This is a genomic window from Haladaptatus litoreus (assembly GCF_900156425.1).
Taxonomy (GTDB): domain Archaea; phylum Halobacteriota; class Halobacteria; order Halobacteriales; family Haladaptataceae; genus Haladaptatus; species Haladaptatus litoreus.
Genome location: NZ_FTNO01000008.1, coordinates 113,034 through 168,597 on the forward strand (window position 1 = coordinate 113,034; position 55,564 = coordinate 168,597).

A 55,564-nucleotide genomic window follows, 5' to 3' on the forward strand; every position below is an offset into this window, starting at 1 on the left:
TCGGTCGGGACGCCGGGTTCAAACCGAGTTTCCGACGGCACCAGTCGAAATTCGTCACTGGCAACGGATAGTCCATCTACTGTCGTGTGTCCACCCGGACTGGAACCGGATGTTTCGTCTTGAAACTCCGTTTCGTGACTCTCATGATCTGACTGCTCCCCCATAGCATTGGGTACCATTGCTATCCTCTTACTGGTTTCTCCCGATTATTGAAATCTGAATTGTTCGCAGGGTACAAATACGAATCCTTACCTAGTGTTTTGTCATCTGCTTGTCCGGCCAACCGATTGATCCGAATGCAGGGTGCATCGGAATTTCCGCAGATTGCGTTCTGTTCGGTGAATTTTGATAGTCGACAACTCTCCAAAACCTTCTACACGCTAGTTTCATTTCCATCGATTCTCGAATCTCCTGATGAGTTTTAATATCACTTTGGTTGGTACGCTATTCGATGCTCTCATCGACTCTAGTATCGAAATTGGACTCAAACATAGTCAGATTGTGTGGCGTCCCTTCGTCATGACTTTGGGTATCGGACCAACTGAGGAAATGAGATTAACGAACAAACCTATCGACGTCTCCTCACCGGTGGTCTGTTAGTCAAAACGCCATTAGTCGTAACTCCCCTATCGGTATGTATGGATAGAAAAGAGTACGCAATCCTCGCGATTATCGCTCTCTCGACGGTCGCAATCGGTGTATTTACGACCACAAAGCCGTTGGGAACGTTCTTCGTCGAGAGTGCGAAGCACGCCGCAACGACGACGGTTTCCATGGCATGGATCACGTGGTGGGCGCTGGTGATCGGATTTGCTATCGCCGGCGGCGTCGAAGCCTGGACGTCCAGTGAGGAAGTCGCGGATCTTCTGGAGGGACACGGAATCCGTGAAATCGGCTACGGATCACTGTTCGGGTTCGTTTCGTCGTCGTGCTCATACAGTGCCATCGCAACGGCGAAGAACCTCTTCAAGAAGGGTGGCTCCGCAGCCGCGACAATCGGTGCGTTCATGTTTGCCTCGACCAACCTCGTCATCGAAATCGGCGCAGTCATCTGGATTCTACTCGGATGGCAGTTTCTCTTGGCGGACATCATCGGCGGATTCATCCTCATCGGGATGATGGCGCTCGGTTTCGTCTACGTCGTTCCGGACGACGTCATTGAGCAAGCTCGTAAGAACGTTCGCGACGAAGGCACACCGACGGTACAAGACCCTGTCTGCGGAATGGAGGTCAATCCTGAAGAGACAGAGTACTCGACTGAATACAATGGGGAAACCTACTACTTCTGTTCGCAGTCCTGTAAGGAGAGTTTCGACCCTGAAGAAGCGAATACGACTATCCGAGAGCAAGCAACGTCGTTATCCGGCTGGAAGGCTCTGGCGGACAAGCAGTGGAAAGAATGGGGAATGCTGTGGGATGAAATCGCCATTGGGTTCATCTTCGCGGGTCTCATCGCCGGCTTTATCCCCAAACAGGTCTGGACGTCGGTGTTCTCTGGACCTGTGTTCGGCGTCCCGGTGTACATCTTTTGGACGGCTGTAGTTGGTGCCGTTATCGGCATCGTCACGTTCGTCTGTTCTGTCGGAAATGTTCCCTTCGGTACCGTCCTCTGGACGAACGGACTACCGTTCGGGAGCGTCCTTAGCTACATTTACGCGGATCTCATCGTTCCGCCCATCATGGACGCCTATCGAGAGTACTACGGTACGAAATTCGCTGCCATTCTCTCGGGAATGATCTTCCTTACCGCGGTCATCACCGGCTTCATCATCCATTTCCTTTTCCTCGGCGTTGGTTTCATCCCAGACCCTTCGACTGCGAAAATCGCGGAGGTGAAAATCGAAATGAATTATAAGATGGTGTTGAACGTGCTGGCAACGGGATTCTTCCTGTTCCTCTATTGGCTCCATCGGTCGGACTCAGTGGAGAATCAAAGCGAGCAGTCCCACACTGCCGACTAACTTCCGCAAACTCATTACCCTTCGACGACCATATCAATAGCAAATCAAAGTCCATCAAATACCGGGAGTTGTAATATTTTCTATTTTATTTTCTAAATTCGAAATCAACAAAACACGTCATTTGAATCGACGTATTTCTCTTCTTTGTACGTCTAACGCCGCTGAATTGACTTGAACGGCTTTTTATCTACCTCGAGACGAACTGATTAACCTCGTTATTTCGTTATCAACAATGTCTCAAGTTTTGATACTACCACAAACAATCGGAATACATCTTATTGAATCTCTATTTGCGTCTTCTCCACCTTAATTACTAAGATATTCAAGTGCTTTCTGAAATTATCTTGTGCGAAAGTGCCTAATAAGATTCCTTCATTGGTATTGGTGAATGACAACAACGCTCATTGTTGAAGGAATGACCTGCGGAGGTTGTGAACAGAACGTCATCGACGCACTCGAAGCAGTGGACGGCGTTTCGAAGGCGAACGCGGACAGAGAAGCAAACACAGCGTCTGTCGAAGGTTCCGCGAAGACGGACGCCCTCGTCGGTGCTGTCGAGGACGCCGGGTACGACGCGAGTGCCTGACTGACCCGATACGGGACGAAACAATGACAAACAAAAACATTTCCCGGAGAAGCGCATTACAAACAATCGGCGCGGGCAGTCTAATCGGCCTTGCTGGTTGTTCGAGTTCATCGGACTCCCCCAATCAATCGGATCCATACGGTTCGTCCACTTCGACCACGGGCGGAGATGATGGTGCCACCAGTAGTTCGAAGAGTGCGACGGTTGCCCTCGCGACAGACCTCACTGCGGGAACGTGGGGCGTGTACGGCGGCGTGATGCCGTACTATACGAACATCCTCGAACCACTCATCTGGGTTTCGAAGGACATGAAACTCGAACCGTGGCTCGCTACGGAGTGGAAAGCCACCGGTGAAACGACATGGGAGTTCACGCTTCGCGAGAACGTCACGTTCCACAACGGCAAGCCGCTCACCGCCGAAGCGGTCGTTTTCTCGTTCCACCAACTTCTCGACGAATGGTCGTGGGCACCTGGGTGGCTTCACGTCGAAAAAGACGGTGTGAAGGCACTCGATGAGACAACAGTCGAGTTTACGACGACCGACCCCTTCCCGACGTTCCCCGGAACCATCGCCCACAACATGGTTGCAATTCAGCACCCAGACCGTGATCGCAAGGCGGGCGAGGCTATCGGAACGGGGCCGTTCAAGATCGAGAACGTGAAGAAAGAACAGTTCGTCCAAACGACGGCGTTCAAAGATTACTGGAACGAACCGCCGAAACTATCTGGTCTCAAGTTCCGCGTCATCACGGATGCGAACACACGTGCACTGTCGCTGTCGGCCCATGAAACGGACGTCGCGTATCAGCCCCCTCGGAACAAGATCAAGTCGATACAGAAGGCTTCGAAGACGAACGTCGAAACACAAGGCTCGCCGTCTGCAGGCTATCTCGGCATCAATCTCCACAAATCGCCGACTGACGACGTGAAACTTCGGAAAGCGCTGAACTACGCGGTCAACCAGAACGCAATCGTCGAATCCATCCTTAGCGGCGTTGGTAAGCCGGCGCGCGGTTCGATCGCCCCGAGCATCTACTGGTCGGCCCACGACCAACTTCCCGAGTATGGCCCAAACAAGTCCAAAGCGAAGTCACTCGTAAAGTCCTCGAATTATGACGGCGAAGCGCTCAAACTCCTCGTCAGCACGGATATGACCGACGGGAAACTCCTCGCACAGGCCGTTGCCCAACAAATGGAAACGGTCGGTGTCACCATCGATATCCAGGTGTTGGAGGATGCTGCGTTCAACGACGCCGAGCGCAATGGACAGGGCCACCTCGCACTGAGCGAGAAGGGCACGAATAGCGGCGCGGCGGACTACGTCATCTACGAGAGTTTCCACTCTGAAGGGGACATGAACGAGCGACTATACGGCGACGAAGGAACTGGCCTCTACAACCTCGGCTCGAAAGTAGACTCACTTCTGGAGACCGGATTCCAAACAGGGAGCAAGGAGAAGAAGAAGGAAGTCTATCGAGAGGTACAACGGATGATCGCCGAGAGGGCGGTTATCGTTCCGCTGTACTATAGCGAGTACGTCGTCGCGTCGTTCCGTGACGTGAGCGATCTCGACCTTCGACCCATCCCCGAGATGGTTCGGTGGGATAGTTTGACGCACACGAACTGAGGGACAACAGAATGTGGAAATTCATCGTTCGCCGGACCGCAACCGCTCTGCTCGTCCTCGTTGGCGTTTCAATACTCACATACGCTTTGATGTTCTTCACACCTGGCGATCCCGCGACGACGATACTTCGCAAACAGATGGGAGGCCGAACACCATCCAGTATGGCTGTCCAACAGTTTCGCGTTCAGCACGGGCTCAACGATCCGATTCCGATTCAGTACGCGAACTGGGTCTGGGACATTCTCCACGGAAACCTTCGCCAATCGTATTACGAGAATACGCCGGTGTCCGCGATGATTATGAACCGTGTGTGGCCCACGCTTGAACTCGCCATCGCAGCGATGGCCGTGTCGTTGTCGATTTCGCTCCCTGCCGGCGTCTTCAGCGCGGTTCACAAAGGAAAGATGCCCGACTACCTCAGTCAGTTCGCTGCACTGCTCGGCGTATCGATGCCCAACTTCTGGCTGGGCTATTTGCTCATCATCGTCTTCTCTCTCGAACTCGGCGTCCTTCCGGTGTCCGGCGTCGGGAGTTTCGAACGGTTAATTCTTCCCGCCGTGACGCTTGGAACCGGGATGGCCGCTATCGTAACCCGACTTGTCCGGTCGTCAATGCTCGAGGTGCTGGACGACGAATACATTCGGACGGCTCGCGCGAAGGGGCTAAGAGAACGCATCGTCGTCTACAAACACGCGCTTCGGAACGCACTCATTCCGGTCGTGACCATCGTTGGCCTTCAGTTTGGCTACCTGCTCAACGGGGCCGTCGTTGTGGAAATCGTCTTCCAACGACCAGGTCTCGGAAGTTTGCTCATCAACGCCATCTTCGCTCGGGACTACCCCGTTGTTCAGGGATTGGTGTTGCTCATCGCGGCCATTTTCGTCCTGACGAACTTCGCAGTGGATATCGTTTATCGCTATATCGACCCACGAATCTCGTTCGAGGGGGCCAGCGCATGAGCGACTTGGAATCCGATGCAATGACGGACGGGGGAGTCGTTGACGAGACGCGGTTCCCTCGGTATCGATCTGCCGTCGAGTCACGAGCGTTCCGCCAGTTCACCGCAAACAAGTTGAACATCATCGGGCTCGTCATCGTCGTGACCGTGCTTTTCGGTGCGGTGTTCGCTCCGGTTCTCACGACGTATAATCCCGAGAAGGGAGACCTATTCGAGCGGTTGGAGCCTCCGTCCGAGGAACACCTTCTCGGAACCGACCAACTCGGTCGTGACGTTTTCGCTCGACTACTCTATGGAGCACGTATTTCACTAGGAATTGCCGTCACCGTGGTCGCCATTACGTTAGTCATCGGGACTGCTGTCGGGGTGACTGCGGGATATGCGGGCGGATACGTGGACGAGGCGCTCATGCGCTTCGTGGATATCCTGCTCGCGTTTCCGGGAATCCTCCTTGCGCTCGTCATCGCGGGAATTCTCGGGCCAAGTCTCACGAATATCATGATTGCCCTTGCCGTCGTCGGCTGGACGCAGTATGCGAGGGTCGTTCGCGGAAGCGTCCTCTCCGTGAAGGAAATGGAGTACGTTCGAGCGGCGCAACTGATGGGCGTCTCACGAACTCGTATCGTTCTCAAGCATATCATTCCGAACGTCATCGCTCCGGTCGTCGTGCTCGGAACGATGGATATGGCTTACGTCATCCTCGGGACGGCGGGGCTGTCGTTCCTTGGTCTCGGCGCACAACCGCCGACGCCCGAATGGGGGACGATGTTGGCCTCTGGACGAAACTACCTGCAAGACGCGTGGTGGGTCGTGAACTTCCCCGGACTGGCGATTATGCTCGTCGTCCTCGGGTTCAATCTCCTCGGAGACGGGCTTCGTGATATCCTTGATCCCAAGGATATGGGCAATATGGAGGACAAAGGATTATGAGCCAGCCGATACTGGAAGTTGACGACTTACACACGCGATTCAGCACGCACGAAGGGACAGTTCACGCGGTCAACGGCGTCTCGTTCACCATAGACCAAGGCGAAATCGTTGGTATCGTCGGGGAAAGCGGAAGCGGGAAATCCGTGACCGCACTCTCGCTCATGCGACTCGAAAATCCAGGTCGTATTGTCGATGGCTCGATACGGTTTCAGGGGACCGAGTTGACGACGGCGTCATCCCGAGAGATTCGACGTCTTCGCGGCGGCGGGATGTCGATGGTCTTCCAAGACCCGATGACGACGTTGAATCCCGTCTTCACGGTGCGCGACCAAATCATCGAATCGCTCAAGGTACATGAGAAACCGAACTCGCAGAGCCTCCTCGACTTTCTCAACGCACCCCTGTTCAGCAATCGGTCGGAACAGAAGCGAAAAGGGAAACGTGCAGTCGAGTTGATGGAGCAGGTTGGTATCCCTCACCCTGCGGAGCGCGCCGATGCGTATCCTCACGAATTTAGCGGTGGAATGCGCCAGCGTGCAATGCTCGCCATCGCACTCGCAAGCGAACCCGACCTTCTCATCGCCGACGAACCAACGACTGCGTTAGACGTGACCATTCAGGCACAGATTCTCCGCGAATTGAAATCGCTCAACGAAACGCACGGAATGAGCATTCTGATGGTAACCCACGACCTCGGCGTCGTCTCCGAGGTGTGCGACCGCGTTATCGTCATGTACGGCGGTGAGGTGATGGAAACTGGTACGACAGACGAAGTACTCTCCGATCCGAAGCATCCCTATACGAAGGCACTTCTCGACTGTATGCCACAGAATACGAAGCGCAAGGAACCACTCAACGTCATCGAGGGGCAGGTACCGGACATGGTCGGCGGGACGACCGGGTGTCCGTTCGCAGACCGCTGTTCCCATACAACGAATGCCTGTACGAACGGCCCAATTGCGGAACACGACGTCGGTTCCGATCGCGTGGTGAAATGTGATGAAATCGAGTTCGTTAGCGATGCTGGTGTGGCGAGCGGTGGTGATGCCGAATGAGCCCTCAGCAACCCACGACGGGTTCAACGCCGGTCTTCGAAATCGAATCCGTCACGAAACGCTTCGCGCTCTCCGATTCGTTGCTCGACCGAGCCATCGGGACGCGGGAGTTCGTCACTGCTGTCGACGATGTCTCCTTGACTATCCACGAGGGTGAAACGCTCGGACTCGTTGGAGAGAGCGGGAGCGGTAAATCGACGCTTGCGAACCTAATTACCGGGCTGTACGAACCGACCGAGGGGATGATCTCCTTCGACGGTGAGCCAGTCGGTCACGTTTCCGCTCGACCGACCGACGTGCGCTCGCAAATTGGGATGGTCTTCCAGAATCCGAAGGCGAGTATCGACCCGCGAATGTCGATTCGTGACGCCATCGATGAGCCGATGAAAGCACAGGGCTGGTCGCGCTCCCGCAGGGAGGATCGTATGGAAGAACTCCTTTCGCTGGTCAACTTGTCAGAGCATCACGCTGACCGCTACGCTCACGAACTTTCGGGCGGACAGGCACAACGAGTTGCTATTGCACGTGCGGTCGCACTCGAACCACGTGTGTTGGTGCTCGACGAACCCACATCGGCACTCGACGTGAGTGTTCAAGCGAAAATCACCAACCTACTGGTCGAACTGCAGGAGAGGCTCGGCCTCACGATGCTGTTCATCGCACACGACCTCAGTGTCGTCGAACACATCGCTGACCGTGTCGCCGTCATGTATCTCGGCCAGGTCATGGAAGTTGCACCGACCGAACAGCTGTTCGAACGACCGACGCACCCCTATACGAGTGCACTCCTCTCCGCAATTCCAGAGGTTGGGCCGGATGGTGGCGAAACAGTGATTCTAGAAGGAGATATTCCAAGCCCAGTGAATCCTCCGAATGGCTGTGTTTTCCACACCCGATGTCCGATTGCGCGACCAGAGTGTGCCGAAATCAACCCCCAGTACGAGGGTATTAGTCATGGACGGACAAAGTGTCTGTATCCCATAGATGATGAAATCGAATCGGGGGCGGAACAATGACTAACAACGAATCCAACACCTCCGTGCCGTCCGATACTGGATCGGCGGAGACCAGCAAATCAACAGACTCTACTTCGATTGACCCGAGTGAAAACGCATTATCCGCAGAGGATCTTCAGTATCCAGAGTTTACGTTCGAAGACGGTACAATCTCTCCGAACGGAGCCTTCGACCTCGAACAAACGTTGAACCGGGACGAGATGGGGAATTGGCTCTCCGACCTAGCTGGGGGACTCACCAGCCACGACATCGCCGTCGAAGCGCCCGATCGCCACGTCACGTTCGGTGTCCGTCCAGATACTGTGTCGATGGCGTTCGAACCGGACGACGACCATCGCGGAAAACTCAAGGTGTCGTTTGAGTTGGACGCGAAAGTCATGCTCGCGCAGGATGCTGACTGTCCAAAGATCGGTGCCCGTGCCGGTCGTGGGTTCGTTCCCGTCGAGATGCTCACGACTGATCGGAAGCCGGAGCATTTTCGGTGTTACAATTGGATCGAAAATCCCGTTGAAGAGGAGTAATCATTGCTTTTTCACGAACGATTCGCTTCCGGTTCACAATAGAGCTTTTTCACCGGGCGAAAAAACCCACAATGCTTACTTATAGACGCACTCATCATCGACCGTGTGTGAGGATTGCCGTCCGCGCGAACTCCTCGCCCTCTTGGGAGATGAACACGTGCAAACCGTACTTTCCGCTACGAGTAATGGACCACTGTCTGCGAACGAATTGAGCGATATTTGTGGGACATCATTGCCGACAGTATATCGGCGCATCGAAGAGATGGTCGCTTGTCATCTCCTTGCTGAACGAAACGAGATCGACGCTAACGGCAATCATTACAAGACGTATGAGGCACTGCTTGAGAAAGCAACCGTTCAGTTGGACGACGGCGAATTTGTCGTTGACCTTGACACCGTTGAACAAGAAGATGCACCGGATCGGTTCATGCGAATGTGGAACGAGATTCGGGAGGATGAGTCATAGTGCATATCGGACTCGTCGTCACCAAAATCGTCGTAGCGATACTCGGCCTACTCATTGCATTCCAGAGTTATCGCGCCTACACTCGATATGACAGCAGTCCAATGTTGTATCTTGCGCTCGGTTTCTCCCTCATCAGTATTGGCTCGGTCATCGAAGGGGTTCTCTACGAAGTCGTGAAATTGTCTCTCTTCTATGCCGGAATGGTTCAGTCAATTGTCGTCGCACTCGGCATGGTCGCTGTTCTGTACTCGCTGTACGGTCGGGAGCGCTAACGATTTCAAACTGCATTCTGCTGGCTGATTCTCCTCTTGCCGCGGCAGGAATCAGCCCCGACCTATTTAAATGGTTCTGCCGATTAAATCCAGTGAAAATACGCCATTCGCTTTTGAGCTCTCTGTATGTAGAACAGTTCACCGATGTCCAGGGAAAATTCCAATCACCGACGAAAATTACTACGACTTGCAGTCGTGGTAGCTTTCTTGACTGCTGCTGTCGCTGGTGTTGCTGCAGATACGACGACGACAGAGGGCCACGGACATGGCGACGATCACCACGGAGAAGCCGAAACTACTAGCGCCCACCAGGAAGAGACCAAAACTACGAGTGATCATCATGGAGGTGCCGAAACTACGAGTGGTCATCATTCGGATGAGGACAGTCACGAGGAAGAAACCCACACCACTGGTGGCCACCATTCCGATGGAGATAGCGATGGCCATCACGAAGACGAGAGCGGCGGTGACCACCACGACCAAAGTTCGTTGGCGTGGCTGACCAGTATTGCTGGCTTGCTCGCGCTCGCTGCGGTTTCTGTTGGACCAGCCTACTGGTTCGGAAAACAACGAAATCGCATCTCGAATGTCGATGCTGCCCATATTGCCGCAGTCGGGCTTATTCTAGTGAGTGCTGCCGTTCATCTCTATCTATTCCTCCAACACAGCGAACTGGCGATGCTTCTCGCTGGATTCGGGTTTATCGGCGCAGTCGTCCTGTTTTTCCTCGGTGTGAGCCGACGACTTCTCTACGCGGTCGGTATTCCGTACGTCGCGGCACAATTCGTTCTCTGGTGGATGAACGACATGCCACACCTCCAGAGTTACGGCCTGCTCGACAAGGCCTCCCAAGTGTTGCTTGTCGTCGTCCTGGCGTACCTCCTTATCGTGGAATAGACTTTGCGACCGTGAAATACGAGACTATCGATCAATGCCCAAAAAACCAACGTGGAGTGTAGGCCTGTCAAATCGAGGTTCCCGTTGGTTACTCGTTACCGGCAACCGGCTAGTTGTTGCTGCTGTGTTCCTCTCCGGCATACTGCTTCTGCTTATTCTGTTACCGTCCGTCAGCGTTCTCTTCGCTCAGCCGTCGAGTCCGATGTACTTCCTCTTCAGTGCGTTACTCGGCGGGAATTTCACGCTGATATCTGTCGTGCTTTCGATCAACCAACTCGTTCTCTCGCGCGAGTTGGGCGCAACCGGTAAGTTCCATAGTTGACTATCCATCTTCCCCGATGAACCTTCGTACCCAAACTGCATCCTGATGGCGTTAGTTCGGATTCCGGTGGTCATTTTGAAACAGCGGTGCCGAAACGAACTTCCGTATCGGGATGGTCTGTCGCTGTTGGATTTTGAAAGTAAAGGGTTGATCACCTATCTCACGTGGTTGCGCGGGTGTTTCACTCATAGCGTGTGATTTATAATGGATAATCGAGTTAAACCTCCGCCGCGTTCTAGATACTATGGCAACTCAAACCACGGAAAACGAACTACTCCGAACCGCTCTTGTCGTTCTGGGTGTCATCGTCCTGCTTCCAGTGCTGTTGATGGCCTTTGCGATGCCGATGATGGGGATGATGGGTTGGTGGGGTGGTGGCATGTTCGGACGAGGAGTCTCACCAATCTGGGGATTCGGCATGATGCTCGTATGGCTCCTCGTTCTATTGGGCATCGGCTATGCCTTGTATCGCGGGCTCGTCGGGCGCAGTGATAGCGCTCGTACTGACGACCCAGCGCTTGGCGAACTCCGAACCGCCTTCGCTCGTGGGGAAATTTCCGAAGAAGAGTTCGCAATGCGAAGGGAGAAACTACGAACAGATAGATAAAGTAACGACACTCCCGAAATCGCGTTACGATCGACCGGGTAAGCTCCCCGAGAAGTCGTCCAACTACGAGACTGTCATTGAGATTGACAGAAAGTCCTACTGAGTTAAATTGTGTCACTGGGGTCGTGTTTGTCCGCCATTCGCTCGACTTCGGCCTCGTATCGATTTTGGAGGCTCGAATCATCAACAGCTTCGAGATCGGCGGGTGGGACGTCTTTAGCAGCGGTCACCGAATCCATGTCGACCGCCTGTGTAGCGAGTTCACGGCGGTAGAGTCGCTTGCCGTCTGGCGTTGCGTACTTAAGGATAATGAGATCGCGATTGTTGTACCCCCGTTCGACAAGCCACACACGGATATCCTCAGTTTCGGTAGCCATAGTGATAGTGACGGGAATCACGATGTTAGGCAGTTTGGTCTCTCCTCGCATTCGAAATCGGTGTCAGAAACGACTCGTATGAACAGCCATTTGAGAAATCACACAGTCCGCAGACATCGAGAATGACTGAATTCGAGAGGTGAGCGATACTCGCAGTTGAGTCCGTAATGGGTCTCGGGATCCGACGCCGTTCAGTGAACTGAGTTGGCGACATTTATGGAACTACGACACGGTTCAGTTCTACCGAGCGAGTGCATTATACAGCCATGTGAAGGCGTAGATGAAGACGAAACTGATGATCGCTGCTTCGATCATGCCTGCTACGGTTCCGACGATGGTCGGTTCGAAGAACAGATGCCACTGTTCCATCATCTCGACAGCGCCTTCGTAAACACCGACTGCTCCAAAGATCCCCAAAAGGAGCATGACGACGGCAGAAACGATTGCCGCGGCACTAGCAAATGCTAGTGCGTCGAGTTTTATCGATCCATGGGCAGTCTCCGATTCGTACTCTCTGTGGCTAGTGGTCGTGGTGCTCATGCGTAGAGATACGTCGCGCTCGTTCAATCGGATTGCAGCTTATATTTGAAAGCACTCGTCGTTGTCCGATCCTCCGTGGCTTCATTTCGAACCAAAACGAAAGACAGAAGCAAGACTGTGTGTATTGTTCACGTCGGGTATCTCCATATAAACGTCGTCGCACTAATTACAATAACAGTTTTAACCACCATCTAGGAGATGCTCTGTTCGCTAACTCGAGGAATCTGATTATTGTGCCAGGTACAATCTTTCAAAGAAACCGTATAGATTGCCTATTCTCTCACATTTTTAAGGACAATTGGCAAGAGCGATGCGGGCCAAGTTTCATGTATGGAAACCACTGTCGTCGGCGGAATTCTCGAAGCGCTACGAATCGGGATCGGTTTCCTTTGGACCGCTGCATGGGCAATCACTATGGGGTTGATGATTACGAGTCTCGTGCAGGTCTACGTCTCGAAAGAACGGATGGCACGCCTCCTTGGAGACGACGATCTCAGTGGACTCGCGAAGGCAACCGTCTTCGGTGCTGCCAGTAGTGGTTGTAGCTTCGGTGCCGTCGCTATCGCAAAGGGGTTATTCAAGAAGGGGGCGCACGTGGTCAACGTTCTTGCGTTCATGTTCGCCTCGACGAATCTCATTATCGAACTCGGCCTGATGATCTTGATCCTCCTCGGCTGGGAGTTTCTCGTCGCGGAACTCCTTGGAGGCATCATTCTCATCGCGGTGATGGCTCTTATCGTCCACGTAACACTCCCAGAGAACCTCTTTGAAGACGTTCGGAAGGAACTGAATCAGCGAGATCACGACCACGGTGTCACCGAGGATCCAACGTGTGGAATGGAGGGAAAAGACGAGTATTCGCTCGTAACCGACGGCGGTGAAACGCTGGAGTTCTGTTCCGCTGGGTGTCTGGAGACTTACCAACAGGAAGTTGCCAGCAGTGGCGACTGGCGGGACGAACTATTGACGTGGGGCGGCTGGTACAAACTCGGGAATCAGTACCGCAAAGAGTGGTCGATGATTTGGAAAGACGTTATCGCTGGTTTTCTTATCTCCGGCTTCGTTATCGTTTTCGTCCCGCAGTGGGTCTGGAACAGTCTCTTCCTTCAGGGAGATGGCCTGCTCGTAAGTGCCGAAAATGCGATCATGGGTGTGACGATTGCCGTCATCAGCTTCGTCGGAAGCATCGGCAACGTCCCGTTTGCGGTCGCACTCTGGGGTGGTGGAATCAGCTTCGCAGGGGTTATTGCATTCGTCTACGCTGACCTTATCACGATTCCGGTACTCAACGTTTACAGAAAATACTACGGCTGGACGGTGATGCTGTACATCTTCGGCGTGTTCTTCGTGACGATGGCGTTCACGGGGTTTCTCATGGAGGAGTTGTTCACCACCCTTGGTATCGTGCCGAACCTTGCTGGCGGGGAGACGGCGACCGAACAGACGTATTTCGAACTCAACTACACGTTCTACCTCAACATCATCGCGTTCGGGCTCTCGGGGTTCCTCTTCTACGTCTACCGACGAGGACTCGGTGCGCCCGGTCAGTACCGAGATCCTGTCTGTGGGATGCGAATCGACGACAGTGGCCCAAGCAGTTCCCACGACGGAGAGACGTACTACTTCTGTTCGAATCGGTGCAAGCAGTCGTTCGAGAACAACCCAACCGAATTTTCACAGATACAGCCACAGATTTCTGGGACGGGAACTTCCCAAAGTCACGAGCATCATTGACTGACACACCCAGGTTGTCTCTACAGGCAGAGCAGGCCAAGTGTCTCGGCCTTGACCCCAAGGCGGTTCACACTGTGCGACGGTAGGGATACACTCCTTGGGAGACTACTGTACTCTGGAGAGGTTGCCAATGGTTGACACACAACCCCGATACAACGAGTTCCAATCCACGATTGGCGGCATAACCGTCGAAGGACGCACACACTCGCTGAGCGCGTGGTTCGTTCTCGCGCTCAGACTGCTCATCGGATTCGCGTTTTTCTACACGGGCGTCGAGAAGATTCCCAGCGGGTTCGACGCACAGAGTTACCTCATTAACGTGGCCGCGACGAACGGGAACCCTATCGAAGGACTGTTCCTTTGGATGGGACAGACACCGTGGTTCGTCGATTTCGTGAACATCGCCGTTCCGTGGGGGGAAGCGGCGATCGGTCTCGGCCTCATACCTGGGCTCATGACCCGTCTCGCGGCGTTTTTTGGTGCATTCATGATGCTCCTGTTCTACTTCGGCAACTGGGATCTTGCTCACGGGTTCATCAATGCTGATTTCATGTACCTACTGGTGTTTCTCTCGGTCGCCGCATTTGGTGCGGGTCGCATTCTTGGCCTTGATGCGCACGTAGAACAGTTCCTAATCGATGGTCGTCCTCTTCTCGAACGTTACCCTTCGTTGGAGTATGTACTCGGCTGAAACTCGTACTTGCTGCGATGAAAATGGCGTTTGGATTCGAAAGCCCGTCGTGCGGTTGACTCCGTGATTAGTGCATACTGCGGCAGCTCTCAGCGCACTCGCTGAGAACGTCTGCACAGAGCTGGCAGTGATCGTGGTCGTGTTGTTCGCACTCGTCGGCACACGCCTCACAGACGTCCGCACAGAGGTCGCCGAGCTGGTCGCTGTAGTCCGAATCACGTGCCATGAACCGCGCGTGCAACGATGCGACATCCGCGACGTCGCGGCAAAGCCGGATGCACTCGGCCATCTCCTCTCCGTGGTCGGCACACGCGTCGGCACACCACTCACAGGCTTCGGTGGCTTCCGTACAGATCTCGATGCATTCGCGCTGTTCTTCGCTCAGGTGGTCGATCTCGGAGACGGTATCTGAAAGCGACATTGCATCCATTACTATGGGGTGCTGCTTTTCCGGGATTGTGGCTTCGATTGTAAAGGAACAACAACTGTAATCCAGACCATCGACGGGTTCGTGGTGGTGCTGTATTCGCAACCGACGACCGCCGAATCCCGAGATTGGTCATGAACCGTGAAACGTAACTCGCCCCTGTGGAGAATTTTCATCCTTCATGGAGTAAGTAGTCCGACCGGAGGTTTACAAACCGAAATCAGCGGATAGATATTCGGCGGTTTGTTAATGGCGACGTTGATTCCATCGTTCTATTGCGGTGGTTCACTTCGAAGCATGCATTGGCCATCTTCGGCGTCCTCGCGTTCCCGTTCGGAATTCCTGTCCTCTACGAGGCATACCGCAGACATACGCGCTGACGAGAGGACAAAAAGCGTGAAGCTATTACTCGTTGGCTGCCTCCTGCAGTGACTCGTATTGTTCGACGATCTCTTCGGCACAAGACGAGCAACAGACGTGATACGTATCGCCGGAATCGACTTCGACCGTCTCACCGTCCCCACTAATCTGGTTTCCACAGATTGAACACTGGATGCCAACGTCGCCGCTCCGGAGTGCTGGTTGCCACGATGAGTGTCGTCACGATAGCGACCAGCGTCGCGGTTCTCGTTTCGAGTCGGCGTGCGAGAGTCATGTGTAGTTCACCCTTACATTTACTACTACGATTACTGGTGAATTATACAGCGTTGCTGGTTCTCATCGGCTGGGAACGCCACTTCGGTACGGTATGGTGCTACAAACGACGGTATCATCGACGCGTGAGAGCAATCATTCTTGTGCCTTAAACACTATACTATTGGCAGACGAACCGTGCTGTGGCTATGAGTTACACTATGACCCGTCGGGTCGATGGGCCGTTCCAGGATGTCGTCGATACCACGGTCGAGGCATTGGAAGCCGAAGAGTTCGGCGTGCTGAGCGACATCAACCTCCAGGCGAAATTGGAAGAGAAACTTGACCTCGAAGGGTATCCGGAGTATCGAATCCTCGGGGCGTGCAATCCGCCGCTAGCAGAGCAGGGATTGGACGCCGAGCGCGACCTCGGCGCGCTGTTACCGTGCAATGTTATCGTCTACGAGGACGACGACGAGGTGGTGGTCAGCGCCGTCGACCCCGATGCATTACTTGGTGTCGTCGAGAATCCGGCGTTGGACGGCATCACCGAGGACGTTCGCGAGCGATTTGACCGCGTGTTAGACGAGGTTGCGGCCGAGTACTGACGACTGATTCACGCCGGGGAGTAAAGAATCGGCAGTGGCGGTCGAGGTAGGGCATCTACATATCTGCGTCGCTGTATCGAACGTGCGGAAACGTCCGGTAGTAGAGGAGCAAGACAGCGAATAACAGGACGAAGACGCTGACGAATGCACCGAAACGGCCGTACTCTCGTACCACGGCGTCATCTGAACGGACATATCTGTACCTATTTGAATAGCTATATGAAAATGCTGCTGCGACTGGGTTTTCGCGGCTAGCGGTCAACGGTGTAGCCTGCGTGCTCGATCGTTTGTGCGATGGTGCCGGGGTCGGCACTCCCCTCGACTCTGACTTGATTGGCCTCGTTGTCCGCCACGGCGTTGTCGACGTCGCTTCGTTCTTCGAGTGCCGATTCGACCGTCTCCTCACACTTGTACAACTTATGCCCTCGTCAGTGAGTTCGGTCGTTGTGCAACCCAGGTAGAGCGCGCGATTTTTGTTTGTCTTCGAATACGTGAAGCACGCGGAGTCGAACGATGAATCCGGAAAAGAACCCCCAATATTTCATAGTTTTCCCAATACAATGGTTTATTAATGGCTAGCGTATATGACGACTGATGACTGACCGCGATACGCGTCTCTCTCGACGCACCCTCCTCCGCGGACTCGGTGTTGCAGGACTCGGAACTCTGGCTGGCTGTACCTCCGGCTCTATTCCGTCCATCGATGACGAAGAGACGGTCGCGCCGCGGACGACCGTGTCAGGCGACCCGGACGTTCAGGCCACGCTGACGGCAGCTCCGGGAACAGTGTCGCCAGCCGGGTCGTCGGCACGGAACTGGCTGTACGACGAGTCGTTTCCCGGCAGCGAACTCCGGGCCACCGAAGGCGACATCGTTCGCGTCGACCTGCGGAACCGCCTCCCGGAAGAAACGACGATCCACTGGCACGGCCTTCCCGTCCCGAATAGCATGGACGGTGTACCGGACGTGACCCAGCAGCCAGTCGAACCGGACGAGGCGTTCACCTACAAGTTTCGGGCCGAACCCGCGGGAACGTACTTCTTCCACAGCCACGTCGGTCTTCAACTCGACCGCGGACTATCCACGCCGCTTGTGATCGAAGAGAAATCGCCGCACGTCGAGTACGACCGCGAGTACACCGTCGTGTTTGACGACTACCTGACCCAGCCACCCGAACCGCTCGAAGAGTCGTCGAACGGCGGTGGTAGTTCGGGCGGAATGGGCGGTGGAGGGATGGGAATGGGTGGTATGGGCGGTGGTGGACGCGGCGGAATGATGGGTGACCTGCGTCCGCCGTACGCTGGTTTGCTCGTGAACGGACGCCTTCCGGCGGACCCGGCCACCTTCGACGTGAAACAGGGTGAACGAGTTCGATTACGGTTCGTCAACGCGAGTAGTGCGACGGCGTTCCGCGTCGGCGTTGCCGGGCACGAACTGCGGGTGTCACACGCCGACGGACGCCCAGTCGAACCGGTGCCGGTCGATTCGTTCGTCTTCGGTGCAGGGGAGCGGTACGACGCGGTCGTCGAGGCGACGAATCCCGGCGCGTGGGAGGTTCGAGGACAAGCCGTGGATGGCGACGAACGGCCGGCCCGCGCGGTCCTCCGATACGGTGGCGCGTCTAGGAATCCAACGCGACTCAGTTCGTGGGGGCGAACGCTCCAATACGGCGATCTGCGGGCGAAACGGGTTCCCGAGAAACTCCGTGGGAGTCCTGACCGGACGCTCGACCTAACCTTGTCGCCCGAGATGGGCGGGTCGTACGGCTGGCTCATCGACGGCCAGGCGTATCCAGACGCCGACCCGTTGCAGATTCAGGAGGGCGAACACGTGCGCGTGAAGATGACGAACCGAAGTCCGGTGCTCCATCCGATGCACCTGCACGGGCACTTCTTCCGGGTCGGCGACGCGATGAAGGACACGGTCATCGTACCGGGTCACATGGGATCGGTGACGTTCGACTTCCTCGCTGACAACCCCGGTGAATGGCTGTTCCACTGTCACAACCTCTATCACCTGGAAGCAGGGATGGCTCGCGTCGTCAAGTACGTGTGACCTCTACGGACGGCGAATGCAGAGCGACCGGTCCGTGGAGATCGCTGGGATTCTGTCTGCGGTAATCGGTTCCGAAGTGATCGTGGTCTATCGGCTGTCACGCCGGTATCCATCAGGCACGCCCTCGACACCCCATATAAACGATGGTTGTGGTTAAATCCAGTGAGAAGATGCCATTCGCTTTTAGCTCCCTTCCATGTAGGTCGGAGCAACGATGACGAAGAAGTTATCTCACTGACGAGAGCTGCTCAAACTGGCGTTCGTCGTCGTCGTGCTGGTGACCGCTGCGGCCCTCGGCGTCGCTGCAGACGAGAACACGACGCAAGGCCACGGTCACGGCGACGACCACGGAAAGACCGAAACGACAAGCGACAACCATTCGAGTGCGGGCGACAGCCACCACTCCGATGGGACCAGTAGCCACCAGTCAGACGAGGGTGGCGACGGTCATCACGCGGACGATAGCGGTGGTGACCACCACGGCGACGGGTCAGCAGCGTGGCTGACCAGCATCGCCGGACTGGTCGCGATCGCTGCGCTGCCCGTCGCTCCGGCGTACTGGTACGGAAAGCAACGAGACCGCTTCTCGGACGTCGACGCTGGTCCCGCGGTTGCAATCGGGCTCATCCTGGTGCGCGCGGCCGTCCACCTCTACCTATTCGTCCAGCACGAGGAAGTGGTTATGCTCCTTGCAGGGCTTGGATTCGTCGGTGCAGTCGTCCTGTTCCTCCTCGGCGTGAGCCGCCGACTCCTCTACGCGGTCGGCATTCCGTAGGTCGCGGCGCAACTCGTTCTCTGGTGGGCGAGCTGTATGCCTCACCTCCAGAGTTACGGCCTACTCGATAAAGTTGCACAGATTCTACTTATTAGCGTTCTCGGCTATTTATTCTGGACAGAAGGAGGATCAGTGAACCAGACATAGATTTTGTTAGCTGACGGGTGTGGTGGAGGTTGGATTGTATGCCTGTAAGTACGGGTTATGTACAGCGGATACGCTCGTCAAGCAGCAGATTTCTGGGTCATATCGTTATGAACTCACGATAGTTGCCGTCGTTCTCTATCGCGTAAATGATGAATTCTTCAGTTTTCTCACCGCCCATTCCGGGCGACCCTGCCGGCATTTTTGGGAGTGCGATGCCGAGGATGTCGGGTGTTTCGAGGGCGAGTTTCCCGATCGCTTCTCGCGGTACGTGCCCCTCCACGACGTATTGCTCAATGTCCAAAGTATGACAACTCTCAAGCTTTTTTGGAATATTGAATTTGGACTTCACCGCCTTTAGATCATTAACCTCGTTCACCGTTATCTCTGCATCCGTTGTTGATTCGAGGTACTTCTCGTGTCCGTCACAACACGTGCAGCTCGGTGCTTTGTAGAGTGTTGGACTCGTCAAATACGTCGTCGCTGCTTGCCGGAGTCGCTTTTCGTTGCCACCAGTTTCGAAGTTCGGGGTGGATTGGTTGGTACTCGTACAGCCAGCAACAGCGCCAAGTCCTGCCGTAGTAAGCGCGCCGAGGAAGGTACGGCGATTGAGGTCAGTCATGGTGTTTTCTCTGTTCATTTGAGTGTTGAATCTGTAGCGTAGTTCTTTGTCTTATAGTCGTTTGATATCTATACGATCACGTAATCCCAGGCGGGAAAGTTTACAGACACCGGACGAACCCCACTCGACACCAGTTCCCGAGTCACTCACGAGGAGCAGCGGGTCCAGTATGGTAGTTGTTGAGACAAAGTTACGTCGTCGTATCCACTGCTATCGTTGGGCGAAATTGGGATAAATCCACTGCTCTGTATGCAAGCACGGTGAGTGTAAAAATACACTCATAAATCGACGTTCCGACGTACTTCCTCCTCACTGAGTAGTCGGGATGATGTGCGGTGCGTCTGTCACTGTTCGCGTTGTAGTCGTTCTTGACGTGTCTCGAACTCCTCTTCTGAGAGGTCGCCGCGGGCGTAGGCCAGTCGCAATTCCTCGAGCGCGGCGTCACCGTCGGACCCGCCGCCAGCGAGCGCGCGGTAGAGGACGTAACCAAGTACGATCACGACCAATAGCGAGACGAGCATCATCACCCAACCCCAAACTGGTGTTTGACCGCCGTATCCCGGCCCCATCATCCACCCGCCCATCATCGGGAATGCAAACACCATCATCAGCATTGGTGCGAACACAACAATAGCGAGTAGCACGACGATGAGTCGCAACCACGTATCGTCTTGGCGTGCCGTAGTCATGTGAGAATATACCATGCGGAAACAAAAAGAAGTGTTGACCATCTCGTTCGTGTCTTGAAAAATATCGAAGAGAGTGCCAGAATAACTTGATAGACGGCATCGAATGTGAGAGTACTGACTGATGTCTAAGGGATTACCACACCGTACCCGTCCGTCGAGTCGAACACTTCGATGGATGCTCGTGGCTGGCAACCGCGTGACTCTCGCCGGTGTGCTTCTCGGTGGAGTGCTCCTATTCGCTGCTGTGTTGACGTCCATTGGTATCCTCTCTGGTCGGCCGTCCAGTCCGATGTACTTTCTATTCAGTGCGTTCCTCGGCGGGAATTTCACGCTAATCTCGGTCGTGCTCTCGATCAATCAGCTCGTCCTCTCGCGCGAACTGGGTGCCCCCGGTGAGTTACGTCGGCGTATCGAAGACGCGCTCGAATACCGTGAAGACGCTCAAGAACGCGCCGACCAATCGGTAGCTCCGGTACTGCCGGGGAGCTTCTTGCGGTTTCTGCACGAAACGACCGAAGCGCGAACCGAAGAACTCCGTGAGAGCGTGGCGGACACCTTGGACGACCGCTTACAGAACCGTGTCGAGACGTTCGCCGACAATGTTCTCACGGACGTGAAGGCGGTTTTACAGACTCTCGACACGGAGCCAGTGCAAATATTCGCAGTCATCGAGGCGACACTCGGGACAAATCACGCCCAGTAACTCCGTGAAATCGACCAAATAGAGGCCGAATTCGACGAGCACCTGACTGACGACCAGCGAAACGTGCTCGGAGAGATTCGAACGGACTTCCTGCAGATTGACGTCGCCCGCAAGTACTTTCGCACCGTCTACGTCGAGAAGGAACTCTCACATCTCTCGCGAATTATCTTGTACGTCGGCGTGCCTGCAGAACTCCTCTCGGCCGTCGTCCTCGTCATTTACGGCAGCGCGAAGACGACGCCACTCATCGTCGGGTGGCTCGACGTGCTCGTCCCTATCGCACTCACCGCAGGGCTCGGGCCGCTCGCCGTCCTCTTCTCGTTCGTCCTCCGACTCTCGTGGGTCGCCCAACACAACGCGTCGATTGCGCCGTTCACCGCGTCGGACGAAGAACACCAGTTCTGAGTAGTGCTTTAAGTTCGGTTCAATACGAGATGGACTTCACAAATGCGTGAACTCACATACGTCCTCGCGACGGTCGTGCTGGTCGTCCTCTGGTTAGGCAGTGCCTCGATATTCACTGGCATCGCATTTTGGGGATTCACGGTGGTTCTGGTCGTCGTCCAATTGGCCATCTTGGTCTATGCGGTTAGAGATGTCCGACGTCGAAACGAGAACTAAAATGCCTCGTTTCTTCAGTTATTTTTCGACAGAGTATCGCCTTCTCGAAGGGCGTTTCGAGTTCCGAACGAGACAACGATAGAACTCATGACCACTGCAGTTCCGAAGAGCAGAACGAGACTCAAGACGTGCAGTGCGACGACACCGTAGGTGTGACTGATCGTTTTACTCGCCACTGCCACACTGTCGACGAGTAGAATGAGCGCGAAGTACTGCTTGAACTTCGCCTCCTCAACGAACTCCGTTAACTGAGAGCCGAGATACGCGCCGAAGACGCTCCCGCCGAGTAACGGGATGACGACCGAGAGGTGAACTGCGTCCGCTCGGGTGTACATAAACGACCCATATCCACTCGAAATCGCGATCTGAAAGATGTCAGTCCCCACCGCTACCGTTTCCGGTAGACTCAACCCATACATTAGGATCGGCAGAATGAGAAACCCGCCGCCGACACCGAGAACGCCCGCCAGTATCCCCGTCGCGAACGCAATTGCCAGCACTACCCACACAGAAGCGGTGGCACGCTCACTAAACGATAGCATTGGCGGAACTTGGACGGTTCCAATTTGCCCCAAGACGTTCGCATCTACCACTGTTCCCTGCATGGAAGTACTGTTACGAGCGTCGAATAGCACGAATAGTCCGACCGCCGCTAACAACCCGACGTATGCGGTGCTGACGATGAGGTCTGCGAGTCCGATGGCTGAAAGCTCGAACAATACCCGCTTCCCGACCTCTAACCCCATCGTCATCCCTGCGACGAGGAGCCCTCCCAGTTTGTAGTCGATGTGGCCGAGACGGCGATGTGTTACGACAGCCGTAATCGACGTTCCGAAGACGAACACCAGCCCGGAGCCGACCGCCGCCTCGACCGGATGGCCGAGAACGAGCAGTGCAGGGGTGACGAAAAAACTCCCACCGAGACCGAAAAAGCCGAAGAGGATCCCGACCGTGAATCCGAAGAAAACGAAGAATGCAATCCCCGGTTCGAACGACCATAGGTTCATTCCCCCCATGTTGCTATCAGTGACGAGCACAACGGTATTGGGTCTTACTCCGAGCGTGTGCCGTCAGTCCACACGCTCGGATCGTCAGTCGTGTGCGTGGCTTCCCGTATTGTCACTCTCACCATTGTCCTCGTGATTCCTATTACCATCATGTTGTCCACCGGAATTCCCTTGATCGGGTCTCAGAGTCACGTCACCAACCATCGTCGATGGATGCACGGTACAGATGTACTGAGCAACGTCACGCGTGGCAACGAATACAAGCATCTGTACGGCCCCTTCCTCGGCGACCTGCGGCGTAACTCGAATCGCATCCTCGGGTGGTTCCTCTCTCCCTCGATGGTCCGCCATCATCTCGTCCATCATGGTCTCGTTCTGGCCGCCCATCATGGTGCCATTCGCTCCACCCATCATCGTCCCGTTTTGACCACCCATCATCGGTTCGCCGTGCTGCATGGATCGTACAGTCGGCAATATCACGGGGAGATTTTCACCATTCGAGTCTGTTAGTGCGAACGTGTGCGGTTGCCCATCGAGATTTTGCCACATGACTCCGTACGCCCTTCCTGGTTCGAGCTGGAGCGTCGGATTTTGTTGTCCGGCAATCGACTGTGGGCCCTGACCTCGCCAGCCAGAGACGCGACCACCGAAGCGGAAACAGCACATGCCGCGGCGATGGTTACGAGATGTCGCTTCTTGTGCGCTCACACCGGACGCTAACCCGATTACAGTCCCTCCCACGGTCGCGATGAATTGCCTTCGTGTCTGTTCTGTTTGTCTTGGTTTCTCGGACATAGGACTCCCCCACCACGACCACGGCAGAGGTGACAATAAATCGATCTAATATCGTGTAGAGATCATATAATCACAACAGTTGGTTACGAGAGGGAAAACGGCACTAACTCGCACAAGCAAACCAAAGACGATGACATAACTGGCAATTCAGAAGGTTTCGAATCCAATTCAAAGGCTATCAAAAACGCTGGATACGATTGGTTCGAGCACGATCCCTTCCAATGCGTCGATAGTTTGGCCGTGATTCAGCATGGATACCCTCGTCGAGACTGTCGAGTTGCACCGAAACGTGCGTACATTCCTCGATGAGGTAGAGGACGGGGTCATCGAAGGTAATGATATCGACGACTTGATTGTCGTTAACGATTGGAGTTCGACGGATGTGGCCGCCGTTCATTGCCCGCAGGACACACTGGATTTTCGCGTCTGCGTCGACGGACTGCGGGTCCGCCGTCATCACGTCCTGTGCAATGGCATTTCGAGATCGGTGGATTTGCGGGTCAAACTGGTCGAGCCACCGTCGGCGATGTCCCAGTCTGTGACGACGCTGACCAATTCGTCTTCGATGGTGAGGACGCTCCCGACCGTGCGGTCGCGCATTATTTGAGCGGTCTCGGTGATGGGCGTGTCCGGCATGACGTTGCTGGAGATCGTAATAACTCGACGGCATGGAAACCTGAGTCCGTCTAGAAGAGCCCGCTGATAAAGCCAAGGCCCATAACAACGAGGACTACCGCCGAGAACACGGGCAAGTAGGGCGTGTACCGTTCGACTTTCTCCTCGTAGCTGTGATAACCAGCAATTAACAGCATCGTCAGGCCGACGATGCCAGCGATGACAGTAATGGCGTACGCACTCATCAATTCGAGACAATGGTTCGATCCCGCACACATCGCAATGATCTCAAACTCCTCTTCATGGGCAAAGCCGAGAATGAACGCGAACCACGCGATACCAAAAAGCCCCCGCTCGGAAGCCTCGTCCAGATCGCCATGAGAATGGTTGTGCGAGTGCCCGCCGACGAACGGAAGCACGCTTTTGATTTGAGCGAGCAGACCCTTGCTCTCCTGTGCGTGCTCCTCGTGATCATGTCCGTGGTTCTCGTGGTGATCTTCGTACTCATGTGACGACTCGTCGTGGTCGTACAGCTGAACAACCTGCGTCTGACCGTGGAGATCAAGACGGTCATCGTCATTGTGGTCGTGTGTCTGCTCTCCGTGGGCGTGCGTGTGGCCGTGGTCATGACCGTGACCGTGCTCATGAGAATGATCCGTGTGAGCATCCTCGTCGTGGGAGTGCGTGTCGCCGCCGTGAGAGTGGTTGGTGCCGTGGGAGTGGCCACCGTAGTACTCGCGGATGCCAAGGAGGATGAGGAGGACACCAGCAACGAGGCTGACTGGCCCACCGATGTAGATGGTCGTTGAGAACAGGTCGATTGGAACTGGTTCGTTGACTTGGGTGAGACTGAAGTAGGATTTCGCATAGAAGAAGATCGCTACCATCACCAGACTACTGATGAGGTGGCCGACACCGAGAATGAAACTGGCGGCGAAGCCGGAGAGCCACTTGTTCGTCTGGTCAAGTGCATACGCCGCAGCAACGGGCCATCCGTGGCCGGGTTCGATCCCATGAAACGCCCCAAGTGCGATAGCACCGACCAGCAGCCCAAAGGCTTCCGTGTGTAACATTCGTGTTGAATACAGGCAATCCCCGTAGTTAGGGATTGTTATGACCGAATTCGGGCGAACGTAATAATGAGGTCTAAGTATCGCTCACTGCAAGACAGTGTATGCGAACAAGCCTCAACATCCCGCAAGAAGTACTGGACTCATTCGATGAGACGTGGGAAGCAGAAGACATGGAATCGCGCTCCCGAGCCGTCCGGGAAGCGATGCAAGAATACATCGAGCGCCATACGCAATTCGAAGATATCGAGGGAGATGCTATCGCAGTCGTCGCATTCGACTACGAACACACCCTCGTTATCGGTGAACTCCATACGGTTCAGCACGAATTCGAGGACATAATCGGAACAATGCAACACATGCATCACGGTGAGTGGTGTTTAGAGACTATTTTCTGCACTGGGTCAGCAGACCGCATTCGTAAGTTGGTCTACCAACTCCGGGACTTCGATGCCGTTGGCCGGGTGAATGTCATGTTTCTCCAGCCTGCACCTGACACGAATTCGGTAACCTGAGTCGAAGGCGTTACAAGCGGATGTGCTGGTGCTCGCTCACTAACACTCATTCAGCGATTGATCAGGGAATGCTACCCCCAATATGGATGGTACTTTTGGCTCCGAGAGGAAGCAGAAGTGTTTCCATTAACCTCGTGAGTAGTAGTTGACTTCCTTCGGATCCCCTCGAGTCGATCACTGTACATTTCGTGGTACATATGGAGCGTGCCAACTGCCGTCGATTTCAATGATCGAATTCGGCTGTTCCGAACAATCGGGAGGGAAACTATCTACTTACTAGGATTTCGACGCGTTTCAAGATGCGTGATTGATTGTATAACGGGAGTAGAACGTGCGACGGCAGCGAGGTCAATTTCCCAAAATCGGCGTTTTTAGGCGGTTTACTTCCTGTGGGCAGTATAAGCAGCAGTAAAAATCGGCCGGGTCGGCACTCTCGGGGAAATGAGTTTCCTAGTCTAGAGTTGATACCTTCTAAGATTCAATATTTCATCGGTATGTTGAGATTACGGTCATGAATTAGTCCGTTCGCAGGCGTTGTCAACTGAAAGTGGAAGTAGTAACAATATTACCAATCTCGCCTCCATGCCAAACGTAGTTATGGCAACTACTTTAGCGGTCATATCGACGCTACGTCCATCTATAGCCGTGCCCTCTCGGCAGAGAAGATAGCGGAATTGGTGAATAAATACTAACATTTCTCCTTTCTTATTACTCGCTTTTTATAAGAATCGGCATAGAACTGCGGCGTCACCAGAACGGTCGAGAGCACTTCCTTTTAGAGAAATATTCCCATATTATTCACATATAGGGAAAGTATATCGACTGTTTAACTATCACATATTTACTATTCTAAATTACAACTCCATAGATGAAAATATGACGACAATGTCCTATTATAAAAGCTCATGCTTTGGTGATTAAACTCTTCTTGTGGGTAAAATGACAGAAACTGACAGTAGAGATAAGATAGAAACTCAACAACCCAAATTCTTATCGTCCAAACGACGAGAATTCCTCCGCACTGCGTCGGGCGTGGCAGGACTTACAACATTCGGAACCGCGGGACTCGCCACCGCTAAGAGCGAGAACGCCGGTCGCTTCGATGATGATCCTTTTACGCTTGGCGTTGCCTCTGGTGATCCACTACCAGATTCAGTCGTTTTGTGGACCCGGCTTGCCCTTGATCCGCTAAAGGCCGACGGGGATATGCCTGAACAAAAAATTGAAGTTCAATGGAAAATCGCATCCGACAAAAAGAATGGCAAAGTTCAACATGTTATTCGGGATGGAACGGTGTACGCTCACCCAGAGCATGTCCACTCCGTGCACGTCGAGCCAGAGGGCCTAGAACCCAATACCGAGTACTACTATCAGTTCAAAGTGAGTTCCCATCGAAGTCCAATCGGCCGGACGAAAACAGCACCAGCACCCGACTCGGATATCGATGAACTCTCGTTCGCGTTCGCCTCCTGTCAGAACTATCCCTCCGGCTACTACACCTCCCACGAGCACCTCGCCGAAGAGGAGTTGGATGTCGCATTCCACCTCGGTGACTACATCTACGAAGGGAGTGCGCAAGGGTCGTTCGACCGTGGCCACGAGCCACCCCGTCAGTGTAAAAGCTTGTCCGATTACCGAATTCGACACGCACAGTACAAGTCGGATTCGAATCTCCAAGACTCACACGCTGCGTTCCCCTGGATCGTGACCTGGGACGACCACGAGGTCGAGAACAACTACGCTGACGAAGACGATGGCGCGCCTCCTGAAGAATTCCTCGAACGACGAGCTGCTGCGTACCAGGCCTACTGGGAACACATGCCCATTCGCCGCTCCCGAATGCCCGACGGTCCGGATCTGCCCCTCTACCGCCGGTTCACGTTCGGACAGTTGGCCGAATTCAACGTACTCGACACTCGGCAGTACCGCGATGACCAAACTGGTTCCAGTGAAGAAGCAAAGAATCCGGAGCGAACCATTCTCGGCGATGAACAAGAACAATGGTTGCTCGATGGATTCACTGAGTCGGCGTCCGCGTGGAACGTTCTTGCCCAGCAAGTCCCGTTTGCGGCAACGGACAACAATGCGGATCCGGATGACGTAGACTTTGGCGGCGGTGACAAATGGGATGGCTATCGAGCCGATCGGCAAACATTGCTTGATGCAATGTCCGAAGATGCGGATCTCAACCCTGTCGTCATCACCGGTGACGTCCACCGCAACTATGCCTACAATCTCAAAGCTGACTTTTCTGATCCCGACTCTGAAACAGTAGGTACCGAATACGTGGGCACGTCGATCTCTTCATTCGGGGACACATCTGGGCTCACCCAGTACGGCCCATCGGCGGGCGAACCATGGCAACGGTTCTATAATGTCGATCGCGGATATGTCCGATGTACGCTCACGCCTGAGGAGTGGCAATCCGACTATCGAGTCGTCTCGACCGTTGAAGATCCGACTGCGACGATCGACACCCTCGCGTCGTTCGTGACCGAGGCTGGCAATCCAGGGGCACAGCTGATTTCTGAACAGCCGGATGAAGAACCCATTGAGATCACTGACATTCGGCCGAATCAAGACGGAGACCTCAACAACGAGTACGTCAAAATCCAAAACAATGGAGACACCGCTATCGATCTATCGGGCTTCATCGTCAGTTTCGAAGGCGGTCGCGCACAAAACTACACGTTTGGTGACGTCATCCTTGGCGCAGGCGAAACGGTCACTGTCCGAAACGGAGCTGGCGAGGATACCGACTCGACCTTTTATACTGGTTGGGACGGTGCAGTTCTAAATAATAGCAACCCTGACACAGTGGTCGTCGCCAACGACGAGGGCATCATCCTCGACGAAGAATCCTATCAACCGACCTAAGGTCGACGCGATTAACCGATCCTATTTTTCGCGATCGTGATCATCGATAATGTACTATCTTAGTGCAGGGCTGCTAGTGGACAATCCGTGGCTTATGCCGACCGTGGCTCGGTTCGGGGTGGTTCTAGTAGTCGCTGGACTCTTACTGCGTCGTCTCAGGATTTGGTTCAGCAGTCGCTTGTCATCTGCTGATCAAATCCCATTAGATACGGTTACCCGCGTTCGGCTTTCCCGGACTAGCCATCGGCTGCTGGGTCCAATGCTGATAATCACATACTAAAATGCAGAACAAGAGCGTGTTCGTCTTGTTCCTCTTCTCCCACAGTGGATGAAAACTGGATCTAGTGAGCTCAAAAAGATAGAGCGGATCTTCGAAGAGCGAGGAATTAGCGTTGAAAGAGAGTAAAGATCAGACGGAGGCTGAGTAGACGATTCACAAGAGTTTGGGTGCCTGTTCTACACTGAAAGAAGCGGTATCCGCCCTACCTCTATCCACTGTCGGGGGAGTTCGGTCGGTTTCGTGCATGAGTTTCTATGGAACGGATTGTAGTGAATAGTCAGAATCGATGAGTTGCCTCGAAACGGTGCGTACGATCTGCTGTTACGCAAAGTTTTACAACAATACTGCGGGTACGCTTTCGGGAGAATACAGATGACAACTCTTGTAACCGGTGGCCTTGGTCGTTCGGGACGGTGGATAGTTACCACTCTCGCAGATGCGGATTACGATGTCGTCTGTGTCGACTTCTCCCATCCCGGGTGGGAAATCCAAGGTCGAGAAAACGTCGAGTTTCGGAGATGTGACCTTACCGAGTTCGGAAAAGTAACGGATATCGTCGCCGAGATTGATCCGGATCATGTTGTTCACTGGGGTGCAATTCCAGCAATGGGACGAACCGCTGGGGTCGAAGTGTTTGAGAACAATGTTATGGCAACGTACAACGTGTTGGTTTCCGCGGGTAGAGCAGGCGCCGACATCGTCGCAGCCTCAAGTGAGAGCGCGTACGGAACTGCATTCGCTGAAGAACCGTGGCTCCCCGATTATTTCCCGATCGATGAGACACACGAATTGCGACCTGAGGACTCCTACGGGACATCGAAGGTCGTCGGGGAGAATATTGCAGACATGGTCACACGGAAAAACGGCGTCAAGATCGCGTCGATCCGCCCATCGTGGATTCAATATCCAAATGAATATCGATGTCTCGATACCCGTGACGACCTCCCTGCAGGGGTTGGAAACTTTTGGTCATACGTCGACGTGCGTGATATCGCATCGCTCGTTCAAGCAGGACTAGAAGCGGACTTCAATGGTCACGAACCATTCTTAGGTGTGGCTGCGGAGAATTACATGGACCGACCATTACGAGAGTTGATCGCCGAGTACTTTGGAGAAGTTCCTGAAACGTTCGACGTGGATGGTGATGGATCGGCATTCACGACGCGAAAGGCTCAAGAACTCCTTGAGTGGGTGCCAACACATTCGTGGGACACCGCTGCGACCGAGACGGTTCCCGATCCACAGCTCACTGTCGATTGATTCCAATTGTCGATTTGACCGCGCCGTATAGCGGCATAATTCGAGTTTCTTTGCCAATCATCGCGTGGTCGTAACGATGTAAAGCAGATTCCTGTTCGCAAAGCGTTTCTGTGTTGCCGCAGTAGCGACTTGAGTGGGTGCTAGTGCGTGACAAACTGTAATTCAATGTTGGGCACGTGCCCGTTCTGTCGAGCGACGATTCCAAGAAGTAGTCTCCACATCGAACACGAGACAGAGACTGGGAACACAGTCTATGCGGAATGCCCTGGTTGTCGTGAAATCGTTCGACCCAAATAATTGTAGTCACGAAAATTGTTGATCACTGCTATAATGGCCTGAATCTCCTACGAGGATATCGTGTCTCTGCGTACAACAGTGCAATTGCGCTTAGCGAAAATCCGGATCTCCAGACCACTGGGGCGACGATTGCAACCGTTGAAGCCCAGCACGCTTCCCATCTCAACATCCTCAATCAGGGCGTTCCGTTCCCAATGGCGTTTGACGAGCGGAAGACGATGGAGATTCTCGCGGCGGCCGGCCAATTCATCGTCGATCAGTAACACGACGACAATTGCGTTTACCCTTTCTTACGGATTGGTGTGACCAGTCCCCATTATACTGACACCAAAGCTTCTGCTCGTGCTTTTCGAGTTTTAGACAATGCCGCCCTCAGAGCGTTGGGACAGGATATTAGTCTGGCATTTAGTCTGGCATCTTGAATGTAGTTGAGTCTTGGTGGCTCACGTGATGTCCCACCGTAATCAGTGTGAAAAGGAGGACAATGACAGTCAGTACCAGTTGATTAGACACCTGGCCGACGATAGGGAAATTAACAATTGTCATCGTCAGAAGTCCACAGCTAACTATCACTCCACTACAATACCACAATACCCACCCTCGAATCGAAGTCGTACCCTCGTCGGATTCATTCTCTTCTGATGGTTTCGTTTTGTGTGGTTGGCTGGTCGTGAGATACGGATCGAGTTGGCTGGCGATGTCAGTTCGCGTCACGAGTCCTCGTGCTTGATTATACTCAATCACGCCCTCTTTATCGAGTTTGGGAAGATGTGATTGGTAGAGGCTGACATAGGTTCGCTGACGTTCTTTCGACACTAATTGGTCAACTGTTGTCTTGTATTCCCATGCTGCAACTTGTTCAGCGAGATCACGCATTCGAACCGGATCCGTTGTTTCCTGGAGATAGCGGAGTGCATAGCGTCGGCGTTGGACCTGTAACAGATGGTAAATCGTATCTTTCGAAAGCTGGTGAGGGTGCTCACTCCCCTTGTCAGAAGTCGAACTACCATCGATTGGGTTTGTTGTCTCGAAACTCGTACTCATGAACGTCTCCTATTTCTGATCTCTTTTAGTTCGTGAAAATTGAGGAAAGTTTGGTGTCTTGTCTTCACAGGACTCCTACAACAGGAGCCTGGTACTCCGTCTTATTCCGAGACGATGAACTGGCCAGCGATTTCTAGAACCTCGTCCATCGATTTAGCCTCGTCAAAGGCATCTGGATACGGCGACTCCATGTTCACACCGTTGAACACCGCTGCGTGACGGGCTTCGACACTATGAATCGAGAGCGCTGCCGAAAGCAAGTCACTGTTTTGGATCGACGGTGCAGCACCCGCGTAGGCAGCCACACCCGTGTTTTCGAGTGCCATCGCCACACCCAAGAACTCAGCCGGCGTCTCGTAGCCGAAGTCATACTCGGCGGCTTCGACGGGTGTGCCACCGAGGTCCGTAATCACCTTCGTGAGCTGGTCGACGTGGGCTGCTTCGTGCTCACCAACAACTTTGACTTGTTCTGGGATCTGTTCTTTTACTTCATCACAGACGCCACAGCCCAGATCGGCGTTCATGAAGTCGTCAGCGGAGAATTCGTCGAGCCCTTCCTGGTAGAAGGTTGCTTCGAGGTGTTCGAGGGTCAGTGCGTAATTCAGAATGTCAACGTCGTTCATACTGTTGTCTCCGGAACCGCTATTGCTATCATCGCCGCCCGATCCGTGTTCATCTGCACCGGCCGTCCCCATGCCGAGGCCCGTCATGCCCGCCGCCCCGACAGCTGCGGCGCCGGCAAGGAACGTGCGCCGGGAACTGAGTTGCTCGCGCATGCTGGTATTCGCTTGTTCAATGCCTTTCGTGTCTGGTTTGGTAGTTGGATCCTGGGTCATGATCGATCACTGTACCCAGCTGGTACACCCTTAGATACAGGCATGTACTACAAGAACGATTTCCGGATTCTCACCCAAATTCAACCCAACAGTACTGCCAGAACTCAAACGTGGCAGACACAACACACAACCCGAGCAACAACCGCAACCTTAGTCCCAGGTAATCCAGGTCAAAAAGACGAGTGCAATCGTCTCAAAAATGCGAATGAGCATGATGGCTCGCTGGGCAATCATCGGCATCTCCGCCGAAAACCACACGTGCAGTACGGGGTCAAACAGGAAAAAATACAACGCTAAGAGATTCTCGGCAAGCAACATGAGTCCGAAGACGAAGAGACCAAGTGTGTGCTTTGATCGAAATTGCAGATAATTTCGACCCCAGATCGAGAGCAATCCCAGTATCAATAGCAGATTGACACCGATAGTGAGACGCAGTGCGTCGATCCAGATTGCCATCTATCTATTCCTCCCTCGGTTGCGGATACGGTTACGTGCTTTCCCAATTTCAACCATAGTTTAACCCATCTGCTCACTAATTTGCTCAATCGTCTCCCAGTGTTGCGTTGCTTGATCACTGATGAGATAGATCGCGCCATACCCATCCCCACCACGGTTCAAGATATTGTTCTCCAGAAGTACATCCAGATGATGACGCACCGTCTTATAGTCAAGATCTAAGTCCTCAGCGAGTTGATTTGCATTACGAGGTTGTTCGCGGAGGGCGCGGACGATGCGGACGCGATTGGGTCCCCCGCGAGTCCCGGTAAACACGTACCACAGGACGGCCTCCATTACTGGAGACAAACAAACAGGGATGGTAAAACTATCGAACAGATTTATGAATTATATGCTTGTCTGTTCGGAGAGAAACAGACTCACAAGGATTTCTCCGTGTTTCTCACGTTGACATTCTTGTCGACGATAGTCACTGATTAGACACTGTGATTGTTCGGTCAGGGGCGATTGTCACATGCTGGCCGGCATATTCGAAGCTCACTGTTGGCGAACCGTGCTGATATAGACTCTCAAGGGCGTCGGGATCGATGGCTTCATAGAGTGGTGTCGTGGGTTTCGTGCCACTGGTCTCGGTCACGGCCGCGACGACTGCCTCGGTGATCGATTGAGTGGGTGGTGACGTTTGGAGAGACGGCTCTGCGTGTGACTGTGGGGTACTGGGCATGTCCTCTGCGGATGGACGGTGAGAAAATAGTCTTTGGGGGGTGTATGCTAGCATTGAGGAAGGGTTGCTTCAGGCCTGATGTTAGCGGCACACTCTGTCGGTCACATCAGGAGTTCTCGACTGCAATCCGTCACTCGAGATCAGGTGTGTCCGCACCCACTTAGTGCAACATGAGGCAGTGGACGGTTCTTGGGGGCTCAATCCCCTCTCACCGCATGTTTTAATATTCCGGAAGTCATACTATCTACCCAGTAAAGAACTATGAGCAGTAAGAGTGAAAATGGCGACCACGTCGTCCGTATCAGCCGCAAAGGCCAGGCGACGATCCCCAAGTCGCTCCGGGAGAAGTACGGCATCGAAATCCCAGGCCGTGTGCGCTTCCGCGAAGAAGACGGCGAACTCGTCGTCGAGCCAGTCCCGAAACCAAGTGAACGCTTCGGGTCACTGGGGGAAGACTACGAGCGTGGCGAGGTCATTACGCACCATCGAGAGGAGCAGGCAGCTGAGCGCCAGGCAGAGGACACCGCTGACCAGCGTGACTACCAGCGCTACGTCGCTACCGACGACACAGACGAGACCACCGACGAATGAGCTATCGCTACGTTCTTGATACGGAACCTCTCCTTGCGTACTACTACGGTGAACCCGGCGGGGAGACTGTCCGCGACCTCCTGACGGATGTCTACATGGGTGAAGAGGCCGTAGCGGTCAGTGAAATCACGGCGACCGAACTGATGTACAAAATCGCCCGCTTTGAAACTGGCTCCCCATCGGGAACGCCAACAGAAGAGACACTGGCGACCGGCCGACAGGCCGTGCGTGACTTGGTGGACGGCGGTGTCACACTGTGTGCTCCCTCCGAGTCGTGGCCACTGGCAGCTGAAGTGAAAGGAGCGGGAGGGATCGCGCTCGGCGATGCATATGCTGTGGCGCTTGCGGTTGCCGAAGATGCAACGCTTCTGGTCGGTGCTGACGATGATTTCACAGATCTCGTGGTAGATGTATCGGTTGAACGGATTCGGACAGACCCAGCGTGACACGTGGGAGACGAACAGACGGAAAGCGGTTTGCGTATCTCCGTACTACGATGAGGTATGGCGGCTGCGTGGGCACAGTGGGAGCACGTCACAAAGATTGACCCAGACAAACCACTCCATGATGAGGATTCCTACGTAGACATTGCGGACACAGGTACGGATGCAATCATCATCGGTGGCACCACGAACGTCACCGAAGCCCGTGTGCAACCGATTCTGAACGCACTTTCTTCTACCGAGATTCCCATATTCGTCGAGCCGACCTACCGCCCATCGTCGTCTCACACCGAGGCACTCTCAGGTTATTTGCTGCCGATTGTTCTGAATGCTGATGACCCCTTGTGGATCACAGGAGCACACCACGAATGGGTCCGCTCTTCAGATCTTGAGTGGGACTACGTCCATCCGGAAGCCTATATTGTCCTCAATCCAGCGTCATCAGTTGCGACGTACACGCAGGCGGACTGTGACCTCGATGTCGACGACGTCGTTGCCTATACTACACTTGCCGAACAAATCCTCGGTCAGCAGATCGTCTATCTCGAGTATTCCGGCACCCTTGGTGATCCAGCGGTTGTCGCTGCGGTACGAGATGCACTCTCGTCAGCACAACCCTTCTACGGAGGCGGGATTCACGACTACGACTCAGCTTATGAGATGGCGAAAGTGGCTGACACGGTCGTTGTCGGTGATGTGCTCCACGACGCTGGTATCGAAGCGGTTGAGGCAACCGTTCGTGGAACCACGGATGCGAAGCACGAGTCATAATCGTGCTCTCTACGATCAAAGAGGCAATTAGGAAGATTGAGAGCGTGCGCCTGGAATCGGTCGCTCATCGGTTAGCATCTTATACTAACCACACATTCCACCGGTTTTCTCTTTGGGCTTTGCAGCTACTCGTGTCGAGTGACCGGCGTCTCATTTTTAACTTCTGTATTGGTTTTCTATATTGTCCATAAATACTATCTGGTTATCTCTAGTATTGTATTCTAGATATGAACCGCACTCAAGACGATTTAGAGCAACACAACGGATTGCTGATTCGTATAAACTCCCAGTACTGGGCGCTCACGAGGTGACTCCGATGCATGACCGCGAAAGCAGTACGCAAGACTCCAATGACGTCTCGGCACACAGACGCACGTTTCTCACAACTGGTGCAAGTGCTGGAGTGACGGCACTCGTTGGATGTCTTTTCCCGGCTAGCACGAGTGGTGGGAATGTCCCACCAGCAGGACCCACCAACGACAGCACGAACGCGACGAGCGGTAACTTTCGAGCGATTGATCCTAAACAGTGGCGTGGAGAGTTCCAGAACGTCGTGAATATGGCGAAGGCAGGCGCCGACCCAACCGGTGAGCAAGACGTTTCTCCCGTGATTCAGCGCGAAATCGGGAGTGACACACTGCTCTACTTCCCGCCCGGTCGCTACAAGATGAATAGTCAGGTTCGACGTGTCGGACTTCGAAATATCGGAATCATCGGTCAGAATGCGACGCTCGCTCACGGCCGCGTCGACGCGATCCACGGCTTCGACGTGACAGCAGGCGAGTTCCACGGTCCTGCCCAACACTTCAAGATCGGGATTCCTGACGATCCGCATCGAGGAAAGTTCGTGTTCGGCGGGTTCACGCTCGATTGGCGTGGCAAGAACCAAGGGATGCAGGTACTGAATCACCACACTGCAGGAACATCCGAAATTCGGTCTCTTCGCCAAGTCGGAATGCATTCGCTCGGGTGCCAAGGTCCACTTCGGGTAAATCCGGCCACAGAAGCAGCGCGAGCTCGCGTGCACAACGTCGATTTTCGGTTTGGTGGCCTCACTTACCAGAAGACGATCAACACTCGCAACACCTACGATGGTGGCCCGTACGCTGGTCGATCATGGGCAACGTCGGGGATTACAATGCACCCGACGACACAGGGTTATCTCCGTGTCGAGAACTCGCTATTCGGTGGGTGGCCAGACAACGGTATCTACGTCAAGGGTGGCCATCCTGGAGAAGGCGACGGGACGGTCGACGTGGTGAATTGTGTGGCGGCGAACAGCCAAGCATCGAATATCCGCATTGGTGGTGATGGCTCACGGATTCACAATTGTGTGGTCGTGACTGATCGCTCGTTTGGTGACGAGTTCTATTCCGAGCAGCGCCCGATCCGCCTTGATGATGGGACGTGCAAAGTCTCGAATACGAAAATCGTCCAGACAAAGCCGACGGGATGGTCACTCACGATACAGCACGCTGTCGAGAAAGCTGTAGTGAAAAATGTGGAGGTGACGATCAAGGAGACGCCGATGACAGCGCTCGTCGTCGACGATGGTGTCGGTCAGGCAACCGTGCAAGACTTTGTGATCAACACGCCTGGGTGGAAGGCGACAAAAGCGCAAGTCATTCGGAATGGTGGAGCAACACTCACAAACGTGTTTCTCGATGGCGAACAAGTCGTGTGAGAGTTGATTTTTAGATCCGGGTGAACTCGTCGCCATTCACTGGGAAGATACTGCGACCGTAGAGTTTGATGAAATACGCGGCAAGAAACCACGAGAGAATCACTAACCAGCCAGCGTTCGCGCCCTCTAAGCCGAGAACGTAGAGTGCGATCACGCCCGTCGTTCCGAGGACAACAATTTGGATGATGCTGCCGACGAGAATGATTTTCCCGAGGCCGATGAGTATCGCGAAATGGCGTCGGAGGGTATCTCGTGCGGTTTCATTTGATGCTTCGATCGAGAGTGGTGGGATTCGCATAGCTTTATCCCCCGTTTTCCTCGTCAGCAAGCGGATCGCCGACTAACTCGTACAAGGCCGTTTTTCTATGAATATTCTCGAGATACCCGGCAGCAGTGAGTATTCCGAGCCGACTGTGAACATATTGACGCGAGCGGCCGGTCTCGTCGACGATGTACGATTGCGTTGCCCGTCCACCCCGGAGTATTTCGAGAATTTCTTTGTCGACGTTGGTGAGGGAGATCATCGGACTAGAATTCTGTAGGGGCATGTAGTACAGCCCTAGGGTGTGACATAAATAGATTACGGACACACTGACTGTATCCGGTAGTATACGGCATCTCAGTGTGTGCGTAAGGTATTTATCTAGCCCTCTAGTTGTGAAAGTGAGTACAATGGATGAACAACAGCCGAAATCGGCCCAGAGACGCATCTCTGACCGATTTCACCGATTAGCAGATGATTCGACCGAGAAATATCACGCATTGAAGCGCTTGATGGTCGAGACGTGTGGAATAGTCCCCACTCGATTCATTCGTGGCACTGTCGGTATCGTCGCTACAACCGCGGCGTTTTCAGTGCCAGTCGCAGCACAAGCCACTCAGGAGGCGAGCGACGTAATGTGTTCGTCCGGGCTTGGTCCCGTCGTTACGCTCGCCTTTGGGATGATCACGATCGGGATGTTTCTGCTCGCCGCCTTTCGCGGTGCAATGGCCTGGCTGAAGATGGGAAGTGCCCGTTCAGACAAGAAGAAAGAGGGTCGTGATGCCGCCCGTGGGGCAGTGATCACGTTTTGTGGTGCGTGGTTCTTCCCACTGTTCGCTGTCGTCCTCGACAAGGCTGGTGTGAGCACGCTCTCGTGCGTGAATTTTGCGAATATAATGTGAGTGCTTTCAGCCACTCCTCTTCCGACTATGATACAGAACAGACGTAGTAGCTGGCTGCTGGCGCTCCTTCTCGTCGTGCTAGTCGCGTCGCTTGCTGCTCCAGTTGCAGCACAATCAGCCAGTGTGAACAACTCGACAACGTCTCAGAATCACTGGATCGGTAATCCCGGCAGCGACCAGACGACGGCACCATCGAATAATTCGACGAGTGGCGCAAACGGTGGCAACAGCGACGGTCTCCTTGGTGGACTTGGCGGTGGACTCGTCCCGTCGATTAACCCAGTCGACATGGCGAAGGGACAACTCAAAGCGATTGCCGGAATCTTCCTCGATGTCGGAAAGGGCATCGCGAATACGGTTCGTGATAGTGTCGCTGCAGTACCTGCTCCCGGGCAACCGGACAAGCCAAGTACGTGGGTCAACCCTCACAACGGCCTGTGGCCCGGCGTCTACAAGGCCTCGGCGTGGACAGCCGGTCTCGCGAGCGTTGCGTTGATGGCAGCCTTCGGGATGTCGTTCTATCGGTCGGATCCGTACGAAAAGCGCCAGGCGTGGAAGCGCGTCGGAATCGCACTCGTTATGATCGCGACGACGTGGATTATCCCGCCACTTCTGCTTCACCTGGCGAACGAGACTGCGATCTCAGTTGCACCCGATGGTGCTGAGTTTATTCAGACGAACTCGAAGCTCGCGAAACTCGGTGTGGGAATCGGCCTCGGTGCCCTTCTTGGTATTCTCCAATCGGGGACGATTGCCGTTGGGGTTCTCATCCTTGGCCTCGAGCGGGCCCTCATCTATGTGTGCGTGTTTCTGTGGCCGCTTTCCTGGGCCTGCCGTGCGTATTCGGGCTTTCTCAAGAGCATCGGTGACACCTTCGTCTATCTCTTTGGCGTCGTGATCATCACGAAGCTCTTTCAAGCACTCGTCCTTCGACTGCTCGCCGATTTGCCCTGGACATCAGGCGCACTTGGCGTGTTGGAAACGTTCACTCTCGTCGTTGGTGGGCTTGTCTTCGCGTTGCTCGTTCTCCCGAAGGAGATGCTAGCCCACGCGAATGATGCTGCCTCGATCGCCCTCGGGACGTCTGCATCGAATCAGCGGAAAGCAGGGAAATACGTCGACAAAGCCGGCGAGCGCGTCGGCCACGAAGTTCACGAGAAAGTTCAGGACTATCGCAGCGACGATTCGAGCTGGGGGCAGTCGGCCAATTCGACGTTCAGCACCGGCACATCGGCAAAGGAGGACACCGTGAACTACCGATCGGTGAACAACGCGCTGAACGCAGACGGCGGTATCGATGCTCAAAATGTACGCGAGGAGCAGGAACGCGCTGACTATGAGCTGAACCAGGGCCGTGAGATACTCCAGCGGTACGACTAACCCCCGTTTCGGTTCACGCCGACGTCCCGATGCAAGGCCGGGGAACGGGCTTTACCCATGACAGACAACGCAGACGCGCCGAAAGATCCGAGTCAACTCGTCCCGCCATACGTCGATTCTGGACTCGATTATCACGGGTTCAAAGTGAACGACCTGCTCTATGGGGTTCCGGGGGCTGGGGTGGTCGGAGCGAGTGGCCTCGCCGCCTTGTTCGGTGCCCCACTCGGCCCCTCCGTGATGGGTGCTGGTGTCGGTCTGTTCGGTGGGCTCGGTGCCGTTGGCCTAGCCGTTTCATCAGGTGAGTACTCAACGGGACTTGATCGCATCAAAACCCCGCTCGCCTACGCGAAATCTAAACGTGGGTTTCCAAAGTCAGGCGATGAAGCCGCGACTGTCCACGGCGTGAAACGGATCCATGCCGACGGTACCGCCGAGATGGATGACAGACGACTCGTCGCGCTGGCGCGGATTTCTGGTCGGAATACGACGATGCAAGAGACGAGTGACGCCCGGGAGATGATTGGCCGTATTCGTGGCGAACTTGACCAACACGTGAGTGACTTTAACTTCCGCCTGTTCAGCACGGCGCTGGAGATCAACCCCCACGATGTCACCGAGAAGTATCGGGCGAAACTCTACTCGTCGGAGTACGCCGGCGAGGAGTGGAAGCTAGCGCGCGAACTGCTTCGGAGCGTTATTCAGTGGACGGAGAACACCGATTTTCCGCGGTTCGACGCTCGCGAGTGGCAACATTATCTCGTCGTTGAGGTTCACCCGGACGAAGTGGCGGTGCAGGACACGACCGACGAAAGCGAAATTCGTTCGCTACTATTCGGAGGCGATGATGAGCAGTGGGACGCCAAACGCCGACGAATGCAACGGGAAGTGAAGAATCGGCTTTCGCGGCTCTCCAGGTCGTTCGGAAGTACTGATGGCTGTGAGACCACTCGCGTCGGCCCGGCCGAACACGCGCTCCTCTTGGGTAGGTACTGGAGTGGCACTGAGCACTCCTTCGACGCCGACAGTGTGACGAAAGATATCGATGCAGCGGTGTGGCCACATAGCGCCGAGGACGGTGACAGTCCACGTCCCGAAGCGGTGGATGCGACCGATACGCCATCGACGGGAGTAGCAAACGTCGCGACGGTCGAGGCGACGACTGACGGCGGTACTGTCTCGCAACCAGTCGCAACGAGCACGCATGCTGACGAGAATGATGACGAAGATACATCGTTCCTCGCACGAGTCCGTGAAGGCCTCCTCGCACCACTCGCCAGCGACGAAGACGAGACAAACGGACTGGCTCATGATCGGATTCAAGAACTCCTAGCCCCGCAAACTTTCGACGCTCGCGATGACTACGTTCGGACCGGCCAGCAGTACTGTCGGACCTACTGGATCGCTGATTGGCCGGTCGAGCCCCGTGAGAAGTTCCTGGAGGAGATCTACACCATGCGGGGCGTGGATGTCGATGTCTGCTTAGACGTCCGGGCACGGAACAAACGGGCGACCGAACTCGAATTGAAAGACACCATCGGGGAAATCGACGCGAACATCGACGAGCGCAAAGACGTGAGCGACGTTTCGGCGATTCTCGTCGAGGACGACCTCGATCCGTACGTGAAGATGTACAAACTTCTCCATCACACCCAAGCCCAACCGTGGGATTTGAGCGGCTACGTGACGGTTCGAGCTGGCACCCGACAGGCGTTGGATGAAGCCGAGGAGCGTATCGAGGAGGGGCTAGCGAGTGAAGACGAGTTGACGTTGGATATCGCGAAGCACCGAGCACTCAAAAGCGCCTGCGAGAAAGTGAGAGGAACGCTTGAGAGCGCACCTGCTCATCTAACGGTACTGGCACCCGAACAACGGCAGGCTGAACTCTTCGAATCATGCTCGCCAAATGGTCGGGACAAATTTGCCGATGTCTCTACACGCAAACGCTATTCACTCACGCTCTCCGGGACGATCGCCGCAGCTTTCCCGCCGGTGTCCGCGTACATCGGCCAAGAGGATGGTGTCGAGCAGGGCCGGAACGTCCAGAACGGCAGTGAAATCATCAAAAATCAGTTCTCGGTTGCGCCGGGTCACCGCCTAACGATCGGAAGTTCCGGTAGCGGGAAATCCTACCACGTCGGTAAGCAAGCCACACGGTGGTATCTGGCTGGTGAAGATCGCACGCTTATCCTGTGCGATACGATGGGTGAGTTCGGTGGACTCGTCGAACTCATGAACGGCCAGCATATCACGGTCGATGGCTCGCAGACAATCAACCCGCTTCACATCGAGGAGACGCCGGAGGATGTGCTTCGAGCGTCGGGGAACCTGGATCCGTACGATATGAAATTCACTGAAGCACGCAACTTCATTCTCGACATGATCGGGGACGCCAATGGCGACTTTGCCCCGCTCGTTTCCGATGCGTTGAACGCCACTTACGAACAGGCGGGAATTCTGAAGGAGGATGTCTCGACACACAAACCGGAGAACAGTCCGACGATGGCCAACTTCCGGGCTATCGTCAACGACATGGGCGAGAATCCAGGCGACTACGTTGATTCCGAGTTGGAAAAAGCACAGATCAAAGAGAACGCTGGCCCGCTTCTCCGGCGACTCAGTGGCTTCAAAGAAGGCGGGGAACACGACGCGCTCGTCGGGGAATCGGAAGCGCAAATTCGCCCGAGTCAAGTATCGTATCTCGACTTGCAGCAGATTCAGGGGCTTGGTGCGGCGGCGGACAAAGCGACAATGCTCCAGTTGATGCTCGGGCAGGTCTATCAGGCGGTGAAACGGGCACCCGGCGAGACGCTGTTCGTCGTGGACGAGGCACACTATCTTTTTCAATCGAAGGAAATTCTCGCTTGGCTCCAACAGTCAGCCCGCCACTGGCGACACTTCAACGCCGGACTCTGGTTCCTCTCACACCGACCAGGGGATTTCGCGAGCGCTGACGACACGGATATGCAGGAATACAAACGCGCTATCCTCGGGCAGATACCGACGACAGAGTTCTTCTACACGGACAAGCTGGAAGAACAAGACGCAAACGAACGCTTCGGGATGAACGACGAGCAACTGCAGTTCATCACCCAGCACGCCAAACGTGGCGAGCAGGGACTCGGCTACACGGACTACCTCGTCGATTATGCGGACGTCCAAGGGTGGATGCACGCCCAAGTTCGGGCGTCACCGTTCGAGGATACTGTTTATAGCTACAAAGCCAGCGAGCACGGTCCCTTCGAGGAGTACATCGCCGACGAATGGGGTGAACTATAATGGGCCTGTTCGGCAGTGACGAGACGCGAGGGAGCTACACGGCAACGCAACTCGGAGAATCGCACACCCAAACCGTAGACGAAACGCCGGGTGTGTTGCTCGGGATTCGTCCCTACAAAGACAATCAGGGAATCGTCGATGGTGCAGCGATGCTTCAGTCGCTCCACGACGTTCGAACGAAGGGACTCCGGGATAAGAACATCAGCCAGCACCACACGTTCGAGTTGTGGTTCGACGAGGAGAAGCTGAAGTTCTACATGCACGCTGCCGACGAGAGTGCCGCAAACAAGTTCCGCCGACGCGTCGCGAACAGCTACTCGAACACGCAGGTGTTCCGAGTGGAGGGCGGCGACGCATTCCCGAAAATTCATCCTGAGGACTACGTGGCGGGTGCGGAACTTGACTTGAACCGCCATTACTACTATCCGATTCGCAACCACCAGGGCGACGGCTTCGAACGCGACCCCTACGGCGAAGTGACGAGCGAAATGCTCTCGACACCGGAGACACGCGTTGTTGTGCAAGTCGTCTTTCGTCCCGCAAAAAACGATTGGACGGAAAGCGACGGTGGGTTCTTCTCTCGGGGTGAGAGTGTGGACGACGTTGCCGAAGGGCTTCGGTCGGATCGCGTTGTTGGGTGGATCAACCCCCGCACTCGTGATGCGAGTAAGAAGGATCGAGAAGCGGCGGATGTTGTCGAAATGCAGCGAGGACAGTACGGCTTTCACACCAACATGCGGATTCTCGCCGCTTCATCGGACAAGTACGAAGCCGAATCACGGGCACGCGGTGTCGCCGGGATGTTCACTCGCTACTACAACACCATGACTGAGCAGGGGTTTACCGACGAGCCTGTTCCTGCTAGCGAGCGTGGTGCGTTCATCGAAAAACTTCACGCCCGGGAATGGGAGGACCGTGAGATGATTCTCTCGGTAAGCGAACTCGCTGGTGCCGCACATATCCCGAACAAGGAGATTGAGACGCCGAAAATCGACTGGCGCTACTCCCAACGTGGCGGCGAGGTCCCGGCTGATAGCCAGCGCAGTGAGTAACAGCCACGGCGCTCCCGTGTTTCCCGGATGGTTCACGCCGTCACGTCGGTGCAAGCCCGACACCGGGGCTTTGGTGACATACGATGTTCAACAACTTATTCGGCGGCGATGACACCCCTGACACCGAGTCAGTAGACACCGATCGCGACGACCAGGATGCCGACGAGATCCCCGATAAGCTTCGGGCACCAACTGGCGAACCGTATCAGATAACGCCGACTGGAAACGATCGAATCGGCGGTGCCGAGGTGCTTACGCACACCGAAGAACACGGTGTCGTGGCTGGTCCGAAGGTTCGCCGCCTCCTCGAAGGGTCACGTAACCGTCCAGAGGGGCCGCTGTGGACGGGCTACAACGACAGTGCTCAGGAGGGATTTCGCGAAGTACCGATTGAGTTCGGATCGCTCTTTCAGCATAATTGGGTGTGTGGAACGACCGGTGCGGGGAAGACGACAGAACTGCTGAACTGGATGGTACAGTTAGCGTACGCTGGCCACGGGTTCGTCTACTTTGACCCGAAGGCACGCGACTCGAAAGAACTCCTCCAACTGCTCCCGGAAGATCGGCTTGACGACGTGATTTGGATCGAACCCGGTGACGAGGACTTTGATCGGGACGTCGGAATCAACTTCCTCGAAATACCCGAGACAGATAGCCAGGTCGAACAAGAGCGCGAAATTGAGGATCGACTTGAGAACCTGAAAGCGATTCTCGATAACGACGACTACTGGGGACCGCGCATGCGGGCGATTACCGAGAGTATGGGCCGTGCGATGATGAAATCGGACAAAGACTACTCGGTGATCGATTTCTACTTTGTGCTGTTGAATCAGGAACGTCGCGAACAATTCGCCGAGGAAGTTGAAGATCCGTATATCAAGGAGTTCGTGAACGAGATTGCCGAGATGGACGACGATGCCGTTCGTCCCCTCCTGTCACGAGTGAAAAACTGGGTCGAGAACGGAGTAATTCGTCGAATCATCGCTCAGCGTGAGAGCTCGATCGACTTCCAGAAGATCATCGATGAGAACAAAATCGTAATTGTCCGAACGCCGGTGTCGAACCAGGACGTCAAACAGATGATTACGCTCGGGGTGATGCGTCCGATCTGGAGTGCTGTGCAGAATCGGTCGTTCGAGAACGGGAGGAACGAGCCGTTCTTTGCGATTTTCGACGAGTTCGACGCCATCGCGAGTCAGAACTTAGATGTGAAAAATATGCTCGCTCGGGCCCGCTCGATGCGCCTGTCCGTGACCATCGCCTGCCAATACCCCGAACAACTCAAAGAAGCGGGCGTGCTGAGCGCCGTCAAAGCGAACTGTAACAACCCGGTAATCTTTCGCCTGCCAAACGACGAAGACGCTCGTCCCGTCGCGAAGCTGTTCAAGGGATACACTGAGGAGGATTTGATGGAGACCGAGAACTTCCAGGTGTGGACGCGGATTCCCATCAAAGGCGGGATGCAATACTCTGACCCGCTCAAGATTCACACGTTCGCGCCATATCCACCACTTCGGTCTGAAGAGGACGGCGAGGACGTGATACACCGGAGTCTGGAGCAGTATGGAAGTCCACCGATTACCGACGCAGAAATTCAGCGCGAATTGCCGTATGGCGAGTTGAACGAGGGAACGACTGCGGACGATCCGGCAGACCTCCCGGTCGGGACAGATGAGCACTTGCGGAATCAGACATTGAAGGCCGTCTACGACGAGAGCATCCGCCAGAGCGAACCGGGCGGGTGGGTACAAATAGCGGCGTGTGTCGAGCGGCTGAATCGGTATCTGCCCGGCGACGACGTGACCGACGCCGGGAAAGCATGGCGCAAAGTCTTGCAGCGAGTACCCGATACGCACCTCGACCATCGGGAGGTCGAGGACGAGATGGAAGTCAAGCCGCTTGATACCGGGTTTTTGAATCTCGGTGACTCCGAGAACGACGGGAAGGCCGAGCATTGGGCTCCGATGGCTGATGCGTACGTGCCGATGACACAACTTGGGTTCATCTTCGAGATTCCCGAGCAGACGGGGGAGGCCATGCCCGACGGTCTTGCTCGAACGGACGATATGCTCGCAATCACGCCGGACGACGACCACGAGGAAATCGCCGAGAAAGTGACCAGCTACCGTCAGCAAAAGCAGCTTCCCTATCGTCTCGCCGGGACCAAAGACGCCTATATCGAGAGCGAACACACGACTGGGAGTACCCAACCCTCCCAGACAGTGAAGAATCTCGCCCAAGCCCACAACGCGGGCCATCGGTGCCTCTTCTTCGCCCGTGAAGACGTAGCCGAAGACGTGTATGATACGGTTGCTCACGAGCCGTTCTGTTGTCGGAGCAGTCACCCCGACGACACCGAACGACGGTTCTACACCGGGACACAGACGCTCACTATCGACGGCGAGACCATCACGCGGCCCGGTGGCCGGGAGAACGTCTGGGTGTACGACGAGCAGACCGGCGAGTACATCCTGCGCGACGGTGACGGCACCGTGCATGCCCGCTTTGAGACGGCTGCGGACATCTTCACCGACGCCAGTGCCTACCCAGAGGGTGGCGAGCGGAACGTCAAGCCGCCGGTGATTCCTGAGTACGAGATGGACGGCGATTTGAGTGAGGTCGAGTGGGACGTGATCGTCGTCCCGCCGGAAACACAGACGCCGATGGACATCCGACTGTACGAGGGTGGCGAGCAGACGCCGCTGACTGATTTGGTGGACGATGCCGGGGACAACCCTGAGAGTCGCGATGAGCAGGACGAGACGGCGACTGAAACGCAGACTGCCGATGTGACACGCGAGTCAGTGCAGAGCGCCGAGGAAATCGATACTGAAGAGTCGGTTGAAGAGGGGCTGACTGGACTGTTTAGCAAGTAAATGGTGTTGGCTCTGGTGAATCCCCAGAGTATGATCGGAATAGAGTGCTAACTACGTCCTCTGTATTCAGTACCCTATCATCCTTTGGGTTATGCTTGAGAAATTAAATAGAGCGTGTGCAACGTGTGTGTTGCTCAGTTAGGAGTTCCAGTTGGCTTGTTGAACAAAGCGATGAATGTATATCCGAGGTAGAAGCCAGTTCCATGAATAAGCGTCTGGGTCATGAGTTCTTCGGGTGTGTTGATTTCCAGAAGACGGAGAAACCACATATCACTAAGGGAGATGAGAAACGCGAGAGCGTACGTGAACACCGCCCTACGAATACTAAATAGAGGACTTGCCCGTACTTGTTCAAACACATTGTCGAATCTCCTGGCAAAGTGTATAGTCTTTCTCTGTGTCTATCGCTCAATCGAATGCGAGTCCGTGCAACTTAGGCCGGGCTCACGCTCTGGACGCGCGTCCCGATGTGATGGATCATACTGACTGTATAGGTCAATACACCAAGCGTTGCGAGCGCTGCCCCGACGAGAACCGCTGAGTCACCCAATCTGAGAATTCCACCCACACTTGCGCCAGCGAGGGTAAATCCGAGAGCTGCCACCCCCGCAGTGAGGGCTGGTGCCCGTGCTCCAATCTTCACAGCACCGAGAGCAGTCGCCCCGGCGATAGCCCCGAAAATGAGTGGCGCATCGAGGCCGAACGGAACGACACCCATTAGGACTGACCAGTACGCTCCAGCCGAGAGAACGAACAGTCCGAGCGGCATGAGTATCGCTCTGAGTTTCGATTTTTTCATGTATTTGTCGATGAGAGAGGAAGACAAATATCTTCGGTGGCTCTTCTTTATGTGGAGCGATACACGTACGCTCTATGTCGATCACTTCGATTCTCCACTAAACCGCGACTACCCAGTGACCGATTCGCACCCGCTATTCAGCACGATCTCCCCAAATTGACACTGATTGAGGGATTCAACAGAGCCACGGCGTTACTGAAGCAACTCCGCTGCTTTCTCGTTGTCTATGAGGTCGGCTTGCCGGGCAACTTTGACGAGCATTTTCTGGGTATCTTCGAGATCGCTGCGGAGCACGTCAATTTCATCCTGCTGTGCCTGTATCTGCTCATGGAGAGCATCGGTAGGTACACCGGGTGTGACTGCGCCGTCCAAATTCGTTTCTGTAAACGTCTGCCCCTTGTCAGTGAGCCGCCACACACGCGCTTTGGACCCACCATGGGAGACGTACTGACGCTCTGCGGTTTCCGTGAGGAGACCCCACCGCTCTAGGGTGTTGAGATGGTGGTTCATACTCCCACTGGGCACGCCGCTACGTTGGCGCAGAGTGGAGGTATCGAGTTCTCTTGTATCAGCTTCCTTGAATACCGTGAGGAGGTTCCGACGATGCTCTCCGAGTTGAGCGGCAATCTCGTCCGGTGCCGGTGTCCCGGTGTGAGTATCATTTGTCATAGGTTTCTATAGACGGTAATAACGGGTTCTGACGGCATTAATATTACGACTGAATATAGCCGTGGTTAGAAATTCCGACACAATAACCCTCCCAACACAACATCGCCGAGTGCTACAAGAAAACAGGATGCGACGAGAAAGTAAAAGACAGATGATAGTGGGAGGCTGTGATGAAAACCGAGCGTCTACACAGTGGGCATCCAACAAAGCGCCAGAGGCTGCACCCCCAATGTATCAAAAAACAGATGTAGGCTCCGACAACGCAAGTGGGCACCCCAAAGGGCGACACAGAGCCGAGCAGATTCTACGAGAAGCGACCGACAAAACATGCCGACACAAGGTACAGTCCACTAAGCAGTTCCACCACGGAAAAGCAGATCTACAGCACTGGGACAGTCCACCCGAGGTCACGCAAGGAAACCAGCGAGTGAGACAGTGGGACAGTCAGACCGTGCCGAACCCAGAGGGGATAAAGCAAAGAAGCGAAAGGGGACAGTCCAAAGGGAGCTCACACCACTCCAGTGGAATGAGACCCAATCTAGCTCTCCGTGTAGAGTGCGAGAACTCTCAGTTTTTACGCTGGTAGTAGAGTTCAACGAGTTGGAAGACCGCCCAGACCGTGATAAAGATGGAACTGATAAAGACGATGTTCATCCCGAGCAGTGAGAGTGGCTGTGCAATTCCGAGCAGGTCAAGTGTGAACCCGACGAGTGCGCCCACGGTACCAAAGATGATGGGGCCGACGATGATGAGCGCGAGCAGCGACGCACCGATGACTTCGAGAATGTTCCGGGTGTAGGGCTGCCTGAGCGACTGGACAACTGAACTCATAGAGAATAGTACAACTGCAGACATAATATAGATTTCTACACTATTCACAGTGCATCAAATGGGTGCACAAGAAGTGGGTTTCAACATCACCAACAGCGAGAATGAGGACCTCGACCGCTGGCCGGAACAACTCCGACAGATGTTGTGCGACCAGTGGGGTGCCAACGTGCGCGACACAACGCAACTCACGGTGAGAGACAAGCTGGGGTGCCAGCAGCACCACGCACTGTCCGTGTGCTGGTGTGAGCGCATCATCTGGGTACCAACTTAAGCGCACCAGTGGGGTGCCGTCTGTTGCGAGACACCGCAGTTTCATTGAAGTGACCCGCGACAGCGGGCCTTACTGCACGTGAGACTGTCCACGAGCAACAGACTGCCCTGTCCGCCGGCCACTTTCCCGACAGGGGGACTGTCTGCTTTGGCGACCAGCACGCCCTGGACTCCGACAGTGACCCACTGGAGGGACTGTCCACCCTGCCGAAACAGGTGGACGTCGACCTCGAGCAGCCACAGCCCGAGGGACTGTCTATCTAGTAGAACACTCCACGATTGCCAGTTACAGCAGGGACGACTGTCTCCCGGCAGACCCCACTGAGACTGTCAAAAGTGAGCTCCGTTGCTGAGGACTGTCACTGAGAGCGTGATGGCCACGAGAGGCGGTGAGCCGCCTGAAGGCGCCCAGATTACTCCGGAAATCTGGTGTCCTCTGTACGCAACGTGGACTGTCCACCGGCTCCAGAAACCTGACTGTCCCACCCGCGATAGCAGGAGCGGTCATTCGGCCGAATTGGGGCCATATTATCTCTCGACAATAGTAGGAACATTTATTTTTCCGGACCATCTACCATTGCTAATGATAAACCTCCAATACAGATCACCCCAAACTCCACTTGGACTGTTTGTTGGAGCGTGGGCTATCTGGTCGCTTTCTACAATTTGGACAAGCGGGATTAACTGGCAAAGTTGGGGTGCTGTTGCCTTCGTTGGCGGCGTCACAGCTGTCTGTCTAGGTTGTCTTGTTTGGGCAATTGGTACAGCGACCGGTGATTCTTCGGAGCGGCCAGCACCGTATCGGCGACTTATGCAACTCTTTGGCGCGCTTGGAATCCTGTTTCTCGGTGCTATTGCTCTTGCAGCTTTTCTCTAGGTTTAAAACGGCTGTTCAGGGGTCATATTACTCCACGAACGTGTAGCCAGACCTATCGTGTCGCACATTATTCTGCACCCCCAATATTGAACTAAACATAGAAACGACCACCAGTATGCATCGCTCCCTCCCCGCGTTCGGCCTGATCCTCTTTTTCGTCCTCGCAGGCTGTCTCGGCGGCTTCGGACTTGATGGCAGTAGCGACGACCCCACAACCACAACTACCAAACCACAGCCGCAGACAGAAGCCCCAGCAACGACTACAGTACCGGTAACGACCAGTACAATCCAACCAACCAGTACGACGAAGACAACGGCTTCCAGCACGACCACATCCACCGAGACACCCACCGAACGGACAACCACAACGTTCCTTCGGACCCAAACCACCGCACGAGTGGACGCACCCGAAGACAGTGATCGCTTCGAGGCGCGGGTGACCAAAATCGTCGATCCCACGACCATCACAATCGAACACGACGGGGAAACCCAGACCGTCGATCTGATCGGTGTGAAAGTACCCAAGAGCGGATTGATGCACAAACGAGCGCTCCAGACGACCAACGCACAACTTGCCCATAGCACCGTCACTGTCGTTACTGACCCAAAGGTAGAGAGTGACGGTGATGGCCACCTACAAGTGTACGTCTACACTGGCAATTGGCTGTATAACACCCAGTTGCTCCGATCCGGCTATGCACGGGTCGCAGATGGCGAGTTCAGCAAGCGAACGGAGTTTGAGCGAAAGCAACAAGAGGCCAAGCAAGGCGGCTACGGCCTGTGGAAGAATACGACGACAACAGCCTAACTCCTCTCATTCAACCCGAGATCCTGCATCGAATACCCACTACCGCCTGTTGCACTAAGCGGGAGTGGACATCCCATCACGTGCAGTCGCGTTGCAAACGACAGTGCGTCAAATGGGCGACCCACGAGACCAACCCATACTGTGAGTAACTGAGTGAATTCCCACCCCCTTTATCTGTCTCAGACCCTGAGGATAATGTACGGAATTGACAACTCAACGTTTGTACCCCGATACTGGAGGGGTCGCTTGAACCGGGTTCACCGGCACTGATGGGTTTTCCTCGTTTTCTTCGCGTGAGGTATCACGCGGAACGCTCACAGAGTTCAACCGTTCCGCAATACCGACCGATCACCCATGCCACGCTCCAATTCAGCGTCACTTGACGTTATGCTCGACGCGCTCAGCAACGTCCATCGCCGCCGTATCCTGCTCGCGGTCGCAGACCACAATCCCCGTGATGAAGATGAGTTTACCCAAGATGAGATTCCAACAGATACGATACCCGATGAGGACCTCGACTCGCTAAAAACGCAGTTGCATCACACGCATTTGCCCAAGTTAGCGGATACAGGCTATATCGAGTGGGACCCACTGACTGAAACGATTCGTCGCGGGCCAAATTTCGATGACGTTGCGCCACTCCTCAACCTAATGTCTGATCATGCAGACGAGTTACCTGACGACTGGCCGTAGCCCTCGAACGCCTCGAAATGAGGACAGAGAGACCGTTTTCCATTTTTCATCGCACCTACACGCGGTGAAGTGGGGGTGATAGTACGAAACGAGCCGAGTGTACGGTCACGCTCCGAGTGTTCTGCTCTCCAAACTAGCCCTCTTTCTGTTCGTCACCAAAACCGTCACTAAAATGGAAATGGTTGAATGGCTGGACATACCGTGAGCGCAAGATCTCGGAACTCTCGACCGTGATCCCTGACTCGTGCAGCGTGTCCGTGATACGTGTGATATCTTGGGTACTCGTGCCAACGACTTCCACATAGATATTCCGTTTACCGACAAGCATCTCACGAACATCGACGACACCCTGTATTTCGAGCAGATGCTCGACGTATTCGGTGCGTTCGGTTGCTGGCGCGGTACAGACGAACATCACACGGAGTGGAAGATTCGCTGCTTCATAGTCGATTTCGGGATGGTAGCCCTTGATGATGCCATCCTCTTCGAGCGCTTCGATGCGGTTGCGCACCGTACTCGCAGAGGTACCGACCGTTTCGGCGATCTCTTGGGTGGTTGTATTGCGTGCATCCCTTTGGAGGTGATAGAGGATGCCACGATCCACGTTGTCAAGTGGTCGGCTCATAGTTGAGAATAGATAGCTGAGCATAAAGAGTGTTGTGAGGATCTGAGAGACTTCAAAACAGCGTCTATGGTCATCGGTTCACTCAGTTCCTCAAACGACGAGCAATGTGCAAAGTCAATGGTGTTTAAGCCTCTACAAAGCGATTCTGAGACGAAATCATGCTCCTCGATGACAAATTTTCCGTACTTGCAAGCAGTGAGAGACGGCAGCTTCTCCACGCACTTACGGAGGACTCCGCGCCCGACACGGTCGCCGTTTCGCCAACCACTGTGGCGACAAACGGCGGCGACCGCGAGCACGCAATTACACTGCACCATGTCCATCTGCCGCGACTAGAAGATCACGGCCTTATCACGTGGGATCAGAAGACAGACACAGTGACAAAAGGGCCACAATTCGCCGAGATCGAACCCCTACTCACAGACCTCACAGAGAAGTACAGTACGCAATTCAATACCGAGCCCCCTGACTAGTTCACGTGAGAAACTGCCACGTGGGTGGCAGTTTGGTACGGAGTAGCGAATGGTTGGGACCCAGCCGACCTCCGTACCACTTCGTTCTTTGCGCTCGTCCTGTATAATCTTACTGTGAGTATTCGAGTTACTAATTGATTTCAGAATGCCAAATATAGAAATATATGTTTCTACCGGCTGCTTTCGTCGAACATGCTCTCTCCAGGAAGTTCGTCTTGCTGTGAAATCCGCAATTCAATATGGCGTGTATTGCGAATTCATGAGAGAGTTAGTGTGATTATCTGAGTGAATCGCATGATTGTTGGTAAATGAGCAATATGGCAGTTTAGGAATGAGTGCCTTTGATACGTCTCGACAATCATTCTCACTGTATGGGAGACAGTGCTGTCGGACAAGCGCGGTGGCTTCGACACGGACTGTCTTGTGAGCGACGCCAAAACAGTATGAACAACCCCGGAATGTCTGGGGTAAATGGTTGGGACCCATGAACGAGCTATCTAATCAACAGCAATCGATCGAACTGCTCCAACAACTTGGATTGAAAGAATACGAAGCACGCTGCTTTGTGGCCTTAGCACGCCTCCCAAAGGGGACAGCAAAAGGGATTAGCGAAACCTCCGAAGTCCCCCGAACACGCGTCTATGATGCGATTCGGGTGTTAGAGACAAAGGGACTCGTCGAGATCCAGCACTCGAATCCGCAGCAATTTCGCGCCGTGCCGATCGAGGAAGCCGCCGAGACACTGCGCCAAGAGTATGAATCGCGGACGGACACGCTTGTCGAGGCGCTTGCTGCGATCGAGCCTGCAGAATCGAACGGTGGTGATGAGGAAATTACCCACGAAGTGTGGGCGCTCTCGGGACCGACCGCGATTACGAATCGGACCCAGCAACTCATCGATGCCGCTGGACAAGAAATCGTCTTCATCATTGGCCGAGACGAGGTTGTGACCGAGAAATTACTCGAACAACTCCAAGAAGCACTAAACACGGGACTCACTGTGCTGATTGGCACCCAAACTGAGGACATTCGTGAGCGGATTGCAGAGGCAGTGCCTAACGCGGAAGTGTTCGTCTCCGGGTTGGAATGGTTGAACAGTTCGCCACTGGAGGTCGACGACAACACGACAATCAGTCGGTTGGTGTTAATCGACAAGAACACGATTCTGGTGAGTTCAGTCCATGAGACGGACACTGGAGAGATCGAGACTGAAAAGGCTGTATTTGGACGGGGCTTCGATAATGGGATTGTGGTGATCGCCCGGCGACTGATGGCCACGGGATTACCGCGGAGGCAAGATCCTGACATGCCTGATGACGAATGATGGGTAGTGCGTTATCGGGGCGCTGTTTTATCAGGCGCGAACTCTCCGCGTGATCGGTGGTTTTGAAAGCGTGTGATTTCGATTCGAGATCTGTTTTTAGACGGGAGCAACGTGAATGGTCCCGGTGCTGTGGACTGTGACGGAATAGCCAGCGTACGTGAACGAGATTGACGTGGTCGTATCGATGTTTGTTCTCGTTCGTGCAAGAATCGCGTCAAAGGCATCAGGGTCGATGGAATCGTAAAGCGGACTGAGTTCCCGGTGGTCACAGTTCGCTGCCTGGGCAGTTGTTTCGACGACAGCGGTGCTTGGTTCTGTCGACGACCAGTCGTACTGAAGTTGAATCCCTTTGGGTGGGTCGCCGTCATCAGAGTTCGGCGAATCCTCATTACTCATGAATTGCCTGTACTACGAAGGCAGTTGGCAAAAATGTTGTGTGAGTAATTGAGATACAACGCGATAGAGCAGTTGAGGCAGCAAAATTTAGTCATTCAGTGTCTAACATCGGCCGTACTCTATGTTAGAATAGTATACTAACTCCAGCAGTATCACTGAAGCCAGGGCACCGATGAGAATTCAAGCACAAAGCAGCAGTCCGCGAAAATCTTCCTCACATCTACTCCTTATCGCGAGAATTACGTAAACGAGAGTCAATCGGTTACCGTTGGTCTTCTCGACACGGAGTGAATCGTCGCACTCGCTACAGCTGTACTGCTCCGGGTTGCGGACGGATTTTGAGCATCAATACCGGGCACTCCAACTCTGCTAGACACCACGTGTCTGCTGCGATCTCCTCTTCTCCTAAGAGCGGTCGACGACTACTGGCTACGTTATGACTGCCAACCGAATGATTCTAAACAAATTGACGACGGATTGCTTGTACGGAGGCCCACCAGTCATCAAGCCACACTGGTGGAGACCGTGAGAGACTTCCAGCGGTATCAAATTCCCGCTGCATGGCCCACCACCCACTCCCTGAGATAGTACTATCGCTTGTGTGTCTGCAGGCTTCTTGTGATTGCTCGTCCGTTAGTGGTTCGAGTCCTCGGTCTCCTTCGCTGGTGAAGGAGACTGGGTGGGATGGGAATTCTCTTCTCGTTCGCGCTGGAAGTGCTCCTATGGCTCACAAGGAACTCGTCCTCGACGAAGTGGACCGAGGCATATTGTACGCGCTGCAGCAAGACGCGCGCAACGTCACGATTCAGGAGATCGCCGCCGAGGTGGACGTCTCCGGGAGTACAGTCCGCAACCGGATCGAGGCCATGGAGTCCATGGGCGTGATCGAGGGGTACGCGCCAAAAATCAATTATGAACGGGCGGGCTTTTCGTTGAATATCATGTTTA

67 protein-coding genes (2 of these 67 only partly in view) are annotated in these 55,564 nt (G+C 54.5%); 40 read left to right on the forward strand and 27 right to left on the reverse strand.

From position 1 onward, the window contains the following. A protein-coding gene (locus tag BW974_RS23235; RefSeq protein ID WP_076433452.1) for a hypothetical protein crosses the window boundary here: on the reverse strand, positions 1-164 show its start. It extends 619 nt beyond the left edge of the window; only the first 164 of its 783 coding nucleotides appear in the window; its start codon is at positions 162-164; the stop codon falls past the left edge of the window. Positions 165-638: 474 nt separating this feature from the next. On the opposite strand from BW974_RS23235, the gene BW974_RS23245 reads away from it, so the two are divergent. The 10 genes from BW974_RS23245 (at position 639) to BW974_RS23300 (ending at position 9,393) form a co-directional block, all read left to right on the forward strand. Beyond that, the gene (locus BW974_RS23245) at positions 639-1,961 is read left to right on the forward strand and encodes a permease (protein WP_076433456.1); all 1,323 of its coding nucleotides are present in this window, start codon (positions 639-641) and stop codon (positions 1,959-1,961) included. Between the two features lie 388 nt (positions 1,962-2,349). Then, entirely contained in the window at positions 2,350-2,547 is a 198-nt protein-coding gene (locus BW974_RS23250; protein ID WP_076433458.1) for a heavy-metal-associated domain-containing protein, read from the forward strand. 23 nt (positions 2,548-2,570) lie between these two features. Then, a complete protein-coding gene (locus BW974_RS23255) occupies positions 2,571-4,175 on the forward strand; it encodes an ABC transporter substrate-binding protein (RefSeq protein ID WP_076433460.1) in 1,605 nt (534 codons plus the stop codon). A gap of 11 nt (positions 4,176-4,186) precedes the next feature. Next, complete coding sequence (gene nikB, locus BW974_RS23260; RefSeq protein ID WP_076433462.1) at positions 4,187-5,134, forward strand: nickel ABC transporter permease; 948 nt, start codon at positions 4,187-4,189, stop codon at positions 5,132-5,134. Positions 5,135-5,154: 20 nt separating this feature from the next. Next, complete coding sequence (gene nikC, locus BW974_RS23265; protein WP_076433642.1) at positions 5,155-6,063, forward strand: nickel transporter permease; 909 nt, start codon at positions 5,155-5,157, stop codon at positions 6,061-6,063. Continuing rightward, positions 6,060-7,118 (forward strand): ABC transporter ATP-binding protein, encoded by a 1,059-nt coding sequence (locus tag BW974_RS26300; protein WP_076433464.1) that lies wholly within the window; start codon positions 6,060-6,062, stop codon positions 7,116-7,118. Before nikC ends, BW974_RS26300 begins: the two co-directional genes overlap by 4 nt. Beyond that, on the forward strand, positions 7,115-8,134 hold the full coding sequence (locus BW974_RS26305; RefSeq protein WP_084186465.1) for an ABC transporter ATP-binding protein: 1,020 nt from the start codon (positions 7,115-7,117) through the stop codon (positions 8,132-8,134). Before BW974_RS26300 ends, BW974_RS26305 begins: the two co-directional genes overlap by 4 nt. Beyond that, positions 8,131-8,655: a hypothetical protein gene (locus BW974_RS23290; protein WP_076433466.1), complete on the forward strand. Its 525-nt coding sequence runs from the start codon at positions 8,131-8,133 to the stop codon at positions 8,653-8,655. The genes BW974_RS26305 and BW974_RS23290 overlap by 4 nt, the downstream gene beginning before the upstream one ends. Positions 8,656-8,812: 157 nt before the next feature. Continuing rightward, on the forward strand, positions 8,813-9,121 hold the full coding sequence (locus BW974_RS27395; RefSeq protein WP_394329576.1) for a helix-turn-helix domain-containing protein: 309 nt from the start codon (positions 8,813-8,815) through the stop codon (positions 9,119-9,121). Beyond that, positions 9,121-9,393 carry a DUF7521 family protein gene (locus BW974_RS23300; protein WP_076433470.1) on the forward strand — a complete coding sequence of 91 codons (273 nt, stop codon included), beginning with the start codon at positions 9,121-9,123 and terminating at the stop codon, positions 9,391-9,393. The genes BW974_RS27395 and BW974_RS23300 overlap by 1 nt, the downstream gene beginning before the upstream one ends. A gap of 180 nt (positions 9,394-9,573) precedes the next feature. Here the strand turns inward: BW974_RS23300 and BW974_RS26075 are convergent, their stop codons facing one another. Beyond that, positions 9,574-9,996, reverse strand: coding sequence for a hypothetical protein (locus BW974_RS26075; RefSeq protein WP_175609802.1), 423 nt, complete (start codon positions 9,994-9,996; stop codon positions 9,574-9,576). Between the two features lie 24 nt (positions 9,997-10,020). Here BW974_RS26075 and BW974_RS26080 point away from each other — a divergent pair, with 24 nt between their 5' ends. Then, complete coding sequence (locus BW974_RS26080; protein WP_175609803.1) at positions 10,021-10,290, forward strand: hypothetical protein; 270 nt, start codon at positions 10,021-10,023, stop codon at positions 10,288-10,290. A 566-nt stretch (positions 10,291-10,856) separates the two neighbouring features. Continuing rightward, positions 10,857-11,219: an SHOCT domain-containing protein gene (locus BW974_RS23315; RefSeq protein WP_076433474.1), complete on the forward strand. Its 363-nt coding sequence runs from the start codon at positions 10,857-10,859 to the stop codon at positions 11,217-11,219. 104 nt (positions 11,220-11,323) lie between these two features. Here BW974_RS23315 and BW974_RS23320 read toward each other — a convergent pair whose 3' ends face one another. Both BW974_RS23320 and BW974_RS26865 read right to left on the reverse strand, forming a co-directional pair. Continuing rightward, positions 11,324-11,596, reverse strand: coding sequence for a DUF7967 family protein (locus BW974_RS23320; RefSeq protein ID WP_076433646.1), 273 nt, complete (start codon positions 11,594-11,596; stop codon positions 11,324-11,326). 240 nt (positions 11,597-11,836) lie between these two features. Next, the gene (locus tag BW974_RS26865; RefSeq protein ID WP_245800278.1) at positions 11,837-12,136 is read right to left on the reverse strand and encodes a hypothetical protein; all 300 of its coding nucleotides are present in this window, start codon (positions 12,134-12,136) and stop codon (positions 11,837-11,839) included. Positions 12,137-12,466: 330 nt separating this feature from the next. Here BW974_RS26865 and BW974_RS23330 point away from each other — a divergent pair, with 330 nt between their 5' ends. Together BW974_RS23330 and BW974_RS23335 are read left to right on the forward strand one after the other, a co-directional pair. Next, positions 12,467-13,870: a permease gene (locus tag BW974_RS23330; protein ID WP_076433476.1), complete on the forward strand. Its 1,404-nt coding sequence runs from the start codon at positions 12,467-12,469 to the stop codon at positions 13,868-13,870. Between the two features lie 130 nt (positions 13,871-14,000). Next, positions 14,001-14,561: a DoxX family protein gene (locus tag BW974_RS23335; protein WP_076433478.1), complete on the forward strand. Its 561-nt coding sequence runs from the start codon at positions 14,001-14,003 to the stop codon at positions 14,559-14,561. A gap of 67 nt (positions 14,562-14,628) precedes the next feature. Here BW974_RS23335 and BW974_RS23340 read toward each other — a convergent pair whose 3' ends face one another. From BW974_RS23340 to BW974_RS27090, 3 genes are all read right to left on the reverse strand, one after another. Then, complete coding sequence (locus BW974_RS23340; RefSeq protein WP_076433650.1) at positions 14,629-14,982, reverse strand: four-helix bundle copper-binding protein; 354 nt, start codon at positions 14,980-14,982, stop codon at positions 14,629-14,631. Positions 14,983-15,393: 411 nt separating this feature from the next. Then, positions 15,394-15,543 (reverse strand): TRASH domain-containing protein, encoded by a 150-nt coding sequence (locus tag BW974_RS27400; RefSeq protein ID WP_084186476.1) that lies wholly within the window; start codon positions 15,541-15,543, stop codon positions 15,394-15,396. After that, the gene (locus BW974_RS27090; RefSeq protein WP_281247743.1) at positions 15,512-15,643 is read right to left on the reverse strand and encodes a hypothetical protein; all 132 of its coding nucleotides are present in this window, start codon (positions 15,641-15,643) and stop codon (positions 15,512-15,514) included. Before BW974_RS27090 ends, BW974_RS27400 begins: the two co-directional genes overlap by 32 nt. A 187-nt stretch (positions 15,644-15,830) precedes the next feature. On the opposite strand from BW974_RS27090, the gene BW974_RS23345 reads away from it, so the two are divergent. Continuing rightward, the gene (locus tag BW974_RS23345; protein WP_076433480.1) at positions 15,831-16,229 is read left to right on the forward strand and encodes a DUF302 domain-containing protein; all 399 of its coding nucleotides are present in this window, start codon (positions 15,831-15,833) and stop codon (positions 16,227-16,229) included. 251 nt (positions 16,230-16,480) lie between these two features. Here the strand turns inward: BW974_RS23345 and BW974_RS23350 are convergent, their stop codons facing one another. Continuing rightward, positions 16,481-16,645, reverse strand: coding sequence for a cation transporter (locus tag BW974_RS23350; RefSeq protein ID WP_245800279.1), 165 nt, complete (start codon positions 16,643-16,645; stop codon positions 16,481-16,483). A gap of 178 nt (positions 16,646-16,823) precedes the next feature. Between BW974_RS23350 and BW974_RS23355 the strand changes: the two genes are divergently transcribed. Both BW974_RS23355 and BW974_RS23360 read left to right on the forward strand, forming a co-directional pair. Then, positions 16,824-18,284 (forward strand): multicopper oxidase family protein, encoded by a 1,461-nt coding sequence (locus tag BW974_RS23355; RefSeq protein ID WP_076433482.1) that lies wholly within the window; start codon positions 16,824-16,826, stop codon positions 18,282-18,284. 277 nt (positions 18,285-18,561) lie between these two features. Continuing rightward, positions 18,562-19,059: a hypothetical protein gene (locus BW974_RS23360; RefSeq protein ID WP_139329013.1), complete on the forward strand. Its 498-nt coding sequence runs from the start codon at positions 18,562-18,564 to the stop codon at positions 19,057-19,059. A 244-nt stretch (positions 19,060-19,303) separates the two neighbouring features. Here BW974_RS23360 and BW974_RS23365 read toward each other — a convergent pair whose 3' ends face one another. Together BW974_RS23365 and BW974_RS23370 are read right to left on the reverse strand one after the other, a co-directional pair. Then, entirely contained in the window at positions 19,304-19,843 is a 540-nt protein-coding gene (locus tag BW974_RS23365; protein WP_084186467.1) for a DUF411 domain-containing protein, read from the reverse strand. A gap of 326 nt (positions 19,844-20,169) precedes the next feature. Then, positions 20,170-20,514 (reverse strand): SHOCT domain-containing protein, encoded by a 345-nt coding sequence (locus BW974_RS23370; protein WP_076433486.1) that lies wholly within the window; start codon positions 20,512-20,514, stop codon positions 20,170-20,172. Positions 20,515-20,635: 121 nt separating this feature from the next. Between BW974_RS23370 and BW974_RS24450 the strand changes: the two genes are divergently transcribed. From BW974_RS24450 to BW974_RS26085, 3 genes are all read left to right on the forward strand, one after another. After that, the gene (locus tag BW974_RS24450; RefSeq protein ID WP_139329014.1) at positions 20,636-21,217 is read left to right on the forward strand and encodes a DUF7972 family membrane protein; all 582 of its coding nucleotides are present in this window, start codon (positions 20,636-20,638) and stop codon (positions 21,215-21,217) included. A gap of 63 nt (positions 21,218-21,280) precedes the next feature. Beyond that, positions 21,281-21,622 (forward strand): DUF7972 family membrane protein, encoded by a 342-nt coding sequence (locus BW974_RS24455; RefSeq protein WP_084186469.1) that lies wholly within the window; start codon positions 21,281-21,283, stop codon positions 21,620-21,622. A gap of 42 nt (positions 21,623-21,664) precedes the next feature. Further along, complete coding sequence (locus BW974_RS26085; RefSeq protein ID WP_175609804.1) at positions 21,665-21,838, forward strand: hypothetical protein; 174 nt, start codon at positions 21,665-21,667, stop codon at positions 21,836-21,838. Between the two features lie 14 nt (positions 21,839-21,852). Here BW974_RS26085 and BW974_RS23380 read toward each other — a convergent pair whose 3' ends face one another. The 5 genes from BW974_RS23380 to BW974_RS23400 form a co-directional block, all read right to left on the reverse strand. After that, positions 21,853-22,854, reverse strand: a complete 1,002-nt coding sequence (locus BW974_RS23380) for a sulfite exporter TauE/SafE family protein (RefSeq protein WP_245800280.1) — start codon at positions 22,852-22,854, stop codon at positions 21,853-21,855. 75 nt (positions 22,855-22,929) lie between these two features. After that, positions 22,930-23,301: a hypothetical protein gene (locus BW974_RS23385; protein ID WP_076433490.1), complete on the reverse strand. Its 372-nt coding sequence runs from the start codon at positions 23,299-23,301 to the stop codon at positions 22,930-22,932. A 517-nt stretch (positions 23,302-23,818) separates the two neighbouring features. After that, positions 23,819-24,097, reverse strand: coding sequence for a CBS domain-containing protein (locus BW974_RS26310; protein ID WP_076433492.1), 279 nt, complete (start codon positions 24,095-24,097; stop codon positions 23,819-23,821). After that, positions 24,097-24,276, reverse strand: coding sequence for a CBS domain-containing protein (locus BW974_RS26315; RefSeq protein ID WP_076433494.1), 180 nt, complete (start codon positions 24,274-24,276; stop codon positions 24,097-24,099). Before BW974_RS26315 ends, BW974_RS26310 begins: the two co-directional genes overlap by 1 nt. 50 nt (positions 24,277-24,326) lie before the next feature. Continuing rightward, positions 24,327-25,328, reverse strand: a complete 1,002-nt coding sequence (locus tag BW974_RS23400) for a hypothetical protein (RefSeq protein ID WP_076433495.1) — start codon at positions 25,326-25,328, stop codon at positions 24,327-24,329. A 101-nt stretch (positions 25,329-25,429) separates the two neighbouring features. Here BW974_RS23400 and BW974_RS23405 point away from each other — a divergent pair, with 101 nt between their 5' ends. The 5 genes from BW974_RS23405 (at position 25,430) to BW974_RS24465 (ending at position 30,817) form a co-directional block, all read left to right on the forward strand. Beyond that, positions 25,430-25,840, forward strand: coding sequence for a CopG family ribbon-helix-helix protein (locus BW974_RS23405; protein ID WP_076433497.1), 411 nt, complete (start codon positions 25,430-25,432; stop codon positions 25,838-25,840). A gap of 939 nt (positions 25,841-26,779) precedes the next feature. After that, a complete protein-coding gene (locus tag BW974_RS23410) occupies positions 26,780-28,717 on the forward strand; it encodes an alkaline phosphatase D family protein (protein ID WP_084186470.1) in 1,938 nt (645 codons plus the stop codon). Between the two features lie 652 nt (positions 28,718-29,369). Next, the gene (locus tag BW974_RS23415; RefSeq protein ID WP_076433500.1) at positions 29,370-30,257 is read left to right on the forward strand and encodes an NAD-dependent epimerase/dehydratase family protein; all 888 of its coding nucleotides are present in this window, start codon (positions 29,370-29,372) and stop codon (positions 30,255-30,257) included. A 165-nt stretch (positions 30,258-30,422) separates the two neighbouring features. Continuing rightward, positions 30,423-30,554: a DUF7837 family putative zinc-binding protein gene (locus BW974_RS27605; protein ID WP_449267265.1), complete on the forward strand. Its 132-nt coding sequence runs from the start codon at positions 30,423-30,425 to the stop codon at positions 30,552-30,554. A gap of 38 nt (positions 30,555-30,592) precedes the next feature. Beyond that, positions 30,593-30,817, forward strand: a complete 225-nt coding sequence (locus BW974_RS24465; protein ID WP_281247746.1) for a ferritin-like domain-containing protein — start codon at positions 30,593-30,595, stop codon at positions 30,815-30,817. Positions 30,818-30,959: 142 nt separating this feature from the next. Here the strand turns inward: BW974_RS24465 and BW974_RS23425 are convergent, their stop codons facing one another. The 5 genes from BW974_RS23425 to BW974_RS27405 form a co-directional block, all read right to left on the reverse strand. Then, a complete protein-coding gene (locus BW974_RS23425; RefSeq protein WP_076433501.1) occupies positions 30,960-31,598 on the reverse strand; it encodes a DUF7344 domain-containing protein in 639 nt (212 codons plus the stop codon). A 101-nt stretch (positions 31,599-31,699) separates the two neighbouring features. After that, a complete protein-coding gene (locus tag BW974_RS23430; protein ID WP_076433503.1) occupies positions 31,700-32,434 on the reverse strand; it encodes a ferritin-like domain-containing protein in 735 nt (244 codons plus the stop codon). A 150-nt stretch (positions 32,435-32,584) separates the two neighbouring features. Then, positions 32,585-32,890 carry a DUF8036 family membrane protein gene (locus tag BW974_RS23435; RefSeq protein WP_076433505.1) on the reverse strand — a complete coding sequence of 102 codons (306 nt, stop codon included), beginning with the start codon at positions 32,888-32,890 and terminating at the stop codon, positions 32,585-32,587. Between the two features lie 60 nt (positions 32,891-32,950). Beyond that, on the reverse strand, positions 32,951-33,226 hold the full coding sequence (locus BW974_RS23440; RefSeq protein WP_076433507.1) for a winged helix-turn-helix domain-containing protein: 276 nt from the start codon (positions 33,224-33,226) through the stop codon (positions 32,951-32,953). Between the two features lie 133 nt (positions 33,227-33,359). After that, positions 33,360-33,668, reverse strand: a complete 309-nt coding sequence (locus BW974_RS27405) for a HalOD1 output domain-containing protein (protein ID WP_368275079.1) — start codon at positions 33,666-33,668, stop codon at positions 33,360-33,362. Between the two features lie 207 nt (positions 33,669-33,875). Between BW974_RS27405 and BW974_RS23450 the strand changes: the two genes are divergently transcribed. The 4 genes from BW974_RS23450 (at position 33,876) to BW974_RS23465 (ending at position 37,103) form a co-directional block, all read left to right on the forward strand. Beyond that, positions 33,876-34,205, forward strand: a complete 330-nt coding sequence (locus BW974_RS23450; protein WP_069451581.1) for an AbrB/MazE/SpoVT family DNA-binding domain-containing protein — start codon at positions 33,876-33,878, stop codon at positions 34,203-34,205. Then, positions 34,202-34,651 (forward strand): type II toxin-antitoxin system VapC family toxin, encoded by a 450-nt coding sequence (locus BW974_RS23455; protein ID WP_076433511.1) that lies wholly within the window; start codon positions 34,202-34,204, stop codon positions 34,649-34,651. The genes BW974_RS23450 and BW974_RS23455 overlap by 4 nt, the downstream gene beginning before the upstream one ends. A 57-nt stretch (positions 34,652-34,708) precedes the next feature. Continuing rightward, positions 34,709-35,419 carry a phosphoglycerol geranylgeranyltransferase gene (locus tag BW974_RS23460; RefSeq protein ID WP_076433513.1) on the forward strand — a complete coding sequence of 237 codons (711 nt, stop codon included), beginning with the start codon at positions 34,709-34,711 and terminating at the stop codon, positions 35,417-35,419. Positions 35,420-35,978: 559 nt separating this feature from the next. Continuing rightward, positions 35,979-37,103: a hypothetical protein gene (locus BW974_RS23465; RefSeq protein WP_139329015.1), complete on the forward strand. Its 1,125-nt coding sequence runs from the start codon at positions 35,979-35,981 to the stop codon at positions 37,101-37,103. A gap of 10 nt (positions 37,104-37,113) precedes the next feature. On the opposite strand, the gene BW974_RS23470 is transcribed toward BW974_RS23465, so the two are convergent. Beyond that, complete coding sequence (locus tag BW974_RS23470) at positions 37,114-37,401, reverse strand: hypothetical protein (protein ID WP_076433515.1); 288 nt, start codon at positions 37,399-37,401, stop codon at positions 37,114-37,116. 4 nt (positions 37,402-37,405) lie between these two features. Continuing rightward, entirely contained in the window at positions 37,406-37,651 is a 246-nt protein-coding gene (locus tag BW974_RS23475; protein ID WP_217694406.1) for a helix-turn-helix transcriptional regulator, read from the reverse strand. Between the two features lie 124 nt (positions 37,652-37,775). On the opposite strand from BW974_RS23475, the gene BW974_RS23480 reads away from it, so the two are divergent. The 5 genes from BW974_RS23480 (at position 37,776) to BW974_RS23500 (ending at position 46,851) form a co-directional block, all read left to right on the forward strand. Next, positions 37,776-38,267 carry a hypothetical protein gene (locus BW974_RS23480; protein ID WP_076433519.1) on the forward strand — a complete coding sequence of 164 codons (492 nt, stop codon included), beginning with the start codon at positions 37,776-37,778 and terminating at the stop codon, positions 38,265-38,267. Positions 38,268-38,294: 27 nt separating this feature from the next. Continuing rightward, positions 38,295-39,647, forward strand: coding sequence for a TrbL/VirB6 family protein (locus BW974_RS23485; protein WP_076433521.1), 1,353 nt, complete (start codon positions 38,295-38,297; stop codon positions 39,645-39,647). Positions 39,648-39,704: 57 nt separating this feature from the next. Then, entirely contained in the window at positions 39,705-42,923 is a 3,219-nt protein-coding gene (locus BW974_RS23490) for a VirB4 family type IV secretion system protein (protein ID WP_076433523.1), read from the forward strand. After that, positions 42,923-43,975, forward strand: a complete 1,053-nt coding sequence (locus BW974_RS23495; protein ID WP_076433525.1) for a DUF8128 domain-containing protein — start codon at positions 42,923-42,925, stop codon at positions 43,973-43,975. The genes BW974_RS23490 and BW974_RS23495 overlap by 1 nt, the downstream gene beginning before the upstream one ends. An 83-nt stretch (positions 43,976-44,058) precedes the next feature. Next, positions 44,059-46,851, forward strand: a complete 2,793-nt coding sequence (locus BW974_RS23500) for a type IV secretory system conjugative DNA transfer family protein (RefSeq protein ID WP_076433527.1) — start codon at positions 44,059-44,061, stop codon at positions 46,849-46,851. A gap of 433 nt (positions 46,852-47,284) precedes the next feature. Here BW974_RS23500 and BW974_RS23505 read toward each other — a convergent pair whose 3' ends face one another. The 3 genes from BW974_RS23505 to BW974_RS23515 all read right to left on the reverse strand — a co-directional run bounded on the left by BW974_RS23505 (position 47,285) and on the right by BW974_RS23515 (position 49,150). Continuing rightward, on the reverse strand, positions 47,285-47,650 hold the full coding sequence (locus BW974_RS23505) for a hypothetical protein (RefSeq protein ID WP_076433529.1): 366 nt from the start codon (positions 47,648-47,650) through the stop codon (positions 47,285-47,287). Positions 47,651-47,842: 192 nt separating this feature from the next. Continuing rightward, positions 47,843-48,319 (reverse strand): helix-turn-helix transcriptional regulator, encoded by a 477-nt coding sequence (locus tag BW974_RS23510; protein ID WP_076433531.1) that lies wholly within the window; start codon positions 48,317-48,319, stop codon positions 47,843-47,845. Between the two features lie 567 nt (positions 48,320-48,886). Further along, a complete protein-coding gene (locus tag BW974_RS23515; protein ID WP_076433533.1) occupies positions 48,887-49,150 on the reverse strand; it encodes a hypothetical protein in 264 nt (87 codons plus the stop codon). 58 nt (positions 49,151-49,208) lie between these two features. On the opposite strand from BW974_RS23515, the gene BW974_RS23520 reads away from it, so the two are divergent. The 3 genes from BW974_RS23520 to BW974_RS23530 all read left to right on the forward strand — a co-directional run bounded on the left by BW974_RS23520 (position 49,209) and on the right by BW974_RS23530 (position 51,798). Continuing rightward, on the forward strand, positions 49,209-49,421 hold the full coding sequence (locus tag BW974_RS23520) for a hypothetical protein (protein ID WP_076433535.1): 213 nt from the start codon (positions 49,209-49,211) through the stop codon (positions 49,419-49,421). Between the two features lie 991 nt (positions 49,422-50,412). Further along, on the forward strand, positions 50,413-51,105 hold the full coding sequence (locus BW974_RS26870; protein ID WP_245800281.1) for a thermonuclease family protein: 693 nt from the start codon (positions 50,413-50,415) through the stop codon (positions 51,103-51,105). 354 nt (positions 51,106-51,459) lie between these two features. Beyond that, positions 51,460-51,798 (forward strand): DUF7344 domain-containing protein, encoded by a 339-nt coding sequence (locus BW974_RS23530; protein ID WP_076433537.1) that lies wholly within the window; start codon positions 51,460-51,462, stop codon positions 51,796-51,798. A 133-nt stretch (positions 51,799-51,931) separates the two neighbouring features. Here BW974_RS23530 and BW974_RS23535 read toward each other — a convergent pair whose 3' ends face one another. After that, complete coding sequence (locus tag BW974_RS23535) at positions 51,932-52,423, reverse strand: Lrp/AsnC family transcriptional regulator (RefSeq protein WP_076433538.1); 492 nt, start codon at positions 52,421-52,423, stop codon at positions 51,932-51,934. A gap of 158 nt (positions 52,424-52,581) precedes the next feature. On the opposite strand from BW974_RS23535, the gene BW974_RS23540 reads away from it, so the two are divergent. After that, positions 52,582-52,896 carry a DUF7344 domain-containing protein gene (locus BW974_RS23540; RefSeq protein ID WP_076433540.1) on the forward strand — a complete coding sequence of 105 codons (315 nt, stop codon included), beginning with the start codon at positions 52,582-52,584 and terminating at the stop codon, positions 52,894-52,896. A gap of 484 nt (positions 52,897-53,380) precedes the next feature. Then, positions 53,381-54,220: a TrmB family transcriptional regulator gene (locus tag BW974_RS23545; RefSeq protein WP_175609805.1), complete on the forward strand. Its 840-nt coding sequence runs from the start codon at positions 53,381-53,383 to the stop codon at positions 54,218-54,220. Positions 54,221-54,316: 96 nt separating this feature from the next. Here the strand turns inward: BW974_RS23545 and BW974_RS23550 are convergent, their stop codons facing one another. Then, positions 54,317-54,616, reverse strand: a complete 300-nt coding sequence (locus BW974_RS23550; protein ID WP_076433542.1) for a DdfA family disk-determining factor — start codon at positions 54,614-54,616, stop codon at positions 54,317-54,319. 722 nt (positions 54,617-55,338) lie between these two features. Between BW974_RS23550 and BW974_RS23555 the strand changes: the two genes are divergently transcribed. Further along, positions 55,339-55,564 carry the beginning of an Lrp/AsnC family transcriptional regulator gene (locus BW974_RS23555; RefSeq protein ID WP_076433544.1) on the forward strand. It continues 257 nt past the right edge of the window, so 226 of the gene's 483 nt are visible here — the first part of the coding sequence; its start codon is at positions 55,339-55,341; its stop codon lies beyond the right edge, outside the window.

Coding starts and splice junctions, on each gene's coding strand:
- BW974_RS23245 (WP_076433456.1), top strand. CDS start 639: ATGGATAGAAAAGAGTACGCAATCCTCGCGATTATCGCTCTCTCGACG.
- BW974_RS23250 (WP_076433458.1), top strand. CDS start 2,350: ATGACAACAACGCTCATTGTTGAAGGAATGACCTGCGGAGGTTGTGAA.
- BW974_RS23255 (WP_076433460.1), top strand. CDS start 2,571: ATGACAAACAAAAACATTTCCCGGAGAAGCGCATTACAAACAATCGGC.
- nikB (WP_076433462.1), top strand. CDS start 4,187: ATGTGGAAATTCATCGTTCGCCGGACCGCAACCGCTCTGCTCGTCCTC.
- nikC (WP_076433642.1), top strand. CDS start 5,155: ATGACGGACGGGGGAGTCGTTGACGAGACGCGGTTCCCTCGGTATCGA.
- BW974_RS26300 (WP_076433464.1), top strand. CDS start 6,060: ATGAGCCAGCCGATACTGGAAGTTGACGACTTACACACGCGATTCAGC.
- BW974_RS26305 (WP_084186465.1), top strand. CDS start 7,115: ATGAGCCCTCAGCAACCCACGACGGGTTCAACGCCGGTCTTCGAAATC.
- BW974_RS23290 (WP_076433466.1), top strand. CDS start 8,131: ATGACTAACAACGAATCCAACACCTCCGTGCCGTCCGATACTGGATCG.
- BW974_RS26075 (WP_175609802.1), bottom strand. CDS start 9,996: ATGGGCAGCATCGACATTCGAGATGCGATTTCGTTGTTTTCCGAACCA.
- BW974_RS23315 (WP_076433474.1), top strand. CDS start 10,857: ATGGCAACTCAAACCACGGAAAACGAACTACTCCGAACCGCTCTTGTC.
- BW974_RS23320 (WP_076433646.1), bottom strand. CDS start 11,596: ATGGCTACCGAAACTGAGGATATCCGTGTGTGGCTTGTCGAACGGGGG.
- BW974_RS26865 (WP_245800278.1), bottom strand. CDS start 12,136: ATGAGCACCACGACCACTAGCCACAGAGAGTACGAATCGGAGACTGCC.
- BW974_RS23330 (WP_076433476.1), top strand. CDS start 12,467: ATGGAAACCACTGTCGTCGGCGGAATTCTCGAAGCGCTACGAATCGGG.
- BW974_RS23335 (WP_076433478.1), top strand. CDS start 14,001: ATGGTTGACACACAACCCCGATACAACGAGTTCCAATCCACGATTGGC.
- BW974_RS23340 (WP_076433650.1), bottom strand. CDS start 14,982: ATGTCGCTTTCAGATACCGTCTCCGAGATCGACCACCTGAGCGAAGAA.
- BW974_RS27090 (WP_281247743.1), bottom strand. CDS start 15,643: ATGACTCTCGCACGCCGACTCGAAACGAGAACCGCGACGCTGGTCGCT.
- BW974_RS23345 (WP_076433480.1), top strand. CDS start 15,831: ATGAGTTACACTATGACCCGTCGGGTCGATGGGCCGTTCCAGGATGTC.
- BW974_RS23355 (WP_076433482.1), top strand. CDS start 16,824: ATGACTGACCGCGATACGCGTCTCTCTCGACGCACCCTCCTCCGCGGA.
- BW974_RS23365 (WP_084186467.1), bottom strand. CDS start 19,843: ATGAACAGAGAAAACACCATGACTGACCTCAATCGCCGTACCTTCCTC.
- BW974_RS23370 (WP_076433486.1), bottom strand. CDS start 20,514: ATGACTACGGCACGCCAAGACGATACGTGGTTGCGACTCATCGTCGTG.
- BW974_RS24450 (WP_139329014.1), top strand. CDS start 20,636: ATGTCTAAGGGATTACCACACCGTACCCGTCCGTCGAGTCGAACACTT.
- BW974_RS26085 (WP_175609804.1), top strand. CDS start 21,665: ATGCGTGAACTCACATACGTCCTCGCGACGGTCGTGCTGGTCGTCCTC.
- BW974_RS23380 (WP_245800280.1), bottom strand. CDS start 22,854: ATGGGGGGAATGAACCTATGGTCGTTCGAACCGGGGATTGCATTCTTC.
- BW974_RS23385 (WP_076433490.1), bottom strand. CDS start 23,301: ATGCAGCACGGCGAACCGATGATGGGTGGTCAAAACGGGACGATGATG.
- BW974_RS26310 (WP_076433492.1), bottom strand. CDS start 24,097: ATGACGGCGGACCCGCAGTCCGTCGACGCAGACGCGAAAATCCAGTGT.
- BW974_RS26315 (WP_076433494.1), bottom strand. CDS start 24,276: ATGCCGGACACGCCCATCACCGAGACCGCTCAAATAATGCGCGACCGC.
- BW974_RS23400 (WP_076433495.1), bottom strand. CDS start 25,328: ATGTTACACACGGAAGCCTTTGGGCTGCTGGTCGGTGCTATCGCACTT.
- BW974_RS23405 (WP_076433497.1), top strand. CDS start 25,430: ATGCGAACAAGCCTCAACATCCCGCAAGAAGTACTGGACTCATTCGAT.
- BW974_RS23410 (WP_084186470.1), top strand. CDS start 26,780: ATGACAGAAACTGACAGTAGAGATAAGATAGAAACTCAACAACCCAAA.
- BW974_RS23415 (WP_076433500.1), top strand. CDS start 29,370: ATGACAACTCTTGTAACCGGTGGCCTTGGTCGTTCGGGACGGTGGATA.
- BW974_RS27605 (WP_449267265.1), top strand. CDS start 30,423: ATGTTGGGCACGTGCCCGTTCTGTCGAGCGACGATTCCAAGAAGTAGT.
- BW974_RS23425 (WP_076433501.1), bottom strand. CDS start 31,598: ATGAGTACGAGTTTCGAGACAACAAACCCAATCGATGGTAGTTCGACT.
- BW974_RS23430 (WP_076433503.1), bottom strand. CDS start 32,434: ATGACCCAGGATCCAACTACCAAACCAGACACGAAAGGCATTGAACAA.
- BW974_RS23435 (WP_076433505.1), bottom strand. CDS start 32,890: ATGGCAATCTGGATCGACGCACTGCGTCTCACTATCGGTGTCAATCTG.
- BW974_RS23440 (WP_076433507.1), bottom strand. CDS start 33,226: ATGGAGGCCGTCCTGTGGTACGTGTTTACCGGGACTCGCGGGGGACCC.
- BW974_RS27405 (WP_368275079.1), bottom strand. CDS start 33,668: ATGCTAGCATACACCCCCCAAAGACTATTTTCTCACCGTCCATCCGCA.
- BW974_RS23450 (WP_069451581.1), top strand. CDS start 33,876: ATGAGCAGTAAGAGTGAAAATGGCGACCACGTCGTCCGTATCAGCCGC.
- BW974_RS23455 (WP_076433511.1), top strand. CDS start 34,202: ATGAGCTATCGCTACGTTCTTGATACGGAACCTCTCCTTGCGTACTAC.
- BW974_RS23460 (WP_076433513.1), top strand. CDS start 34,709: ATGGCGGCTGCGTGGGCACAGTGGGAGCACGTCACAAAGATTGACCCA.
- BW974_RS23465 (WP_139329015.1), top strand. CDS start 35,979: ATGGCGAAGGCAGGCGCCGACCCAACCGGTGAGCAAGACGTTTCTCCC.
- BW974_RS23470 (WP_076433515.1), bottom strand. CDS start 37,401: ATGCGAATCCCACCACTCTCGATCGAAGCATCAAATGAAACCGCACGA.
- BW974_RS23475 (WP_217694406.1), bottom strand. CDS start 37,651: ATGCCCCTACAGAATTCTAGTCCGATGATCTCCCTCACCAACGTCGAC.
- BW974_RS23480 (WP_076433519.1), top strand. CDS start 37,776: ATGGATGAACAACAGCCGAAATCGGCCCAGAGACGCATCTCTGACCGA.
- BW974_RS23485 (WP_076433521.1), top strand. CDS start 38,295: ATGATACAGAACAGACGTAGTAGCTGGCTGCTGGCGCTCCTTCTCGTC.
- BW974_RS23490 (WP_076433523.1), top strand. CDS start 39,705: ATGACAGACAACGCAGACGCGCCGAAAGATCCGAGTCAACTCGTCCCG.
- BW974_RS23495 (WP_076433525.1), top strand. CDS start 42,923: ATGGGCCTGTTCGGCAGTGACGAGACGCGAGGGAGCTACACGGCAACG.
- BW974_RS23500 (WP_076433527.1), top strand. CDS start 44,059: ATGTTCAACAACTTATTCGGCGGCGATGACACCCCTGACACCGAGTCA.
- BW974_RS23505 (WP_076433529.1), bottom strand. CDS start 47,650: ATGAAAAAATCGAAACTCAGAGCGATACTCATGCCGCTCGGACTGTTC.
- BW974_RS23510 (WP_076433531.1), bottom strand. CDS start 48,319: ATGACAAATGATACTCACACCGGGACACCGGCACCGGACGAGATTGCC.
- BW974_RS23515 (WP_076433533.1), bottom strand. CDS start 49,150: ATGAGTTCAGTTGTCCAGTCGCTCAGGCAGCCCTACACCCGGAACATT.
- BW974_RS23520 (WP_076433535.1), top strand. CDS start 49,209: ATGGGTGCACAAGAAGTGGGTTTCAACATCACCAACAGCGAGAATGAG.
- BW974_RS26870 (WP_245800281.1), top strand. CDS start 50,413: ATGCATCGCTCCCTCCCCGCGTTCGGCCTGATCCTCTTTTTCGTCCTC.
- BW974_RS23530 (WP_076433537.1), top strand. CDS start 51,460: ATGCCACGCTCCAATTCAGCGTCACTTGACGTTATGCTCGACGCGCTC.
- BW974_RS23535 (WP_076433538.1), bottom strand. CDS start 52,423: ATGAGCCGACCACTTGACAACGTGGATCGTGGCATCCTCTATCACCTC.
- BW974_RS23540 (WP_076433540.1), top strand. CDS start 52,582: ATGCTCCTCGATGACAAATTTTCCGTACTTGCAAGCAGTGAGAGACGG.
- BW974_RS23545 (WP_175609805.1), top strand. CDS start 53,381: ATGAACGAGCTATCTAATCAACAGCAATCGATCGAACTGCTCCAACAA.
- BW974_RS23550 (WP_076433542.1), bottom strand. CDS start 54,616: ATGAGTAATGAGGATTCGCCGAACTCTGATGACGGCGACCCACCCAAA.